This window comes from Streptomyces sp. NPDC034099, from assembly GCF_055575415.1.
The window spans coordinates 396,425-449,910 of record NZ_JBVISR010000007.1 but is presented as its reverse complement, the minus strand read 5'-3'; the positions used below and the strand labels follow the sequence as shown (position 1 = coordinate 449,910).

Here is a 53,486-nt window from a genome sequence, read left to right as displayed (position 1 = left end):
AGTTTCACCGCGACAAAAGAACCTCTGCCCACGCCTTGTGTGTGCAGCCAGCCGGCGGTCCGGGCGGACCAGGCGTCCAGCTCCCGGTAGGTCAGTGTCCGGTCACCGCATTCCACGGCCACCGCGTCCGGTGTCCGTTCCGCCTGCTCACTGAAGAGCTGGGGCAAGGACGCCCCGCGCAGGGTGCGTGTTGCTCCCTGCCAGCCGGACAGCACCCGCTCCCGCTCGGCCTCCTCCAGCACCTCCACCTCGGAAACCCGGGAATCGTCGTCGCTGTCGGCCACCCACTCCAGGACCCGTGCCAACCGGTCGGAGTGAGAGGCGAGTTCGTCCTCCCCGTACAGCTCGTGATGGCCGTCCAGTTCGACACGGATGCCGGAGCGCGAGTCGGCCGTGCCGTAAAAGTTGATCTTCAGGTCGTTCACGGGGCCGGTCGAGAGCGGATGGGTCACGGCGGGTGTGGTGCCGAACAGGGGCTCGCCGGCGAAGGCCATGATGTTGACGGTCGGGCCGAGGCGGGCCTGGCCGGCGCCGGAGAGGCCCAGCTCGTGGATGAGCTCCTCGCCGCGGAAGCGCTGGTGACGGACGACGTCGGCCAGGGACCGGGACACCTGTGCGGCCAGTTCTGTGAAGCGGATGTCCGAGGTGAGCCTCACGCGCAGGGGCAGCACGTTGACCATGGCGCTCGGTGTGGTCAGGGACGTACGCCCCGAGCGTCCTGCCAGCGGGATCGAGAACGTGAAGTCGGTGCCGCCCGTCATCCGGTGGAAGAAGGCGGCGGTGGCGGCCAGGGCCAGGGCGGGCCACTGCACCCCGGCACGGGCGGCCGCCCGGGTGAGACGTTCGGCCAGTGGGGAGGGCAGGGTGCGGACGTGGCGGCGCAGGCTGTGTGTGCTGCCGGACGCGCGGCCGGCGAGGGAGACCGGCTCGGGCAGGTCGGTGAAGACTTCACGCCAGTGGGCGCGGTCCATGGTGTGCCGTCGTGAGCCGGCGTAGGCCGCCTCGTCGGCGACGACCCGGTCCAGGGTCGCGAAGCCGGTGGGCGAGGGCTCCTCCCCGGCGAGGAGGGCGGAGTAGAGCGCGGCGACGCGGGTGGCGTACACGGACTGGCCGAAACCGTCGAGGACGGCATGGTGGTAGCCGTGGAAGTACCAGTGCAGGTCGTCGGCGAGGGTGAGGAGAGCCTGTTCGCTGACAGGGCCGCGCGTCAGGTCGAAGGGCCTGGCCATGCGCGCGTTCATCCACCGGTGCGCGGCTGCCTCCGGGTCGGAGGCAGCGCGCAGGTCGACGAACCGCAGGGGGTGCGGCTCGGCCGGCTCGACGAGCTGGTGGAGGGTCACTTCCGGGCCGCTGTCCGTGTCCCGTTCCTCCTGGGCGAAGCGCGAGCGCAGCGCCTCGGTCTCCTGGACGCCCCGCCGTACCGCTTCGGCGAGGATCTCCGCGTCCACCGGCCCGGCGATCTCGTAGTAGCCACCGCAGTTGTAGAGGGGGCTGTCCGCGTGCAGGTGCTGGGCGACCCAGATGCCGGACTGCGCGGCGGAGACGGGTCGACGGAGCAGACGGGCTTCGGACATGGCGGTGCGGTCCTCTCGATTCTGCGGGAGTGCTGGACTGCGGGGGGAGGAAGGGCCGTGACCGTCAGCCGTTGACGGCCAGTTCGTCGGCCAGCGCCTTGCTCAGCGCGTCGACGGTGGGGTTGTCCCACATGAGAGCCGGGTCCACGGAGATGTCGAAGTGGTCTTCCAGTTCGGCGATGACCGACAGGGCGTACAGCGAGTCGAGCCCGTAGTCGGAGAGCGGGACCCCGGGGTCGATCGTGTCGACCGGGCGTTCCAGGTGGGTGGCCACGCAGTCGGTGAGCCAGCGGGTGAGGCTTCCGGCGGTGGGGGTCTCGAGGTCGGACTCGGGCATGGAGCTGTCCTTTTCTTGGAAGCGGGGGCGGATCAGGGACGGTCGGGAATCCGGCGTTCGACCAGGTCGAAGGTGCGGGCGCCCTCGTAGCGGCGGATCAGGTCCGCGTACAGGCGCTGCTGGACGCCGCCCGAGGGCTGGGGTGAGCGCCGCACCGGCGTGGTGAGCACCCGGCCGGGGGCTGCCCGCGCGAGCTCGGGGTCGAGGAGGGCGGCGGCGCACGGCGCGGTGACCAGCTCGGTCAACGGCAGGGGACCGGGGGCGGGGCGAGGACCGTGCGCCGGGGCGAACAGCTCCCGCTGGGCCCCGTTCAGCAGCAGCTGGAAGATGCCGGTTTCCCCCTCTCGGACGTAGAAGCGCGACCCCATCAGGACGGACAGCCGGTCGAGGGCGCCCTGGAGGACGCGCGGGACCAGTCCGAGCACCGCCTGCTCGTGGGCGCCCTCCCGAGCGGGCAGCGCGTCCTCGCCGCGGACCGCGAGTGTGGTCAGGACGTCGCACAGCAACAGGTCGGCGTGGACTCCCGCGAGCACCTCGCGCAGATGGGGGATGTCGATGGCGGGCGCCCCGTAGAGCAGGCGGCCCCGCAGATGGCGGACAGTGACGCGGAGTGCCGAGTCGAGGGTTCCGACGCAGGCGCCGACGGCCAGAGCCGCGGCCCGCGGTCCGTTCTCGTGGAGGCCCGTGCGGACGGTGCTGCCGAGGCCGGGCGAGCGGCGGTACAGGGCACGCAGCGCGTGCAGCCACGCCTCGGGGGTGAGGTGCGCACTCGCCGTGAGGGCGTCGGGGAGCAGGTCGCCGGTCCATGGCCGGCCCGTCTCGCGCGCGGCCAGGACCGCCGCGAAGCCACGGGGGTTGGCGGTGTCGTACGGGTCGCCGAGATGCTGTTCGACGGTGTCGGCGAGATCGGTGGAGACGGTGACCGCGGTCATCGGGCCGCACCCTCCAGGGAGTCGAGGAGTGAGGGGACCGTGCCGGGCGCGGACAGCAGCACGTCCGTGAGGACGTCGAAGGCGTCGCGGTCGGCCGCCTCGACGGGTTCGCCGAGGTCGGTCAGGGCCTTCACCAGGCAGGCCCGCAGCCAGGTCTCGTCGACGCGGTCGGGCCGGCGCAGCCACAGGTGGACCGCGGCCGCCGCGGCGAAGCACAGTTCGTACTGCTCGGCGAGCCCGAAGGCGTGGCCGGGCACGGCACGCGGGGAGTAGCGGACGGTCGCCATCCGCTCGTGCAGCCCGTCCGCGGCCCGCCGGATTCCCTCCGCCAGGGTGGCGAGCCCGCGACTCGCGCCTCCGGACGCCGCCAGGTCGCGGACGCGGTCCACGGCCGACGGCAGGGCGGCGACGACGGAAGCGCCGGTCGCGGAGAGCAGGCTGAGGGCCTCGGGGCGGAAGGGACGCACCGGGGCGTGGACGTCGGTCGCCTCGGCCAGACCGGATTCGTCCCGGCGGCCCTTGCGGTAGGCGCGGGCGAGCCGGGGGAACTGGTCGATCAGGGCGTTGCGGTTGACCAGGCTGCTGCCGTCGAAGATGCCGATGATGCGGTGGTCGCGCTCCAGTTTGGCGAAGTGTCCGTGCGGGTCGGCGTCCGTGAGCCCGTAGGGGCCGAGGGTGTGCAGCAGGCGGGCGACGAGGTCGTCGACCTGGGCCGGAACGAACGCCTTGGCGACGGCGGACACGACGCTCATCTCGCCGGTGAGCGCGTGGACGGACCGTGCGGCGACCACCCCGGCGGCCTCCGCGAGCAGCAGGCCGGCCACGGCCTCGCCCAACTCCCGGCGTACGTGGGGCACCTGCGCGAGAGGTGTGCCGCGGTCGGCGGCCTCGGCGGCGAACCGGGCGGCCAGTTCCAGGGCGTGGTCTCCCGCGCCCAGGGACATGCCCATGCAACCCGTGCGGGTCACGTGCAGGGCCTTGAGGATGATCTCGAGCCCCTGGCCGGGCGCCCCGATGAGAGCGTCGTCCGGCAGCATCGCGTCGTGGAAGGCGAGCCCGCTGATGTCCGCCCCGCGGATTCCGTACGTGGGAACCTTCGGCAGCGGGGACAGGGCGCCGGGAGCGAGCCGCTCCTTGTCGACGAGGAAGAGGCTGAAGCCGCGCGGGCCGCCCTCGGGGCTGGTGCGGGCCAGCACCGTGACCAGATCGGCGCGGGTGATGTTGTTGATCAGCCACTTCTCACCGGTGAGCCGCCAGCCGCCGTCCCCGTCCACCCGCTCGGCGGTGACCTCGCCGGCCAGCAGGTCGCTGCCGTGGTGCCGTTCGGTCAGCGCGCAGGAGACGACCGCGCCCTCGCGGATCCGGCGGCCGAGGCGCGCCGCCCGCTGCGGATCACCGGCGATCCAGGTGGAGACGGCCCCGAGGTACGTCTTGCCGTGGGCCGCCGCCACCGTCAGGTCCACGCGGGACACCGCCCGCAGCAGCCGGGTCACCATGCCGAAGTCGTCCAGGGCGCCGCCGTGTTCGGCCGGCACGTAGTAGTGCGACAGGCCGAAGGCGTCGAGCGCGCGGCAGGCGTCGGTGGGGAAGGCCTCCCGCTCGTCCAGGGCGGCGAGCCGCTCGCCGGAGAAGGTCTCGCCGGGTGCGGTCAGTTCGCCGAGGAGGCGGGTCAGTTCCGTGACGGGGGCGGCCACGGGCGCGGCGGGCGTGGCCGTCATGCCGGGGCCTGCTCGCGGCTCGCGGCCGTGGGCAGCAGCGTGGGCTGGTAGTCCGCGTACGTCGGCTCCAGTGCGCCGGCCCGGAACAGCTCGCGCATCGCCGAACGCTGGATCTTGCCGCTGGTGGTGCGGCGTACACCGCCGGGCCGCAGCAGCAGCACGGCGCCGACGGGGGCACCGAACTCGCGGGCGACGGTGAGCCGCATGTCCGCCGCGAGCTCCCTCAGCCGCTCTTCGTCCTTGATGCCGCGGACCTCGTGCGTGACCACCAGGACGTCGTCCTGACCGGATCCGGCGGTCTGGGGCACGGCGAAACAGGCCCCGACCAGGTTGCCCAGCTCCGGCCGCTGGACGCGCAGTTCGTGCTCGATGTCCTGCGGGTAGAGGTTGCGGCCGCGCAGGTTGAGGACGTCCTTGATGCGGCCGGTGATGTAGAGGTCGCCCTCGTACAGGGCTCCGAGGTCTCCGGTGCGCAGGTAGCCGCTGTCGCCCTCGGCGGTGGTGGCCCGGAACTCGGCCCCGTTGGTGGCCTCACGCGCCCAGTACCCGTGCCCCACGACGGGGCCGCGCAGCCACAGCTCCCCGACGGACCCCTCGGGCAGGGTGCGCAGCGTGCCCGGGTCGACGACCAGGACCTCGGCCCCGAGCGGCGGCCCGCAGCTGACCACGTCCCGGCCGGACTCTCCCGCGGCGGGACGGAACTCGTCGCGTTCGAGGGAACCGGCGTCCACGCGCACGCTGCTCGGCGCGACACCGATCGCACCGGAGACGAAGAGGGTCGCCTCGGCCATGCCGTAGCTGGGGGCGAGCGTCTCGGGGCGCAGCCCGTACGCGGCGAACCGCCGGTGGAAGCGGTCGAGGACGGCGGACCTGACGGGTTCCGAGCCGTCGACGGCGTGCCGCCACCGCGAGAGGTCGAGACCCTCGGCCTGTGCGTCGGTGACGCGCCGGCTGCACACGTCGTACGCGAAGTCGGGCGCGGCCGAGAAGTTGATGTCGAGCCGGTCGATCATGTGCAGCCACAGGTGGGGCCGCTTGAGGAAGGTGCTGGGGCTCATCAGCACGGTGGCGGAGCCGGTCATCAGCGGCGTCGTCATCAGGCCCATCAGGCCCATGTCGTGGAAGTGGGGGATCCAGCCGCCGCCGCGCGTGGTGTCGTCCAGTCCCAGGGCGTCCGCGATGTTCTCGGCGTTGTGCAGCAGATTGCCGTGGCTGATCATCACGCCCTTGGGGTCTCCGGTGGAGCCCGAGGTGTACTGGAGCACGGCGAGGGTGGAATGACCGGTGGCCGGCATCGTCCAGTCACCGGGGCCCGGTCCGGCCTCGTCGGTGGCCAGCAGGGGGAGACCGCCGAGCCCCTCCTCGGCGCACCAGGCCTCGACGTCGGCGCGGGTCCCGGTGTCGGTCAGGATCGCCGCCGCGCCCGAGTCGTCCGCGATGCGCCGGACCCGGTGCCGCTCGTGCCGGTAGCGGCCGGGCAGCGAGGAGGGGACCGCGACGACACCGGCGTAGAGGCAGCCGAAGAACGCGACCAGGAAGTCGAGTCCGGCGGGGTACAGCAGCAGGGCACGCTCACCGGGCCCGATCGAGGACCGGTGCAGGCGCACGGCCAGACTCCGGGCCCGCCCGTCCAGCTCGGCGTAGGTCAGCCACTGCGTCCCGTCCTCCCGGAGGGGATCCGTCACAAAAGCCGCCGCCTCTTTTTCCGGCCGGTTTTCCGCATGCTTCCTCAGCATCGCGGTAACACTGGGGGCGGTGACGATTCCCGCCATATCCGTGGCCTGCCCTTCGTGGTTGCGAACGGGGGTTTTCCGCGCACCGATTCGGCACTGCCGTGACTTTCTACCGGCTGCCCCAGGGGCGGGGAAGGCGACTGACAGCAAACTGCACCCGCAGTCGGCGGTCCCTTCAGCAACAGGGACAAAACCCCCGTACCGGCTGGCAGTTCGAGGGTGACGAGGCCAGTACCGGCCAGCCGATCCCCGGCTTGGGCCCCGCCCGCGCCAGTAGAGTCGAGGCCGACCGCAATTCCAAAGAACCTTTCAGCCGCTGAGTGCGCCGCGTTTCCGGGTGTTCCTGCCCGGGACTTACGGCACTCCCCGACTCCGGGATTCCGATGAATTCCATGCCTGGCACCCCTATGTCTACCGTGCTGGTCACCGGCACCTCTTCCGACGCCCACACCTGGAATCTCGTCTACCTCCAACTCCTGTTGGAGGAATGGGGCCACGAGGTCACCAACCTCGGCCCCTGCGCACCCGACGACCTGGTCATGGGATCGGCCGTCGAGCTACGTCCGGACCTGATCGTCGTCAGCAGCGTCAACGGCCACGGCCACCAGGACGGCCTCCGGCTGGTCCAGGTCCTGCGCGCCCGCCCGGAACTCGCCGGCACCACCATCGTGATCGGCGGCAAGCTCGGGACCGACGGACTGCGCAACGTCGGCCAGGTGCGCCGGCTGCTCGCGGCGGGCTACGACAGGGTCTTCGACGACGGAGACGTGAACGCGTTCCGCGACATGCTGGCCCGGCCCCCCGCCCGAGCGGTGTCGTGACGCAGGTCCCCTTCGGCGAGTTCGTGGCCGGAGCCCGGGCCCGCGGCACGCTCGTCGTCCAGCCCCGCATGGGCTTCAGCGACCCCGGACGGATGCGCCGGGGGCTGGCCCGCACCAGGGCGGCCGACGCCGTCACGGTGGGGACGCTGACCCTGGACAGCTACACCCGGGTACGTGACCTCGAAGCCGCCCGCCGGGCCCTGGCCGAGGGGGTCACGCTCAACGGCTACCCGATCTGCACCCACCCGCCCGAAACCACCCGGGCCGTGCTCGACGGCATCCACGACGCCTCCTTCCCCGTCCAGGTCAGGCACGGTTCCCCGCGGCCCGAGCACATCGTCTCGGCGCTGCTCGGCCTCGGCCTGGACGCCACGGAGGGCGGGCCGGTCTCGTACTGCCTGCCCTACAGCCGCACCCCGCTGGCCGACGCGGTCGTCTGCTGGCGCACGGCCTGCGAGATGCTCGCCGAGCACACCGGAGACGGCAGGGTGCCGCACCTGGAGAGCTTCGGCGGCTGCATGCTCGGGCAGCTGTGCCCGCCGGCCGTTCTGGTCGCGGTGAGCGTCCTGGAGGGCCTCTTCTTCGCCCGCCACGGGCTGCGCAGCGTGTCCCTGAGCTACGCCCAGCAGACCAGCCCGCAACAGGACCTGGAAGCGGTCGCCGCCCTGCAACGGCTCGCCGGGGAACTGCTCGGGCCCACCGACTGGCACGTGGTGCTCTACGCCTACATGGGCGTGTACCCCCTCTCGCGCGGCGGCGCGCTGAACCTCCTGGAGGCGGCCGCCCGGCTCGCGGTGACCTCCGGGGCGTCCCGGCTGATCGTGAAGACGGCCGCCGAGGCGCACCGCATTCCGACCGTCGCCGACAACGTGGAGGCACTGGAGACCGCCGCGCGCGCCGCGGCCACCGCCACCGCGCCGCCCCCCGGCCCGCCCGCCGCGGACTCCGAGGTGTACGCCGAGGCCCGCACCCTGGTCCATGCCGTGCTGGACCTGCACGACGACGTGGGTACCGCCCTGCTGACCGCGTTCCGGCGAGGTCTGCTCGACATCCCCTACTGCCTGCACCCCGACAACGCCGGGCGGGCCAGGAGCTTCATCGACCACGACGGACGGCTCCGCTGGGGGGACACCGGCGCGCTGCCCCTCGGCGGGGCGGCCGTGTCCGCCGCCCGCAAGGTCACGTCCGCCGATCTGCTCACGGCACTGTCCCGTGTGCAACGGGCCTACGACTCCGGAGGAACCCCATGACCAGCACCTCGCCGCCCCCCGCACGGCTCACGGCCGCCCCGGTGCCGACCTGGCAGGGCAGCGGCCTGACGGCGCAGTTGCTGATCCTCACCGGGCGCTCGGTCAGGGCCAACTTCACCCACGTCAAGGTCGTCGTCCTCAGCATGCTCCAGCCGGTGTTCATGCTGCTGCTGCTCAGCCAGGTGTTCGGCGCCATCGTCGACCGGGGGCACCTGCCCGACGGTGTGGCCTACCTGGACTTCCTGCTGCCGGCCCTGCTGGTGACCACCGGCATCGGTCCCGCCGTCGCCTCGGGTATCGGCCTGGTGCGCGACATGGACAACGGAGCGGTGGCCCGCCTGCGTACCCTGCCGATCCACGCCCCGCTGCTGCTGTTCGCCCGCAGCTTCGCCGATCTGCTGCGCACCACCGCCCAGTTGGTGATCCTCGTGGTGGTGGCGGTGGTCTTCCTGGACGCCGACCCGGCCGGCGGACCGCTTGGGCTGCTGGCCGCGGTCCTCCTGACCTGCGTGGTCGTCTGGGCGATGACCTGGATCTTCCTCGCGCTGGGGGCGTGGCTGCGCAACCCCGAGGCCATGCAGAGCGCCGGCTACCTCGTCACGTTCCCGCTGATGTTCGCCTCCAGCGCCTTCGTCCCCAAGGAGCGGCTGCCGGACTGGCTCCAGGTACTGGCGACGGTCAACCCGCTGTCGTACGCCATGGAGGCCAACCGCGCACTCGCCCTCGACCAGCCGCTCGGCGGCCAGGTGTGGTCCGCGCTGGGCGCCGGTGTCCTGGTCGCGACCGTCGGATCGATCACCGCGGTACGGGCGTTCCTGCGTCCGCCCGCCTGAACCGTGTCCCCGCGCCCGCGGACAGGCACGGCGCACCCCTCCCGAGAGACGAAAGAGGCATCGCCCCATGCCCGGAACCGGAACAGGTCCGCTCGACCGCCTCGACGCGACCGAGGCGCCGCCCGGCGCCGCCGTCGACTGGCTCACCGCCCGCCGCCCGGAGATCAGAGCGGCGGTCGCCCGCAACGGTGCCGTACTGGTACGCGGACTGCGCCTGGACAGCCGGGCGGCCGCCGCCGCGGCCGTCGGCCGCGTCATCGGCGACCCGCTGATCGAACGCGAGGGGTTCGCGCCCCGCGACACCTACGGGCAGGGCGTCTACTCCTCCTCGCACTGGCCCGCCGACCAGCCCATGTGCATGCATCATGAACTCAGTTACGCGGCCTCCGCCCCCCGGCTGATGGCGTTCGCCTGCCTCACCCCGCCGGCCGACGGCGGCATCACCGCGACCGCCGACAGCCGCGCCGTACTGCGCGACCTGCCGGAGGACCTCGTCGCCCGCTTCGAGCGGCACGGCTGGCGGCTCACCCGCCACTACAACCCCTTCGTCGGGATCGGCTGGCAGGAGGCCTTCGGCACCGACGACCCCTCGGAGGTGGACCGCTACTGCGCCGCGCACGGCATCGAGGCGCGCTGGGACGCCGACGGCGCGCTGCACACCGTACAGACCCGCCCGGCCGTGGTGAGGCACCCGGAAACGGGAGAGCGGTGCTGGTTCAACCAGATCGCCTTCCTCAACGAGTGGACCATGGCTCCGGAGGTCCGCGAGTTCCTCACGGCGGAGTTCGGCCCCGAGGGGCTGCCCTTCAACACGTTCTGCGGCGACGGCACTCCGCTGGACCGGGCGAGCGTCGACCTGATCAACGACGTGTACGAGAAGCACACCGTCCGCGAGCCGTGGCGCCACGGCGACCTCCTCGTGATCGACAACGTCCGCACGGCGCACAGCCGCGAACCCCACCGCGGCGAACGGGAGATCGTGGTCGGCCTCGGGGAACCGTTCCAGCCGTAGCCGAACGACACGGAAGGGGCCGCACCCGGCGTCACGGGTGCGGCCCCTTCCGGGTGTCCGGGTCAGTGGAAGCTCAGGGTGCGGTACACCGTCACGTTGCCGGCCAGCTCCTGGCAGGCCTGGGCGGCGGCCGTGAGCCGGCCGTGGCAGTGCGGTGCGGAGGTGTCCAGCAGGATTCCCAGCGTGGTGCCGCTGTGCCCGACGACCACGCCCAGACCGCCCACCTCGCGGCAGATCGCGATCATCGGCTCCAGCGACCACTTGTGCCGCAGCACCTGGTTCATCCGGGCACTGGCGGTCGCCACCGCGCCGACCTCGGCCAGGTCCTGCCGGGCGACGGCACCGGTGATCCGGTCCAGGAGCCGGACGTACTCCCGCTCGTCCGCCGCCGTGAACGGCTTGGGGATGCTGTTGAAGTCCACGGTGTCCACCGCGCCGCCCTCGTCGACGCTGACCACCGCCATGGACGGCAGGGAGCCGAGCCGGGCGCGCAGCCGCACACTGCGGTGGTGGAAGGCGACCACCGACGGGTAGAGCACCCCGTCGGTCGGCTCGATCCTGGCGAGGTAGGACTCGATGCGGCGCGGCGGCATGGGCTCGTCCAAGGCGTTGGCGACCGCGCGGGCGGTCGCCACCAGGTCCGCCGAGGAACTGGCCAGACCCTTGCCCTCGGGCAGCGTGCTGTCGATCGTCAGCACACCGCCCGCGGGCCGCCCCGAGTCCGCCATGATCATCGAAGCGAGCCGCAGGGCCTTCTTCTTGTGCGGCGGCCACACCTCCAGCACGTCCGTGTGCGGTGCCACCTCGAAGCGGGCCACCGCCCACCGGGCGACGGGCAGCGTGACCAGGAAGTCACCGTCCGCCTCCGGCAGCACGCCCTGCAGAAGCTCACCGAACGTGCCGAAGGCCGAACTCACCCCGGTGGCGGCCACCCGGCGGTAGTCGGCGGGCGGCGTCCTCGTGTCGATCGTCGTCACCCTGGTCCTCCTAGTCCCGGTGCGCCGGCTTCGGGCAGCAGGCCCGCACCAGTGCGGCGGTGTCCGCCGGTCGTGTGCCGATGAAGTAGTGGCCGCCCTGGCCCAGTTCGTGCAGGGTCACCCGGTCGGAGACGGCCTTCCAGTCGCCGTGGTCCGCCGCGAACCGCGCCGTCGAGGCGTCGTCGCGGGCGACGACGACGTCCACCGGGGCGTCGATGCGGTGACTCTCGGCGTCCTCACGGATCCGGATCAGGTGGCTGTTGGCCGTCAGGACGTCGTGCCGGTAGGCCCGGCCCACGACGTCGGCGCGTTCCGGCTTGAGCTCGTCGAGCTCGACGTACGCGTTGTCCGCGCGCAGCCGGGACAGCAGGGTCTTGTTGTCCGCCTCCGACGCCTCCGCCATCTCCGCGCGCAGCGCCCCGACGTCCTCCAGCAGCAGCGCGCCCACGAAGACGCGCTCGGCGGGACGGCCCGCCTCCTGGAGCAGCCGCGCCGTCTCCAGGGCCGGGGCCGCGCCCGCGCAGTGGCCCCACAGCAGCACGGGCGTGGTGACCCTCGCGGCGATCTCGTCCCGGACCCGGCGGGCGATCTCCGGGACGTCGGCCATCGGGTCGTCGCCGCCCGCGAAGTCGTGGCCCGGCAGCTCGACCCCGAGCACGGCGATGCCGTCCCGTTCCAGCTCGGCCGCCAGGGAACGGAAGTTGACGGCGTTGCCCCCGGCGTACGGGAAGCACACCAGGGTGCGATGGGCGTCCCTGGCGTTGGCCAGCGGCTGCAGCAGGTTCTCCGCCGCGACCCGTTCACCGCCCCGCACCCGCTCGTCCAGCGCCCGCCCGAGGTCGGCCAGGACGGGGTGGGCGACCAGGTCCTTCAGGGACAGCGCCCGGTCCAGCTGCACCAGGAGACGTACGGCGGCCAGCGAGGTCCCGCCCAGCTCGAAGAAGTTGTCGTCCCGCCCGATGCGCTCCAACGGCACGCCCAGCACCTGCGCCCACAGCATGGCCAGCCGCTGTTCGGCGGGCGTGCTGGGGGCGGCGTAGGCCGCGCCGCCGTGGCCCAGGGTGCCGGCCAGCCGGATCAGGGCCTTCTTGTCGATCTTGCCGTTCTCGGTGAGCGGCAGCCGGTCCAGCCGGTGGAAGTACGTCGGGACCATGTACTCGGGCAGCAGTCCCGCGAGGAAGTCCCGGGCGCGTTCGGTGGTGGGCCCGGCGTCCGGGCCGGCACCGCCGCTGAAGAAGGCCACCAGGTTCCGCTGCCCGTCGCCCGTGCCGTCGATGACGACCGCGGCCTCCCGGACCCCTGCCAGGCCCAGCAGCTTGTTCTCGATCTCGCCGATCTCGATCCGGAAGCCCCGGATCTTCACCTGCTCGTCCCGCCTGCCCAGGTACTCGATCCGCCCCTCGGGCAGCCAGCGCCCGAAGTCACCCGTGCGGTACATCCGGGTGCCGTCGCGGAACGGGTCGGGCACGAACGCCTCGCGGGTGCGCTCCTCGTCGTTGATGTAACCGCGGCCGACACAGACCCCGGAGAACGCGATCTCCCCGGGCGAACCGAGCGGAACCAGCGCCAGATCCTGGTCGAGCACATAGGTGTTGACGTTGCGCAGCGAGCGGCCCACGGTCACGAAGTCGCGGTCCGGCACCCGGTCGAGCACCTCGTGCATGGTGTCGTCGGACACCTCGGTGGCGCCGTAGGCGTTGACCAGCTTGATCTCCGGGTACAGGGCGAACCACCGCTGGACCAGTTCGTACTTGAGGGCCTCCCCGGTGACGGACACCGTGCGCAGCGCCCCGAGCGGCCGGGGGTGCTGCTCCAGGTGGGTGAGGAGCACCTCCAGGTAGGAGGGGACGATCTGGACGACGGTGACCCCGCCCGTGACGATCTCGTCGAGGAAGCCGGCGACGTCGAGCAGGGCGTCCGTGTCGACGACGCGTACGCTGCCGCCCACCATCAGCGGAGCCGCGAACTGCCACAGGGAGATGTCGAAGCACTGCGAGGCGGTCTGGGTGACGACCTCGGCGGTCCCGTTCGTCATCTCCATGTCGTCGAGCTTCATGTGGAGGTGGTTGAGCATCCCGGCGTGCTCGCACATGGCGCCCTTGGGAGCGCCGGTGGAGCCGGAGGTGAAGTAGATGTAGGCCGCCTGGCCGGGAGCGATCGGCACCCGGGGGGCCGCGTCGGAAACACCGGAGGCCTGGATCTCCGGTACGGACAGCACGGCCGGCGCGCGGCCGGTGAGTTCACCCGCCCTCTCCGCCAGCGTCGCACTGCCGGGCTCGGTGAGCACGAACGCGCATTCGCTGCGGCTCAACTGGGCCGCCACACGGTCGGCGGGGAAGTCCGGACGCACCGGGAGGTAGACGCCGCCGGCCTTGAACACACCGAGCGCCGCGGCGATCCAGTCGAGGGTGCGGTCCATGACCACGGCGACGACGTCCTCGGTGCGCACCCCGGCGTCCAGCAGCGCGTGGGCGACCCGGTTGGCCCGCAGGTCGAGCTCGCGGTACGTCCAGCGCACCGGGCCGTGCACGGCGGCCACCGCGTCCGGAACCTCGCGCACCCGGTCCTCGAAGTGGTCCACGAAGGTCCGGTCGGTCAGGTCGACGCGTGGGCCCGCGAGGCCGTACAGGTGGGTGTCGACCTCCTCGTCCGACAACAGGCTCCGGCTGTGATGGGGCGCGGAGGTGTCCGCCGCGAGGAGTTCCAGCGCGCGCAGGTGGTAGCCCGCCAGCCGCCGGGCGTAACTCTCGTCGAGGTGCGCCCGGTCGTACACCAGGCGCAGCGACAGCCCGGCGGAGCCGGCGACGAAGGCCGCCCTCAGCACGACACCCTCACCGAGGCCGACGGCCGTGTCGCCCGGGTCCGGGCGGTCGGCGGGCGCGGCGGCCGCCGGTGCGAGGCCCGACAGGTCGAACACCACCTCGGGACGGCCCTCCGCGCGGGGTGCCGCGGCCGGCGCCGTGCTCGCGAGCGCGACGAGGTCCGCCCAGGAGGAGTCCGTGACGGTCAGGCTCAGCGGCGACTCGGCCCGGCCGGCCGCCGGAACCAGGCCGATGAGCAGATCGGGTTCGGCCACCACCGTCGCCAGGACCCGGGCGTGCGCGGCGAGCAGCACCGCCGGCAGTCCCGCACCGGTGTCGGCGGCGCGCTCCTGAAGCGCCCGGGTGAGTGGCGCGGGCAGCGCCTCCCGGTGCTCCGCCGCCCCCTGCTCGTCGCTGCCCGGCATGGTCCATCTGGGGATTCTGGTGTACGTCTGCTGAGTGCGGTGCCCGCTCATCGGCCCCCGTTCCCTTCCTCCGGCGTCGCCGGTTCCTCCAGTTCGATCCTGATCAGTCCTGCGGCCCGCTCCGCGTGGGTCGCCGCCTGCGCGGTGCCGGAGCCGGTGGCGACCACGCAGCCCAGGCGGTCCTGGAACGAGTGCGTGATCCGCACCTGCCGGCCGACGACCGTGGTGGGCACGGCCACCACCACACCCGGCGCCGCGCCCGCCTCCCGGACCCCGGTCACGGCCTTGACCCGTCCCTCGCCGGCCGCGATCACGAACCGCACGGCGGCGTGGCCGGCCCCGCCGTCCGGGACCGCCGCCCCGGACGGCGTGTCCAGGCCCGCGGCCCGGGCGATCACGGCGTCCACCAGGTCCGTGCCGGTCGCGGCCCGTACGGCGACGGGGATCATGCCACCGGCGAGCCTGGGGTTGACCTCGATGACGACGGGACCGTCGGCGGACCGGCGGATCTCGGTGTGGGCGGCGCCCCAGCCGAGCCCGAGGGCCTTGAGGGCCGCCAGCGCCGTGTCGCCGAGTTCGGCGGTCGCCCCGGGGCCCAGGGGGGCCGGGATGTCGTGGCCCGTCTCCACGAAGTGCGGTGCGGGGGCGGTGTGCTTGGCGACGACGGTGACGACGTCGCCGTCGAAGGTCTCGACGGAGAACTCCGGCCCGTCGACGGCCGCCTCCACCAGGACGCGGGCCGGCACCGTGTTGCCCCGTTCGTCCGTCGCCCGCTCGAACAGCACGCGGGCCCATTCCTCCGTCTCGGCCCGGTCACGGCACAGCCGTACGCCGCTGGATCCCGAACCGCTCACCGGCTTGAGCACCACCGGATGCCCGATGGCGTCGGCCGCCCGCACCGCCGCGGTCAGGTCGGAGACCGCCGTCCAGGCGGGCACCGGGACCCCGTGGGCGGCGAGAGCCGCCCGCTGGAGGTCCTTGGACCGGCAGCGGGCGATCGCGTCGCCGTCGGCCGCCGGCAGTCCGAGGCGGGCCGCCGCGCGGGCGGCGTCCGCCACGAAGTACTCGGAGCTGGAGGTGATCCCGGCCAGTCCCGTGCCCTCGGCCAGGCCCCGGCAGGCCGACACCACGGCGTCCAGGTCCGTGGTGTCCAGCTCCAGGGTGTCGACGGCGTCCTCGGTGACATACGGGTACCGGGCCGGGTCCCGTGTCAGCAGCACGGGCCGCAGGCCCCGAGCACGTGCGCGCGCGCAGAACTCCCGCCCCGTACCGGTGGTGTTGCTCTCCACGAAGGCGAACCATCGGACCGCTGTACCGTTCATCGCTCTGCTCCCTCGTCCGTTGCGCCGGTCACGGCCGCGACCGCCGCGTCGAGGGCGCGTTCCGCCCGCGACAGCCGCGCACGGTACCGGGCGAGGGCCGCGGTGTGCTCCGCGCAGCGCTCCCGGAGTTCGTGGACGACGCTCTCGCACGCACCCGGACCGCCGCCCCGGTCGTGTTCGGCGACAAGCTCGGGAAGCGCCGGGACGTCCGCGCTCACGTCGGCCCGCAGGCCCTCCGGCAGCGTGATCTTCGTCAGTTCCGACTCACCGGCGTCGACCGCCTCCCGCACCGCGGCTCCCACCACGTGGTGTGCGGTGCGGAAGGGAACGCCCTGGCGCACGAGGCGGTTGGCGATCACCGTGGCGGTCACGAAGCCCTCCCGGGCCCGCTGCTCCATCCGCCGGCCGTCCGGCCGGGCGCCGCTCACGAGCACCTGCGCCAGGAGCACGCTGTCGCGCACGGTGGCCAGCGCGGACCAGGCCCCGCCGACCGCCTCGGTGCCCACCTCGATGGAGTTGGTGAACGGCGTGGACTTCATGGCGGCGGCCGAGGCGGTCCACGCGCCGACGGCGGCCGCCGCCTTGGCCTTCACGTGCTCGAGCAGGAAGGCGTTGCGCTTCTGAGGCATGGCGGAACTGCCGCCCACCAGTCGCTCGGGGAACTCCACGAAGCCGAACTCCTGGGTGCTCCACAGCTGGAGATCGGTGGCGAGGCGGCTCAGGGTGAGCCCCGCACCGGCAGCCGCCGCGAGGGCGCGCAGCAGCGTGTCCCGGGAGGCCACCGCGTCCATGGCGTGCAGGGGCGGCCCGTCGAATCCGAGCAGTTCGGCCGTGCGGGCCGGGTCGATGGGCAGGTCCGTACCGGACACGGCACCGGCACCGAGCGGGCAGTTGCTCCGCTCCGCCACCACGTGCCGCAGCGCGGCGATGTCCCGGTCCAGCGCGGTGGCGATCCCCGCGAGGTAGTAGCCGTAGGTGACGGGCATCGCCGGCTGGAAGTGCGTGTAGACCGGCATGACGACGTCGCGGTGGGCGCGGGCGCGGGACAGCAGCACGGCCTGCAGGCGCAGCAGTTCGCCGAGCAGGTCCGCCAGGTCGTCGCGCAGCCGCATCGCGGTGATGGTGGCCTTGATGTCGTTGCGGGAACGGCCCGTGTGCAGCTTGCCCCCGATGTCCGGGCCGAGCCGCTCGATGAGGTGGCTTTCGTACATCAGGTACAGGCCGCGCGGTGCCGGGCGGTCGTACAGCTCCCGGAAGCCGTCGGTGCGGAGTGCGGTCACGGCTCTCAGCAGGGCGGCGGCCGCGTCCCGGGGCAGCAGCCCGCACTCGGTGAGCATCACCACGTGCGCGAGGTCGATGACCGAGGTGTGGCCGAGTTCCCGGCGGATGTCGTCCGGGCCCGGTTCGCCGTAGACGACGCGGGCGGTGCGGGCTCCGAGCGTGCGGGTGAGCCGGCCCGTGCCGCTCATGAAAGCACCGGGTCGGGCAGGGACCCGCCGGAGCGCGGCACGGTGCCGTGCACGTCCTCGTACGTACGACGGCCCCAGAGCATCCGGGTCCAGCCGTCGCCGGCGTCGGCCGGCGAGCCGACCAGGGCAGGCTCCGCGGGAGGGTGGGGCAGCAGGTGGCCGTTCTCGGCGAGCCAGGCGTCGTTGTACACCGTCGCCTGATAGCGGTAGCCCTCGTCGGGGAGCATCACGACGCACAGTCCGTCCGGGTTGCGGTCGGCCCACCACTTGGCGGCCAGGTAGGCGGCACCGCTGGTCGGCCCCTGGAACAGCGCGTGGGTGGCGTGCAGTCGCCTGGTGAAGGCGTACGCCTCCGGCGCCGAGCACCAGTGCACCTCGTCGAAGGTGGAGTGGTCGAGGTTGGCGGGCCACAGGCTGTTGCCGAGGCCGCGCAGGGAGCGGGGGCCGTCGGGCTGGCCGAAGAGCACGCTGCGGTGGCTGTCCACGCCGATGGCCTGTGTGTGCGGGGTCAGTTCGCGCAGCCCGCCGGCGGTGCCGCACATCGATCCGCCCGAACCGACCGGCCCGACCAGGCAGTCGACGGTGCCGAGCGAACGCGCGATCTGCTCGGCGACCACCCCGTAGGAGCGCGGGTTGTCGGGATTGCTGTACTGCTCGGGGCAGAAGGTGGAGGGGAGTTCCGCGCGGATCTCGGCGAGTCTGCGCAGCCGCGCCTCCTGGTAGCCGCCGACCGGTGCGGGCTCCTGGCAGATCTCGATGGTGGCACCGAGATCGCTCAGTCTTCGGTAGAGGTTGGCGTCGATCGCCGGGTCGCTGACGAGGACCAGCTCCCGCTCCATGAGGGCGGACTGCATCGCCAGCGCGAGGCCGAACGTCCCCGACGTGGTCTCCACGATCACCGTGCCGGTGTCCAGGTCGCCCCGGGAGTGCGCGCGCTTGAGGATGTAGCGCGCGGGAAGCAGCTTCATGAGGGAGAAGACCGCGCCGTACAGGTTGGGGCCGAGCCGGACGAGACGCGGCATCATCGTCGCCTCGGTGATCGAGTGGTACGTCGGCGTGGTCGCCGTCATGAAGGGCTCCTGGGGGGTCGAGGCCGTCGATGATCGTGGGGAGTGAAGTCGCCGCGGACGCCGCGCCGTCCGCGGAACCACCCCCGTACCCGCACGCTCCACGGCGTGGCGGTCCGGGGTGCTCCCGGCGGGGTGGCGGGGCGCGTACGGACGTCGGTCAGCCTGCTGATGGTCCACAGATTCACGGGCGCGGCTCGGATTCGAGGTGGGGGAGGCGCGGGGCCTCAGGAAGGGACCGGAACGCCGGCGCGCTCTTCGGCGAGGGCCAGATAGACCTCGTCCAGCGTCGGTTCGGACAGCGAGATGCCGGTGATCTCCACTCCCGCCGCGTCGAAGGCCCGGACTGCGGCGGCCAGTCCGATGGATCCCTCCACGGGGGCGGTGACCGTGCCCGCGGGTTCCCCCGGACAGGGGTCAAGGCCCGCCACGCGCAGGGCACTCAACGCGGCCGGCACGCCGCCGGGGTCGGCGAGGGTGGCCCGGACGGTGCTGCCGCCCAGACGCTCCTTGAGCTGGGCGACCGAGCCGTCCGCGACGCTCCGGCCGCGAGCGAGCACCATGACGCGGTCCGCCAGCTGTTCGGCCTCCTCCAGGTACTGGGTGGTCAGCAGCACGGTGGTGCCGGTGCCCACCACCTCGCGGACCAGGTCCCACAGGGCGTTGCGGCTGACGGGGTCGAGCCCGGTGGTCGGTTCGTCCAGGAAGAGCACCTGGGGGTGGCCGACGAAGCTGCTGGCCAGGTCGAGGCGCCGGCGCATGCCTCCCGAGTACGTGCCCGCGGCCCGGTCGGCCGCCTCGGTCAGCGCGAACATGTCCAGCAACTGCTCGGCCCGTGCGGCGGCCTCCCTCTTGCCGGCTCCGAGGAGCCGGGCCACCAGCAGCAGGTTGGCGCGTCCGGTGAGGCTCTCGTCCACCGCCGCGAACTGGCCGGTCAGTCCGATGCGGCGGCGTACGTCCCGGGACTCTCGCACCACGTCGAATCCGGAGACCCGAGCTGTGCCTTTCGTGGGCGGCAGCAGAGTGGCGAGAATACTCACCAGCGTGCTTTTCCCCGCTCCGTTATGACCGAGCAGGCAGAGCACACGCCCTTTTTCCATCTGAAAGCTGATGTCGTCGAGTGCCAGGGTGGCACCGAACGTCCTGCCCAGCTCCATTGCTTCGATCATCACGTCACTCATCGATGCCGTTCCTCGCAGATAGCGGCCGAGACGCCTTTTGGGGAGGCAGGAAGATCCTGCAATCCCGACCGTACGCACCACAAGGAGATCTACAACAAGCTGCCAGCGACCTGAGGTTTTCCGCATTGTCAAAGCTCAGCCTGACAAGTTCTTACCCCGCCAACTGGCCGGTAGCCGAGGGCAGGAGATCGCCCGAGGGTGAAAGGAGGCCGAGCTCCACGGCGCGTGCACCCGCCTGAAATCTTGAGGTCGCCCCCAGTTCACGGGTAATTTCCGCGACGTTGCGCCGGTACGTGCGCACCGAAACGCCCAGTTCACGGGCGGCGGCCTCGTCGGTCCGCCCCGAGCTGAGCGCCTGGAGGATGCGCCGGCCGAGCGCGCTGCGTGAGCGGTCGCTCAGGCGCCGGTGGTCCGCGAGGGCGGCACTGCCGGACCAGGAGACGGCGAACAGGGTGCGCAGATTGCGCAGGACGGCCGGGGCCCGGACGACCACCGCCTCACGGACGGCGACTCCGTTGCGGATCCACACGGCGCCGACAACGCTGTCAGCGAGGACGACCTCCTGTAACGGAGCCTTGGCCAGGCGGGTTTCGACCCCGGGCGCGTACTTGTCGAGGTGCTCGAGGAAGCGGCGGTCGCGCAGCAGGCCGACCCGGCCGAGCAGCTTGACCCCGACGCCGCGTGCGGTCGCCCGGCCCAGCTGGTCGATCAGCTGGTAGGTCTCGTCCTGGCCCTCTCCGGTGAGGACGACGGCCAGGTGGTGACGGGCGGTGGCGATCATCTGCTCGGTGGCGACCCCGACCGAATTCTCGTTCGGTTCGAGCGAGGCGACCAGCCGCTCGACGTTGCGATGGCGGTCGACGGCGATTTCGACGAGTTTCCGTGCTTGTAGCAGCACGCCCTCTATTTCGTCACTCGACGGCCGTGATTCCGTGAATTCTGCAGTGAATTCGGAATCGTTGGCTATCTCGAAATTGACTGAGTTACTTGGCACAGCTCCCCCTGAAGCTTGACCAATAGGAGTTCCCGCCTGCCCTGTGCCGGGCGCCTTCGTGGGGCGCGAGGATCCGGGCGCGGGGTCATACCCGTGCAAACAGCCAGAGAGATAACCTAGCGAGACGCCGTACTGTGCCCATGAAGGGGCGTACGGCCTGCAGATACAACACGGCAGACATCCCGCATTTCGAGCTCCATTCCCCCGCTAGGCAGACACAGGCGGCAAACTGGACATCCATCCGAAGGATGGTCAACAGTTGCCTGTGTCGCTCCCGTTAGTTCGACGGTACCCAGGACAGCTTCGTAACGTCAAATACCCCTGTCTGAAACGATTACGGAAAACCGCATTGCGCGACGAGGGCATCCTTTGCACGCCGATGTCACTTCGCGTGAACGCCTCCGGCCCGCCGGGTACGGCAGGGGCCGGAGGCGCCTGGGGTCGGAGAGGCCCGGTCAGTCCAGGGCCCCGTCGTAGTCGGGCAGCTTGAAGGTCCGCTCCGCGTGTCCCCCTACCAGGTCCGACGTGTTGTTCCCGATGTTGGCGACGATCGTGTACCCGTCGGCCTCGATCTGCGCCCGCTTGGATGTCTTGAACTCGGCCGTGTCGCGGAAGAGGTCACCGATGTTCCGCTGGTACAGACCGGTGATCGGATACCCGACCGCCTCCAGGTTCGCCTCCGTGACCCACGAGATCAGGTCGGGTCGAGCGGTGACGAAGAATATGGCCGCGCCCTTGCTGTGCGCGTACTGGGCGAGTTCGAGAGTCGGCTTGACGGCCGGCGTCGGCGGAAGCACCTGGAAGTGCGTCTCCAGCGAGGTGTTGTCGATGTCGAGGACGATCGCCGGCTTCTCGCCCGCGCTGTCGGCCAGCCGCTGCTCGACGTAGGGGCGGGCCTCGTCGATCACCTTGCGCACATCGCTCTGCCAGGTGTCGTAGTCCACCTCCGCCGCCGCGGCCCGGGCCTGTACGGCCGTCGTCGACCGGCTCTCGTCCGCCGGGGCGGCCACCGCCTGGGTCGCCCCCGTGGCTCCCAGAACGAGCGCGGCCGCGACGGTCGCCGCCGCGCGTCCTCGGAACGCAATCCTGGCCATTCGTCCTCCCTGGTGTTCGCTGCGCGATGGCCGTCCGGCCCCCGCCAAGCTGAACCTAAAGGCCGATTCGACCGGTTTGACGTGGGCGTGACCGCAACCGGAAGAGGAGTTCCGCACGACCGCTTCCCTGCTCACCGGCACCTGCGACATCGCGCCAAGCAGGCCGAATCGGTGGCAGGTTGCTGCCAGTCCACCACCCTCGCGAAGTCGCCCGGGCCGCCGTCGGTGCGGCGGCGGCCCGGGCTCGATGGGGGCTGTTTCGTCAGGTGCGGGTCCAGCGTTGGTTGCTGCCGTTCGAGCAGGTGTAGAGCTGGATCAGGGTGCCGTTGGCCGTGCCGGTCCCGACGGCGTCGAGGCAGAGGCCGGACTGGACGCCGACGATGGACCCGTCGGAGTTGAGGCGCCATTTCTGGTTGTCGCCGCCCCAGCAGCTGTAGATCTGGACCTTGGAGCCGTTGCCGGTGCCGGCGGCGTCCAGACACTTGTCGCCGTAGACCCTCAGCTCACCGGCGTCGGTCTGGGTCCATTGCTGGTTGGTGCGGCCGTTGCAGTCGTACAGCTGGACCTGCGTGCCGTCGGTCGTGCTCGCGTTGGGCACGTCCAGGCAGCGGCCCGAGCCGACGCCCTTCACCGCGGTGCCGTCGCCGGGCTCCTCCGGGTCCGGGCCGCCGCCGTCGCCGCCGTTGAGGGCGTTCAGCACGGCGGTGTACGCCGCCTTCTTGCTGCCGTCGTTGTTGAACAGCAGCGGGGTGTCGCCCGAACGCCACGAGTCGCTGTCCCGCACTCCCCAGACGGTGATGCCGAGGCAGCGCGAGACCGCCAGGCAGTCGTTGGTCACGGCCGCGTACGTCGTCGGGGACGCACCCTGGATGTCGAGTTCGGTGATGGCCACGTCGACCCCGAGGGCGGCGAAGTTCTGCAGGGTGGTGCGGAAGTTGCTGTTGTACGGGCTGCCGCTGTTGAAGTGCGACTGGAAGCCGACGCAGTCGATCGGCACGCCGCGCGACTTGAAGTCCTTCACCATGTTGTACATGGCCTGGGTCTTGGCCCAGGTCCAGTTCTCGACGTTGTAATCGTTGTAGCAGAGCTTGGCGGACGGGTCGGCGGCGCGCGCGGTGCGGAAGGCGACCTCGATCCAGTCGTTGCCGGTGCGTTGCAGGTTGGAGTCCCGCCGGGCTCCCGAACTGCCGTCGGCGAAGGCCTCGTTCACCACGTCCCACTGCGCGATCTTGCCCTTGTAGTGGGCCATCACGCCGTTGATGTGGTCGATCATCGCCTGGCGCAGTGCGCTGCCGCTGAGGCTCTGCATCCAGCCCGGCTGCTGGGAGTGCCAGGCCAGGGTGTGGCCGCGCACCTGCTTGCCGTTCTGCACCGCCCAGTTGTAGACCCGGTCGGCGGCGGAAAAGCTGAACTGGCCCCGCTGCGGCTCGGTGGCGTCGATCTTCATCTCGTTCTCGGCCGTCACCATGTTGAACTCACGGGCCGCGATCGACGTGTACGCCGAGTCGCCGAGTTTGCCCGAGGCGATGGCGGTGCCGAAGTAGCGGCCGCTCTGCGCCGCCGCGGCGCCGAGCGTGCTCTCGGCGGCGTGGGCGGGTGGTGGCGCCACCAGCGCGGCGGTCGTCGCGAGGGCGCCGATGACCAGCGCCGGCAGCAGGCTGCGTACCTTCCGGCGGACATCGGGTCTGGGGAGGGCGTATGAGCCCATGGCTGTGCCTCCAAGGTGTTCGGCATATCGATCTGCGGCCGGTTTCCCAGACAGGGATGATTGAGGGTTGACGATGCTCGGTCAATAGCTGTTTCAAGAAAAGTTTCTGTCTCATTCCGAAAGTTTCGCCGGGCTTCATAGGGTTGGCATCGCTGGACGTGGTGATGGCGCGAGGTGGGGCGCACCTGGGCTTCCAATGGGTTCGAGATGCAGGTTCGGCCAAAAGTTTCGAATTGCCGGGCGATCCATGCGAGAGGTATTGACGGCGTTCGTCGGGTCCCTAGGATGCGGACCGCTCGACACTCCGACCGATGTTCGACATGACGAACACACGGTGTCACTCCATTGCAAGGGAGTTCCCATGCACAGAGGAAGATTCCGTCGCGGGCACACGTCCGCGGCGCTCGCCGCCGTGGTCGCGGCTCTCGCCGCGCTGGCGGCGATGCTCGTCGCCACCCCGGCCCAGGCGGCCACCAGTGGCGCCCTGCGCGGTGCCGGTTCGAACCGGTGTCTCGACGTGCTGGGCGGCAGCCAGACCGACGGCGCGCTGCTGCAGATGTATGACTGCTGGGGCGGGACCAACCAGCAGTGGACGTCGACCGACAGCCACCAGCTCACCGTGTACGGCAACAAGTGCCTGGACGTTCCGGGGCACGCCACCACGCCCGGTACACGGGTGCAGATCTGGTCCTGCTCCGGCGGCGCGAACCAGCAGTGGCGGGTGAACTCCGACGGCACGGTCGTCGGAGCGGAGTCCGGACTGTGCCTGGAGGCCGCGGGCGCCGGTACGGCCAACGGCACGGCGGTGCAGGTCGGAACGTGCAACGGCGGCAGCAACCAGAAGTGGTCCGGACTGACCGGGACGCCGCCGACGGACGGATCGTGCGCCCTTCCGTCCACGTACCGGTGGACGTCGTCGGGCGTGCTGGCGCAGCCGGCGAACGGGTGGGCCGCGGTGAAGGACTTCACCACCGTCACGCACAACGGCAAGCACCTGGTCTACGCCTCGAACGTGTCGGGGTCGTCCTACGGCTCGATGATGTTCAGCCCCTTCACGAACTGGTCGGACATGGCGTCGGCCGGCCAGACCGGGATGAGCCAGGCCGCGGTGGCGCCCACGCTGTTCTACTTCGCGCCCAAGAACATCTGGGTGCTGGCCTACCAGTGGGGTGCGTGGCCCTTCATCTACCGCACGTCCAGCGACCCCACCAACCCCAACGGCTGGTCCGCTCCGCAGCCGCTGTTCACCGGGAGCATCTCCGGCTCCGACACCGGGCCGATCGACCAGACCCTGATCGCCGACGGCCAGAACATGTACCTGTTCTTCGCCGGTGACAACGGCAAGATCTATCGGGCGAGCATGCCGATCGGGAACTTCCCGGGCAGCTTCGGCTCGTCGTACACGACCGTCATGAGCGACACGAAGGCCAACCTGTTCGAGGGCGTCCAGGTGTACAAGGTGCAGGGCCAGAACCAGTACCTCATGATCGTCGAGGCGATGGGCGCGAACGGGCGCTACTTCCGCTCCTTCACGGCCTCCAGCCTGAGCGGCTCGTGGACCCCGCAGGCCGCGAGCGAGGGCAACCCCTTCGCGGGCAAGGCCAACAGCGGTGCCACCTGGACCAACGACATCAGCCACGGTGACCTGGTCCGCGACAACCCCGACCAGACCATGACCGTCGACCCCTGCAACCTGCAGTTCCTGTACCAGGGCAAGTCGCCGAACGCGGGCGGCCCCTACGACCAGCTGCCGTGGCGGCCGGGCGTTCTCACCCTGCGGCGCTGACCCCCGCGGGACGCGAATTCCTGGAGTGTCGTCTCCTCGCGGTCGCCTCCGTCGGGCCCGGTGAGTCGTTCGGCTCGATCCCGTGGGAACCTTCGGCCGGGTGCCGGACACGGATGGGACATGGAACTGAACGACGCTGGTCCCGACGGACCGGTCGGCGGGACGTCCGACCGGGAGCTGTGGGCGAGGGCCGTCGACGGCGATCGCGAGGCGTTCGGCCGGATCTTCGACCGGCACGGGAAGGCTGTCTACAACCACCTGTTCCGGCGGACGGCCGACTGGTCCGAGGCCGAGGACCTCACGTCGACGGTCTTCCTGCACGCCTGGCGACGGCGAGCGGAGACGGTGCTCGACCGCGACTCGGCTCTGCCGTGGCTGCTGGGCATCGCCAACGGCCAGTTGTCGAACACCAGGCGGCGGCTGCGGCGGGCCGAGGCGTTGCTGCACCGGCTCGTCTCGCACGACGAGTCGGTGGGCGACCACGCGGACCGTGTCGCCGGCCTGGTCGACGACGAGCGCCGGATGTCGGAGATCCACCGGGCGCTGGCCCGGCTGCCGCGGCACGAACGCGAGGTCGTCGAGCTCTGCGTCTGGTCGGGCCTGGACCAGCAGGCGGCCGCCGCGGTGCTGAAGGTGGCGGTCGGGACCGTGAAGTCCCGGCTGCACCGGGCGCGGCGGAGGCTCGGGGCCGACCTCGGCGGAGCCGCGGCTCCGCCGCCGTTCAGTTCCAGGAATCCCGTCAACGCGAAGGAGGTCGCACGATGAAGGACACGCAGGGCGTTCCCGCGGCTCCTTCCGATCGTGATCTGCCGAACCATCGGCGGACCCGAGAGGAACTACTGATGAAGATCGGTCCGCAGGACAACGGTGCTTCGCTGCGCAGCAGGTGGGGAGTGCCGCTCGGCGTCGCCACCGGTGTGACGGCGGTGAGCCTCGCGGCCGTGGTCGTCCTCGGCGGGACGGGGGACGCCGGGCCGAGTGCCGCCGACCCCGCGCACCGCGGGGGAGGACCGGCCGCCGCCACGGCGGCACCGAGTCCGAGCGCACCGTCCTCGCCCGGCGGGACGTCGGCCGAGGCCGGCTTCACCATCACCGACGCGACGACGACCCCGATCGACGCCGGGACCGTCACCCGGATCCTCTCCTCCTGCCTGGGGCCGGACGCGTCGCGGTACCACCCCGTCGTCGCGGTCCGTACGCCGCTCGCCTCGTCGGACTCGGACGGCGTGGTCGTCGCCGTCGACTCCGCCGACCAGTACGTGCAGTGCCAGTCGAAAGGCGACAAGGGCACCAGCCCGGACTCCCCGCCCACCTTCATCAACGACCGCCTGTGGGGCACCGGTCGTGTCATCGAGTACTTCGACTCCATGATGGAGCCCGCCGGTCAGGGGACGTACCTGATGCTGGGCGCCGGGCACTACTCGTCCGAGGTCGCAAAGATCACCATCAGCTACGGCGACGACCCGAAGCAGTACCCGGCACGCATGGCGGGCGGCGCGTTCGTCTACGGGGCCGCGCTCTCCCCGGACACGCCTCCCGGCCCGCGCTACATGGGCCCGAGCCCTTATGTCCACGCCTACGACGCGTCGGGCAAGGAGATCTACAACCAGGCCGAGGACCCGAAGTTCAGCGACGAGCAGTAGGCCGAGCGCCCCACCCCCTACCGCGGTATCACCGCACGTTGGCTCCCGAGTATGACGCCCGGCGCATGACCGTCCCCTCACTCTGCCTTTCGCCGCCAGGCACCACCGAAACCGCGTCGGTGCCTTCCCACGGGCGGCCCATGAAGTGAGGGACGTTCATGACCACAACCCTGGCTCCACCGGTCCCCATCGGGAAGGCCGCTGTCGGTGCCCTCGGCTTACTGGCACTGTCCACCGGTGCCCTGGAATCGGTGGTGTCACCGACGATCCCGCTCCTGGAACGCGAGCTGGACATGAGCCAGTCCGAGGGGGCGCTGCTCAGCATCGTCCTGCTCATCACCGGCGCGCTCATCACCCCGCTGGCGGGCAAGTTCGGGGACCGCTACGGCGGGAAGAAGGTCCTGATCCGCCTGATGGCGGTGGTCTCGGTCGGCGGCACGGTGTCCGCCCTGGCGCCGAACCTGCCCGTGCTGCTGCTCGGCCAGGTGTTGCAGGGCGCGATGATCGGCGCGCTGCCCCTGTCGTTCATCGTGGTGCGCAAGCACCTGCCACCCGGCGAGTCCAAGGTGGCCATCGGCGTGGTCAGCGGACTGTTCGTCGGCGGGTCGATGGTCGGCATGCTGTCGGCCGGCCCGGTGGCGGAACAGCTCTCCCGGCACTGGATGTTCGCGCTCCCGACGATCGCGGTCGTCGGAGCCACCCTGCTCGTGAACAGGCTGATGCCCGCCGATCCGCCCGGCCGGACGGACGGCGCCGGGATCGACTGGCCGGGCCTGCTGCTCCTGAGCGGGATGCTGACCACCCTCATGCTCGTCCTCGCGCTGGCGCCCGAAGCCGCCTCGCAACCACTCGCCCTCGCCGCCCTCGTCGTGCTGCTGGCCGTCCTCGTCGGCAGATGGGTGCGGGTCGAACGGCGCGCGGCCGCACCGATGATCGACCTGCGCATGCTGGCCCGGCCCGCGATCTGGAAGGCGTGCGTGCTGACCTTCGTGATCTGCCTCGGCGCCACGATGGCGGTCTACCTCGTACCGCAGCTTCTCGACGAGCGCGGCGACGGCTACGGATTCGGCGCCAGCGCCACCGAGATCGGCTTCTACCTGCTGCCCGGCGCCCTCGCCGCCACGCTGGCCGGGCCGCTCGGCGGGATCGGGGACCGACGGTTCGGCTCGCGTGCCGTGGTCACCACCGGCGTCGTCCTGATGACCGTCGGACTGCTCGCCGTGGCCGCCGTACACACCGAGGTCTGGCACCTCGTCGTCGGCAAGGTGCTGATCGCGCTGGCCAACGGCCTGTGCGTCACGGCGATGATGACCAGCACCGCCACCGCCGTCGACCAGAAGGACACCGGCATCGCCACCAGCCTGATCCTGGTGAGCCGCGTGCTCGGCTCCGCCGTCGGCGGGCAGCTCGGCGGCGCGTTCCTCACCGCCGGTACCCCGTCCGGGTCGGAGGTCGCGGCCGAATCGGCCTACGTCACCGGCTTCGTCATCGCCGGCGTCGTCGTGTCGCTGGCCCTGTTCGTCACCCGCACCATGAGCAAGGGAGTCCACGCATGACCCGCACCGCACCGAGGCGCACCGCCCTGATCTCCGGGGCCAGCATCGCCGGTCCCGCCCTGGCCTACTGGCTCGACCGGCACGGCTACGAGGTCACCGTGGTGGAGAAGGCCGGCACCCTCCGCAGCGGCGGCTACCCCATCGACGTACGCGGCGCCGCGCTCGACGTGGTGGAGAAGATGGGGCTCCTGCCGCGACTGCGCGAGGCGCACATCGACCTGCGCCGGCTCACCTTCCTGCACGCGGACGGCAGCGAGGTGGCCTCGCTCCACCCGCACGCCGTCACCGGCGGTGCCACGGGACGGGACCTGGAGATACGGCGCGGCGACCTGACCGACGCGCTGTACACGGCCGTCCGGGACAACGTGGAGTTCCTGTTCAACGACTCCATCGACACCCTCGACCACTCCGAGCACGGCGTCGACGTCACCTTCCGCGGCGGCGGCAGCCGTCGGTTCGACCTGGTCTTCGGCGCGGACGGCATGCACTCGCACACCCGAGGGCTCCTGTTCGGCCCCGAGGAGCGGTTCCACCGCTATCTCGGCCACTGCTTCGCCGTGTTCACCATGCGCAACACCCTCGGCCTCTCCCACGAGACCGTCATGTGGAACACCCCCGGAAGGGCGGCCGCCCTCTACGCCGTGGGGGAGGAGGACGAGGTGCACGCCTTCCTCACCTTCGCCCGGCCCGCCCCGCCCTTCGACGCGTTCAGGAATCCGCAGGCCCAACGGGACCTGATCGCCGAGGTCTTCGCCGACGCCGGGTGGGAGGTCCCGGGCATCCTGGCCGCCCTCCACGACGCGGACGACGTGTTCTTCGACGCGGTCGGCCAGATCCGCATGCCCCGCTGGTCCCGGGACAGGGTCGCCCTGCTCGGCGACGCCGCGCACGCGCCCTCGTTCCTCACCGGCCAGGGCACCAGCCTCGCCCTCATCGGGGCGTACAACCTCGCCGGTGCGCTGGCCGACCGGGACCACGCCGAGGGCTTCGCCGCCTACGAGCACGGCACGCGGGACTTCGTGACCCAGACCCAGGACCGGATCGGCGAGGGCGGCGGCACCCTCTTCCCGGCCACGGCCGCGGCCCTGGAGCAGCGCAACGAACGGCTGCGGAGCCTCAGCGGCCGATGAACCCCGCCCACGCCTCGCGCGACACGCGGATCACGGGGCCGGGCACGGCCTTGGAGTCCCGGACGAGCACGGCTTGCGTGCCCGCGGCTATCTCGACGCAGTCGCCGCCTTCGGCTCCGCTGTAGCTGCTCTTGACCCAGGCGACCTCGACGCACTGGCCGCCTTCGGCTCCGCTGTAGCTGCTCTTGATCCATGCGAGATCTGACGGGATGGCTGAGGACTCAGAGCTGTTCATAGCGATCTCAGCAACCTTTCCACGAAGTCGAATGACTCTCGGGACGGGAGAGCCTGCGATCGGATGATCCCATAACGAGCGGCGGCGAGGGTCGTCTGCTCCGGTTGGGTCTGGAGGGCGCTGGTGCCCTGGGCTTCGGTGTAGACGAACCTCATCCCGTCCTTGCGTGAGATAACAGTGAACGCACCGTCCACACCGGCATTCTGCTCGCGGTCCGTTGGCATGACCTGCAGCTCGACGTTCTGCTTCTCACCGATGAGGAGCAGGTGCTCCAACTGGCCGCGATGCACGGCCCTGCCTCCCCAGGGGTGTCGCAGGGCCGCCTCTTCGAGCACGAAGCCGAGCAGTGGGGCAGGCCAGCGTCCGAAGATGTCCTGCCGTGCCAAACGGGCCACCACGCGCTGCTCGACGGTCTCCTGGTCCAGCACCGGCCGACGCATGTCGAGCACTGCCCTTGTGTACTCCTCTGTCTGAAGCAGACCGTTGAGCACGTGAGTGTCGTACGCGAGCAGCTCAACGGCCTCCTTCTCCAGCGACGCCATCCCCTGGAAGAACACCGGATACTGCGCCCGCTCCACCTGCTCCTTCCACACCGTCAGCAACCCGCCCGCGTCCAGGACCTCGTCCGCCCGCTCGATGGTCCGGGGCGACGGGATGCGCCGTCCCTGCTCGTACGACGCGACCGTGGCCGCCGAGTAGCCGATCCGCCGGCCGAACTCCTCGCGTTCCAGGCCCGCCCGCACCCGCAGCGTCTTCATCGTCTGGCCGAACGCGACAACCACCGGCTGCCCCGACGTGTCCGCACCCTCGCTCATCCTCAGCGCCTCCCTGCCCCAACGCCGCGCACGCGGACCTGTCACGCCGCACGCCTCGTACCCCTACCGCCACCGCGCGTACAGCGGGCCGCGTCGGTGCGTCACCACTGGTCACGCTACGCGACCGGCGCCACCGTTGTCGGTATGACGAACCAACCCGTCCTCGCCGACGGCACCTTGAGGCGCACCTTCGAGATGCGCTTCACCTCCACCCCGCGCGGTGCCCGCCTCGCCCGCCGGCTGGCCGCGCACCGGCTCGACGCCTGGGGCATCCCGTACGGCACCCGCCCGCACGACGAGATCGTGCTGGTGCTCGGCGAGTTGACCGCGAACGCCGTACGGCACGGTCACGTCCCCGGCCGGGACTTCCACCTGCTCCTGCACGCGACCGCGCCCTGCGGCACCGTGCGGATCGAGGTCACCGACAGCCGTGGCGAGCGCATGCCGCCGCAGCCGGAGGAAACGCGTGCTCCCGACGACGAGGACACCGGCGGCCGGGGGCTCCTTCTGGTCGCCGCGCTCGCCGAGCGCTGGGGGTGGCACCCGCGGCCCGGAGGGCCGGGCAAGACGGTGTGGGCGGAGTGCGCGACCCCCTAGGTCCGGTCGGTGCGCGTCCGGAGGAAGAGCGCGGCGACCGCGACTCCGAGCAGGACCAGGGCCGCGTTGACCGCGATGGCCGTCGTGACCCCGTGGTGGACGGCGCCGGCGGTGGTGGCGCCCGCGGTGCCGGCGGTGACCACGGCGGACATGATGGGCGTCCCCATGGTGATGCCGACCTGCTGGGACATCGAGGCCAGGCCGGTGGCCAGGCCCTGTTCCGCGTCCGGCAGCCCGCTGGTGGCCGTGACCATGAAGCCGACGATGACGAGCATGTTGCCGACCCCGCCGAAGAAGGTGGCGGGCAGCAGCAGGGCGAGGGACGCGCCGGTGGTCGTGCCGAGCAAGAGCAGCGCCGCGGTGAAGGCCGCCTGGACGAGACCACCCCCGACGAGCACGGTCACGGTGGACGTCCTGGCGAGCAGACGGGGGGCGAGCAGGCCGCCGACGACGGTGCCCGCGCCGAGGACGCCGAAGGAGACGCCGGCCGCCAGGGGGGAGAAGCCCAGGGTCTTCTGGAGGTACAGGGTGAGCAGATAGACCAGCGAGGTCTCGGTGAGGAAGGCGAGCAGGCCCAGCAGGTTGCCCCAGGCCACGGTGCGGCGTCCGAGCGTGGCGAGCGGTACCAGCGGTGCGGCCACTGTGCGCTCGACCAGGACGAACGCGGCCAGGAGGAGCACGCCTGCGGCCAGCCCGCCCAAGGCGTGCGGGTGGGTCCAGCCGTGCTCTCCGGCCTGGGTCATGCCGTAGACGAGACCGAGCAGACCGAGGGTGACGGTGAGCGCGCCGGGCATGTCGAGGCGGGGGCGGGTGGCGGGCCGGGACTCCTTGATGACGGCCGGGCCGACGAGCACGACGGCGAGCGCGACGGGCACGTTGACGAAGAACGCCCAGCGCCAGGAGAGCAGGTCGGCCAGGACGCCGCCGAGGATCGCGCCGGTCGTGAAACCGGCCGACATCAGCGCCCCGTTGACGCCGAGCGCCTTCTGCCGCAGGGGGCCTTCGGGGAACGAGGTCGTCAGCAGGGACAGACCTGCCGGGGTGGCGGCGGCGGTGGCCAGGCCCTGGGCGACCCGGGCGGCGAGCAGGATTTCGGGGCTGGTGGCGAGGCCGCCGAGCAGGGAGGCCAGACCCAGCAGGGCGATGCTGCCGATGAAGATCTTCTTGCGGCCGATCAGGTCGCCGATGCGGCCGAAGAAGAGGGTGAAGCCCGCGGCCGACAGGGCGAACGAGGTGGCCACCCATTGCAGGTCGGCCAGGGAGAAGCCGAGTCCGTCGCCGATCGCGGGCAGCGCGACGTTCAGGATCGAGAAGTCGACGGCCAGCATGAACTGGGCGACCAGCAGGACCGCGAGGATCAGTTTCGAACGGCCGGTCAGCCGCTGCGGATCGGTCTCGGCCTTGGGCGGGCCGGAGGCCGGGACCGGACGTGCGGTCGACCGCGGCGCGTCCTCGGTGATGGACATGGCGTTCCCCTCGGAGTCACTCATGGATCTACTAACGGGTCTGTGGTTCCGTTACGGCTCGGAAGGTAGCACGGTGGAGTCGGTAAGGGAACTGTGGTTCCGATAAGATGGGTCTCCGCTGTCGTGACAGACAAGAGGGAGCCGTCATGCCGGACACAGCCGCCCCCGGGACCCAGCGGCCCGGAGGCCGCACCGCCCGTATCCGCGAGGCCGTCCTCCGCGTGGCGGGCGACACACTCGCCGCCGACGGCTTCGACGCGCTGGACCTCGGGGAGGTCGCGCGCCGCGCGGGTGTCGGCAAGACGACGGTCTACCGCCGCTGGGGGAGTCCCGGGGGCCTCGCCGCCGACCTCTTGGCCGACATGGCGGACCAGTCGCTGCCTCGTGCCGACACCGGCACCCTGGAGGAGGACCTCCGGGCGAACGCGCGCCTCGTCGTGAAGACGCTCACCGACCCGCGGCAAGGGCGCCTCTTCAAGGCGCTGATCGCGGCCTCCCTCTGCAACGAGCAGGCCGCCGAAGCCCTGCACCGCTTCTACGCCGTGCGCGTCGACGAATGGGCCGGCTGCGTGCGGGACGCCGTCGCGCGGGGCGAAGTCCCGGACGGCACCGATCCGCACGGCGTCGTGGCGGCCGTCTCCGCCCCGCTCTACTACGCGCTGCTCAACACCGGTCGGCCCCTCACCGAGGCCGACGCCGACCGGGCGGCACGCGCGGTGGGCGCCGCCGCGCGCGCGGGCGTGTGGGCGGCGGGGTGACCGACGAGCCCTCCGTGCGCGTGGAGACCAAGGTCAGGGCGTGATTTCCGCCTGGCGGGAAACCTGAGGCGGCATGGCGAGACTCGGAACACCCCAGACGGCGGACACCCCGGACACCCCGGCGCTCAAGCGGGCGCTGACCACCCCGCTGCTGTACTTCTTCATCCTGGGCGACGTGCTCGGCGCGGGCGTCTACGTGCTGGTCGGGCAGGTGGCCGCCGACGCCGGGGGAGCGGTGTGGGTGCCGCTGGCCGTCGCGCTGCTGCTGGCGATGCTGACCGCCGCCTCCTACGCCGAGCTGGCCACGAAGTACCCGCGGGCCGGCGGCGCCTCCCACTACGCCACCCGCGCCTTCGGACCGTTCGCCGGGTTCGTCGCCGGCTTCTGCATGCTCGCCGCCGGCATCGTCTCCGTGGCCGCGCTGGCCCGCGGCTTCGGGGGCGACTACCTGTCCGCCTTCGTGACGTTGCCGGTCGGGCTCGTCGCCGTGCTGTTCCTCGCCCTGCTCGCCCTGGTCAACGCCCGGGGCATCAAGGAGTCGACCCGCGCCAACGTCGTCGCCACCGTCGTGGAGGTCGGCGGCCTCCTCGTCATCGTCGTCCTCGGTGCCTGGCTGCTGCTGCGCGGCGACGGCGACCTGGGCCGGCTCGGGCAGCTCGGCACGCCGGAGAAGGGCGCGGCGGCGGCCGTACTGAGCGGCTCCGTACTGGCGTACTACTCCTTCGTCGGCTTCGAGACGTCGGTGAACGTCGCCGAGGAGACCCGCGACCCGCGGCGCTCCTACCCGCGCGCCCTGTTCGGTGCCCTCGTCACCGCGGGCGCCGTGTACGTGCTGGTGGGCCTCGCCGCGTCCGCCGCGGTACCGACGGACCGGCTGGCGGGGTCGAGCGGGCCGCTCCTCGAAGTCGTCGAGGAGGCCGGGGGCGTCCCGACCCGGCTGTTCAGCGCGATCGCCCTCGTCGCCGTGGCGAACGGGGCGCTGCTCACCGGCATCATGTCCTCCCGCCTGGCCTACGGAATGGCCCGGGACGGGCTGCTGCCCGCCGCGCTGACCAGGGTGCTGCCCGGCCGCCGTACCCCGTGGGTCGCGATCGCCCTCACGACCCTGCTGGCGATGCTCCTCGCGCTCACCGGCAGTGTCGCCACCCTGGCGTCCACCCTGGTCCTGCTGCTGCTCGTCGTCTTCCTCATGGTCAACACGGCCGTACTCGTCCTGCGTCGCGACGCGGGCGAGGCGGACCACTTCCGCGCCCCGACCGTGCTCCCCGTACTGGGCGCCGCGTCCTGTGTCGCGCTCGCCACGCAGATCGAGGCCCAGGTGTGGCTGCGCGGCCTGCTGACCGTGGCCGTGGGAATGGTCCTGGCCACGGTCGCGGCCGTTCGCCGCAGCAGGGCCGCGGACCCGGCCGAGCGTGGCTAGAGACCCTCTGCTCCGGCGGTCCCGGCACCGTCGTCCGGCCCGGCGACGCCGACAGCGGGACCGCTCTGCCCGGCGACGTTCTCGGTGTCCTGCTCGTCGCGCCCCGTGCCAGAATGGACGACCACGTTCAGGCCGCCCACCCCGCCCCCCCGCATCGTCCCGCCCGAGGTTCCCGTGACCAAGCCCGTCGCCCGTGAGCCGCAGCGCCGCAACGCGCGGTCGAACCGGGCGCGCATCCTGGCCACCGCCCGCCGGGAGCTGGGGCGGAACCCGGACACCACCCTGGAGGAGCTGGCCCGCGCCGCCGGTGTCGTACGGCGTACCCTCTTCGGCCACTTCCCGGGGCGCGCGGCGCTCCTGGAGGCCCTCGCCGAGGAGGCGTCCGAGGTGCTGCGGGCCGCGATGGCCGAGGCGGCCGGGCCGGACGAACCGGCCGACCGGGCGCTCGCGCACTTCATGCTGCTGATGTGGCCGGTGGGCGACCGCTACCGGATGCTGCTGGCGCTGGCCCGGCACGATCTGGGCGTGGAGCGCGTGGCCGAGATCCTGGCCCCGGCCCGCGCCGAGGTCACCGCCATCCTGGAGCGCGGCCGGCGGGACGGGGTCTTCCCCGCCCACCTGCCCCCCGCCGTGCTGAGCGCGGGGCTCGAAGCGATGGTCGTGGCGCTCCTCGAACAGGTCAACACCGGTGCCCTGGAGGACGACGGCACCCGGGCCGCCACCGCCATTCTCATCGCCGCCGGGGTGCCGGAGCGGTCCGCGCGGAGCGTGGTCGAGAGCGCGGGTCCCGCGGCGCTCGCGAAATCCGTCCCGGCCGAGTAGGCCACCCCTCCCGTTCAGCAGGCGCCCCCCCGGTTGGTGGGCGCCTTATTTGCACGCACGTGTGCAACAAACTACGCTTCTCTTGTCTGCTCATCTATGGGCAATTAACTTGCCGTCGCTTGTCTCCGGGAGCCCTCCATGCCCCTACTGGCCACCACCCCCGTCGAGAAGATGCCCGGGCCCTACGCCCGGCGCTGGTGGGCTCTCCTGGTGCTCTGCCTGAGCCTGCTGATCGTCGTCATGGCCAACACGTCCCTGATCGTGGCCGCCCCGGACATGACGGCCGACCTGGGCCTGAGCAGCAGCGACCTGCAGTGGGTCATCGACGGCTACACCGTCCCGTACGCCGCGCTGATGCTGGTGCTCGGCGCGATCGGCGACAAGTACAGCCGTCGCGGCGCCCTGGTCACCGGTCTGGTGATCTTCGCGGGCGGTTCGGTGATGGGCAGCCTGGTCCACGAGACGGGGCTGGTCATCGCGGCCCGGGCGGTCATGGGCGTCGGCGCCGCCGTCGTCATGCCGGCCACGCTCTCCCTGCTGGTCGCGGTCTTCCCGAAGGGGGAGCGGGCCCGCGCCATCACGGCCTGGACCGCCACCTCCGGGCTCGCCATCGCGGTCGGGCCGCTGGTCGCCGGGTGGCTCCTGGAGGACCACGCCTGGGGCTCGACCTTCCTGGTCAACGTCCCCGTCGCGGTCCTCGCCGTGGTCGGCGCGCTGGTCCTGGTACCGCCGTCCAGGGCGGCCGGCATGGGCCGCGTCGACTACGTCGGCGGGCTGCTCTCCATCGTCTCCGTCGGCAGCCTGGTCTACGCGACCATCGAGGGCCCGCACTTCGGCTGGGGCGCGGGACCGGTCGCCGCGGCCGTCGTCGCCGGGGCCGGCCTGATCGCCTTCGTGGCCTGGGAGCTGCGCCACCCGCACCCCATGCTGGACGTGCGCAGGTTCCTGCTGCGGCCGTTCAGCGGCTCGATGCTGGCGGTGCTGTTCTTCTTCTTCGGCACCTACGGCGCCATCTACTACGCCACGCAGTTCCTGCAGTTCGTGCTCGGCTACGGCGCGCTGGAGACCGGCGTGCGGCTGCTGCCGCTGGCCGGTGCCGTGTTCGTCGGCGCGGCGGTGACCGGGCGGCTCACCCCGAAGCTGGGCGTGAAGGCGATGGTCGGCTCCGGCATGGCGATCGGCACCGTCGGCGTGTTCCTGCTGGTCCTGATCGACCAGGGCTCCACCTACGCCGACTTCCTCGCTCCCATGCTGCTGCTCGGCCTCGCCATCGGCCTCAGCGTGTCCCCGGCCACCGACACCATCATGGGCTCCTTCCCGGAGAGCGAACTGGGCGTCGGCGGCGGCGCCAACGACACCGCGCTGGAACTCGGCGGCTCCCTCGGCATAGCCGTCCTGGGCTCCCTGCTCGGCACCGCCTACCGGGACGAACTGGCCGGCCTGGTGGGCGACCGGCTCCCGGCCGCCGCGCTGGACACCGCCCAGGACTCGGTGGGCGGCGGACTGGCCGTCGCCGAGCGCCTCGCCACCAACCCGTCCGCCGGACCCGAGCAGGCGCAGGCCCTCGCCGACGCCGTGAACAAGGCCTTCGCCCACGGCGTCTCGACGACCAGCCTCGTCGGCGGCATCATCATGGCGGCCGGCACCCTGATCGTCCTCGCCGTCCTGCCCGGCCGCCGCGCCCGGCAGACGGCCGAGAACACCGGGGAGAGCGCGGCGCAGGACCGGGACACCGAACTGAGCCGCTCCCAGGGCTGAGCCGTTCCCGGTGCTGAGCCGTTCCAGGGCTGAACGCCCGCCCACGCCCCGTCAGCCGGCCAGTGCCGCCAGCTCCTCCGCCGTACGCGGGCCGGTGGCGGAGTCGGGCAACAGCCCCCGCGCCCGCAGGAGTCCGGCCGCCGCGACGCCCCACGGGAGCCGCAGCCCGGCCTGCCGCAGCAGGTCGGTGCGGGCCAGCGTCGGGGCGGTCGGGCCGGTGCGCACACCGTCCGGGGTGAGCAGGGCGGCGTCGTCGGACCAGCGCAGGGCGAGGTCGACGTCGTGGGTGGCCATCACCACGGTGGTGCCGCCCGCGCGCAGCCCGTCCAGGGTGGCGAGCAGCCGCTCCTGCCCGTCCGGGTCGAGACCCGCCGTCGGCTCGTCGAGGATCAGCACCCGGGGCCGCATCGCGACCGCCCCGGCGATCGCGGTGCGTTTGCGCTGCCCGTACGACAGCAGATGCGTGGGCCGGTCGGCCAGCGCCGCGATGTCCAGCGCGGCGAGCGCCTCCCCGACCCGGGACCTGACCTCCGCGTCGGGCAGCCCCAGATTCAGCGGCCCGAAGGACACGTCCTGGCCGACCGAGGCCGCGAAGAGCTGGTCGTCCGGGTCCTGCACCACCAACTGCACCGTGGTCCGCAGCCGGGTCAGCCCCTTGCGGTCGTAGGACACCGGCTCCCCGCCGAGCGTCAACGACCCCGTGCGCGGCCGCAGTCCACCGCTGAGCAGCCGCATCAGCGTCGTCTTGCCACTGCCGTTGCGGCCGAGCAGCGCCAGCGCCCGCCCCTCGGGCACCGCGAAGTCCAGGTCCGTCAGCACGTCCGGGCCCTCCTCGTACCCGAACGACGCGCCCCGCAGGGCGACCAGGGCCGGTTCCGGTGACTGCGCCGGTCCGTTCACGACAGGGGTCCTTCCAGTACGAGGGTGAGGCCGGCCAGCGTCGCCAGCAGCGCGACGCTCGCCGCCGTGAACGGCACCGAGACGCGGGCCTCGGGCACCAGCACGCGCAGGGTGCCGTCGTAACCGCGCCCGGCGAGCCCCGACTGGAGCCGCGCCGCCCGGTCGAAGGCCCGTACGAACGCGGTGGCGCCCAGCCCGCCGAGCGAACGCCAGGCCGCCGCCCGGGTGGTGTGGCCGAGCCGCGCGGCCTGCGCTTCCCGGATGCGGCGCACGGAGTCCAGCAGCAGGAAACTCATCCGGTACGTCACCAGCGCCACGTCCACGACCGGCGCGGGCACCCCGGCCCGCACCAGGCGCGGCAACAGGTCGGACATCGGCGTGGTGAACGCGAACAGCAACACCCCCAGCGAGGCCGCCGAGGTGCGCAGCAGCAGCCCACCGGCGCGCGCCGCACCGCCGTCGGCCGCCGACAGGAACCCGTCCGGGCCGCCGACCTGCACGAGCAGCGGCAGCGCCCCCGTCACGCAGAAGCCCAGCGGCACCCGGTACGCCCGCCACAGCCGGCGCCCGGGCACGCCCGCCGGGCCGAGCAGCACCGTGAGCGCCGCCACCAGCACCAGCGCCGCACCCGGCCAGGGCGGCAGCGAGATCGCGAGCACGGTCAGGCCGAGACCGAGCACCGCCTTGTCCACGGGATGGCGGCGCCGCCAGCGACTGGCGTGCGCCGCCGCGTCGATCGGCAGCACTCAGTCCCCTTCGGGGGTGTCTCGCGACACCGCCGTGGCCCCGGAAGCCGCCAACGCCCGCTCCTCGCCCTGCCGCCGGCCCCGGCGCAGCCCGAAGTAGTACGCCAGCACGCCCGCGCCGAGCGCGGCCTGCAGGGCGAACAGCGCCGACTCGATCTCCCCGGAGGGCGGTTCGTACAGCGGGGAGAACCACGGCTCATAGTCCGGTTCGATCTCGGTGATCGCCGTCTCCGCCTCCGCGTCGGCCCCGGCGAACGGCTCCTTCTTGTGGTCGCCGAGCCCCAGCACCAGCGGCAGCACCGCCAGCGCGGCCACGGCGAGCAGCAGCAGGGTGTTGATCTTCGCGTTGCGGCTCATCGGGCGACCGCCTCCTGCTTCCGCTCCCCGGACCGGGTCAGCAGCACGCCCAGCCGGGTCAGTTCGCCCTTGCTGGACTGCACGAGGAGCCGCATCACGATCACCGTGAGCAGGCCCTCGCTCACCGCGAGCGGGATCTGCGTCACGGCGAAGATGGACCCGAACTTGCCGAGCGCGCCCAGGAATCCGCTGCTCGGGTCGGGAAAGGCCAGCGCCAGCTGCACGCTGGTGACGCAGTACGTGGACAGGTCGGCGACGAACGCGCCGAAGAACACGGTGACCATCAGCGGCACGTCGAAGCGGCGCAGCAGCCGGTAGACGCCGTACCCGGCCCAGGGGCCGACGATCGCCATCGAGAAGACGTTGGCGCCGAGCGTGGTCAGCCCGCCGTGGGCGAGCAGCAGCGCCTGGAAGAGCAGGGTGATGGTGCCCAGCACCGCCATGATCGGCGGCCGGAACAGGATCGCGCCCAGGCCGGTGCCGGTCGGGTGCGAGCAGCTCCCGGTGACGGACGGCAGTTTCAGGGCCGACAGGACGAACGTGAAGGCTCCGGAGGCGCCGAGGAGCAGCGTGCTCTCCGGGTGCTCCCTGACCTCACGGGTGAGTGACCGGACTCCGTGGACGACGAACGGCGCGGACGCGACACCCCAGGCGATCGCGTGCGCCGGTGGCAGAAAGCCCTCGGCTATGTGCATGGCTCAGCAGACCCTCTCCAGCACCTCGTGGATGGACGACGCGCCTTGGCCGGTCTCCTGGCTTACGGGTACCACCGCCCGTGCTCCGCCTTCCCGGATCGCAAGCGATCCAGTGGCTGCCCGTGAGGGCCGGAGCCGGACTTCCCGATTCACAGTGGCGAGGGCCGCACCGGCATCACACCGGATTTCCCGTTCACCAAGGCGTGGCGACAGTAGTGCTCCCCCGGGGGCGGGCACAAGCGGGCCTCGGGCCCGGCGGGCGCCCCGCCGGGCCGCCGGACAGGCCTCAGGGCTGCGCAAACGCCCGGCGCCGCCGGTCCGTCAGCTGCCGCCGCTCGTCCTCGTCCATCGTGGCGAAGATCTCCGCGCGCCTGTGGTGCAGGGCACGCAGCTCCTCCTCGCCGAGCGACTCGGCCCAGCGGCGCCGCGCGTCGCCCAGACGGGCCACCTCTTCCGGCGTCAGGGGACGTTCCACGGCCGTCATCTCCTCGATCACCTCCAGATAGGCCTCGGCCGAGCCGGCCACCGCGGTGTCCAGCGCGCCCAGCACACCGAGCAGCCGGATCCGCAGCTCCGCAGTCTGCCGCAGCCGTTCCTCGACGACGTCGAGCTGCCGCCGGATCAGCTCCGCCGGGTCGTGGTCCGGCTCGGCGTCCAGCACCGCGCGGATCTCGGCCAGCGGGAGCCCGAAGCTGCGCAGCGCGAGCACGCGGTGCAGGCGCCGGACGTCGTCGGCGTCGTAGCAGCGGTGGCCGCCCTCGCTGCGGGCGGACGGGGTGAGCAGGCCGAGCCGGTCGTAGTAGCGCAGGGCGCGGATGCTCAGCCCGGTCTCCCGCGCGAGTTCGCCGATGCGCCGGGTGCCGTCGGTCGCGTGTGTCATGGGGCTCCTCCACGAGTGTGCGACCGAGGCTAGAAGGTGACGCCGCGGCAGCTTCAAGCCCTCGGCCGGGCCGCGCCGCCGTCAGCGGGACCGGCCGCCCCGTTCGGTCCGTCGGACCACCATGTCCCGCATGCGGGTGGTCAGCGCGGTGGCGGCGGCGGTGAGGAAGACGAAGCTGTACGTGATCTGCAGGATGGTCACCACCCGCGCGGCCTGGCCCCGCGGGGTGATGTCCCCGTACCCGACCGTGGCGAGCGTCACCACGGTGAAGTACAGCGCGTCGATCCGGGTGTGCAGTCCGCTGAACTCGCCCGGCGCCTTGGCCAGGGTGTAGTACGCGGCCGAGAAGACGTGCACGGACAGGACGATGAGCAGCGAGATGACCACCCCGGGCCTGCTGTCCGGACGGTCGAGGAGGACGTGCCGGATCTGCCGCAGCAGCAGCACGGCCACGACGGTCAGCAGCAGGGCGAACAGCACCCAGCTCAGCACCGGCCGCTGCGGCCCCAGGTGGTCGAGGGGGAGCAGGAAGTACGCCCCGACCACGGCGGCCGCGATCCCGACCCGTACGAGCCAGGGCCGGAGCGCGTCCCAGCCGGTACGGGTGCGGGGGTGCGGGGGCGCGGTCCGGCGGTCCTTCACCGTGCCGCCCCCGTCGTCGGCGCCCCGCCCGACGCCCGGCCCGCCTCCGGCTCCGTCCGCCGCACCAGCTGGGCGACGACGAACGCGACGACCGACGCCATGACGATCAGCGGCGTCCGGTCGTGGGCGTCCCGGCCCATCAGCAGCACCGCCAGGACCGAGCTGGCCAGCGGCAGCCCCGTCACCGCGGCCGCCGCGGCGGCGATGCCGAGGGCGAGGGCCGGGGTCGCGCCGAAGCCGGGCAGCCCGGAGCAGGCCAACGCGGTCGCCGCGCCCAGCAGAACCGACGGGAAGATCGGACCGCCGCGCAGCGCGCCCAGCGCGATGCCCCAGGCCAGCCCCTTGCACGCGACCAGCGCGACCAGCGCCCCCACGGACCAGGCGTGCGGGTGCGCGGCGAGCTGGGCGAGGGTGGCCTGGCCGGACAGCGCCGCCTCGGCCGGAGAGCGGCCCGTGATGAGCGCGTAGGCGGCGACACAGACGCCGACCGCGGTGGCGCAGACGACGGTGCGCGCGGCCGTGCGGTGCCGCGTCCAGGTGACGGTGCGGCGGCCCAGCGCGCGGGCCAGCGTGACCAGTACGGCGATCAGGGCGGCGGTGGGCAGGCCCCACAGGAAGTCGCCCGCGTCCGGACCGGCCTGGGGCGGCAGGTCGGGCAGGGCCAGCGCGCCGATCTCGAGCCCCGTCCACTGGCCGAAGCCGGTGAAGACCAGCGCACCCGTCGCGCTGGCCAGCAGACAGGGCAGCAGGAGCGCGACCAGCCGGGTGCCGGCCAGTCCCGCCCCCTCGATGAGCAGGACCGCCGCCGCGACCGGACCGCCGAGGATGGTGGAGATCGCGGCGGTGGAGCCGGCCGTGGCGAGGATCGCGCTCGCCCGCTGGTCACCGCCCGCGCGCGTCCGCCGCACCGCCAGCAGGGCGAGCCCGCTGCCGACGGCCATGAGCGGGGCCTCGGGACCCAGCACCACGCCGAGCGGCAGCGTGGCCAGCGCGGCCAGCACCGCGCCGGGCAGCGCGCGCGGGCCGACGGGCGCCCCGCCCAGGCCGTTCACCGGGAGGTGGCCGCCGCCGCCCGGGAGCCGGGTCACGATCGGCGCCAGGATCAGCCCGGCGAGGAGCAGCGCGGGCAGCGGCCACCACCAGGGCGGGGTGTCGTAGCCGGCCGCTTCGGGCAGCGAGGTCCACACCCAGTGCTGCAACTCGTGCTGGAGTCCGACGAAGAAGAAGCAGGCCAGCGCGATGGGCACGCCGAGCAGGACGCACAGCAGCAACAGCCGCCGGTAACCCGGGCTGAGCAGGGTCTGCCGCAGGGACTGCTCGGCCCGGCCCGGGGCGGCGTTCGCCGGCGCGGTCACGGAACCCGCCCGCGCGGCCCGCCCAGGGGCAGTGGGCCCCGCCAGGACATCGGGTCCTTCCGGGACAGCGTGCCGAGCCTGAACCTCGGGCTCCGCCGGGGCAGCGGTCCCCGCCGGGGCAGCGGCCGACTCGTCACACGCCCTCCTTCTTCCGCCCCGCGGGCGCCGTCGGTCACCGGGGACGCGGGTGCCGCTCAGTTAACGCGAGGCCGCCGCCGCCCGCATGCGCACGCCCCGCGCGATTCACCCGTACGGCGGGCCCGCGTGGCCGGGGAGCACGGCCGCCCGCAGGCTCTAAACGACCTGTCGGTGCCGTCGGCGCCGCCGGGCAGCTGCCCCGTACGGGGGACACAGAAAGGACTCCGCTCATGAGCCAGCACGCCGAACCCACTCCCGGCCGGCCGCCCCGCGGCGGCGACGCCTCCTGGGCCCAGCGCTCGGGCGACCGCACCAGCGGCTGGGTGACCGGCGGTGTCGTCTTCGCGGGCGTACTGCTGCTGCTGAACGGCGCGCTCGCCGTCCTCCAGGGCATCGCGGCCATCGCCGAGGACGACGTGTACGCCCGTATCGGCACCTACGTCTACGAGATGAGCCTGACCGGCTGGGGGATCGTCCACGTCATCCTGGGCGCCCTCGTGTTCGTCACCGGATTCGGACTGCTCAAGGACATGGCGTGGGCGAGGGTGGCGGGCATCGTCCTCGCCTCGCTGAGCCTGATCGCCCAGTTCCTGTTCCTGCCGTACTCGCCCGTCTGGTCCGTGATCATGATGGCGATCGACGTGTTCGTGATCTGGGCCCTGGCCAGCCGCCAGGACAACCCGTCCCGCGCCTGAGACCCCACGCCCACGAAGGACGGTCACCCCCGCACCCGCGGTGGTGACCGTCCTTCGTGCCGGGCCTTCGTGCCGGGCTCAGCGGCGGCGCAGGCTCCGGGCCACTGCCGTAGCCGCCGCCGCGGTGCCCACGGCGGCCGCCGCCGTGCCCGCCAGGGCCAGGGCCCGGGCCCGGGGGCCGGGAGCGGCCGGACGGGCGCCCGGCGCGGTGCCGTACGCGCTGCCCGGCGTCCCGGAACCGGCCGCGGGGTCCGGCAGTGCCGAGGCCAGCAGTTCCGCCAGGTGCACGCCCTCGTGGCCGCCGCTGTCGAACTCGTGGATCTGGGTGCGGCAGCTGAAGCCGTCCGCGAGGACGACGGTCGACTCGTCCTCCTCCCGCAGCCGCGGCAGCAGCACCCGCTCCGCGCACGCCTCACTGACGTCCAGGTGACCGCGCTCGAAGCCGAAGTTGCCGGCCAGCCCGCAGCAGCCGGAGTCCAGGCGCTCCGCGTCCACCCCGGCCCGCCGCAGCAGCTCCTGGTCGGCCTCCCAGCCGAGCACCGCGTGCTGGTGGCAGTGCACCTGGGCAAGCGCACGCGCGGACCGCTCCGGGACCCGCGGCGGCTCGTAACCGGGGGAGTGCCCGGTGAGCAGCTCCGACAGCGTCAGCGTCTGCTCGGCCAGCCGCCGCACGTCCTGGTCGCCGGGGAACAGCTCCGCCGCGTCGGCCCGGAACACGGCCGTGCAGCTCGGCTCCAGCGCCACGACCAGGCCGCCCGCCCGCACATGGCCGGCCAGAGCGCGCACGGTGCGGGTGAGCACCTTCTCCGCGGTGCCCAGCTGCCCGGTGGAGATCCAGGTCAGCCCGCAGCACAGCGGCTCGTGCGGCAGCTCCACCCGCCACCCGGCGTGTTCCAGGACCCGAACCGCCGCCCGGCCGATGTGCGGGTGGAAGTGGTTGGTGAAGGTGTCCGGCCACAGCAGCACGGAGCCGCGGTGTCCGTCGCCCTCCGGCTCGTGGTCCGCGAACCACTGCTCGAAGGTCCGCTCCGCGAACAGCGGCACCTCCCGGTCCGCAACCCCCGCCACCAGCACCGCGGCCTTCGACAGCAGCGGGGCGTGCGTGAGCGCGTTGACGACCGGCCCCAGCCGGGTGCGGCCCACCACCCGGGCGAGCGCCGGCAGCCAGCCCATCGACCAGTCCGACCGCGGCCTGCGCCACGGCCGGCCCTCGTAGTGGTGGGACAGGAACTCCGCCTTGTACGTGGCCATGTCCACGTCCGCCGGACAGTCCTTCTTGCAGCCCTTGCAGGCCAGGCACAGATCGAGGGCGTCCTTGACCGCCTCCGAACGCCAGCCGTCCCGGATCGCGCCGTCCCCGTGCCCGTCGAGCATCTCGAACAGCAGCCGGGCCCGGCCCCGCGTCGAGTGCTCCTCCTCGCGGGTCACCTGGTACGACGGGCACATCACCGTGCCGTCGCTGGTGTGCTGCCGGCACTTGCCGACCCCGACGCAGCGGTTGGCGGCCTGCGCGAACGAACCCCCGTCGTGCGGGAAGCGGAAGTGCAGGTCACGGGGTTCGAACGGGGCCCAGTCACCGCCGAGCCGCAGGTTCTCGTCCAGTCCGTACGGGGCGACGACCTTCCCCGGGTTCATCCGGTTCAGCGGGTCGAAGACCGCCTTCAGCCGCCCGAACGCCTCGACGAGCCGGTCCCCGAACATCCGGGACAGCAGCTCGCCCCGGCTCTGCCCGTCCCCGTGCTCGCCGGACAGCGAGCCGCCGAACTCGACGACGAGGTCGGCCGCCCGCTCCATGAATCTCCGGTACGTCGCCACCCCGTCCGCGGTGTACAGGTCGAACGGGATCCGGGTGTGCACGCAGCCCTGCCCGAAGTGGCCGTACAGGCTCGGACCGGTGTCGCTCAGGTACCCGAACTCCTCGAACAGGGCGCGCAGTCGCCGCAGGTAGTCGCCCAGCTTGTCGGGGGAGACCGCAGAGTCCTCCCAGCCCTCGAAGGTGTCGGGCTTGCCCGGGATGTGCGCGGTGGCGCCCAGCCCGGCCTCGCGCACCTGCCACAGGTCCTGTTCGTACGCCGGATCGTCCAGGAACGCGCAGTCGGCGTCGTGCTCGGAGCGGTGTACGGCCTCCAGCATCCGGTGCGCCCGCGCGTCGGCCTCCTCGACGGTGTCGCCGCCGAACTGCACCATCAGGTAGGCGTTGCCGTCGGGCATCCGGGCCAGCGCCTTCGGGTTCAGGTGCTTGATCCGCTCGTCGCGGACCAGCCGGGCGTCGACGCCCTCCAGCGCGATGGGGTCGTGCGGCAGGATGTCGGGCACCGCGTCGGCGGCCTTGTCGATGGTGTCGAACCCCAGGACCAGCAGGGTGCGTTCCTTCACCACCGGTACCAGTTCCAACTCCGCCCGCACCACCGTGACCAGTGTCGACTCGCTGCCCACCAGCAGCCCGGCCACGTCGAAGCCGTACTCCGGCAGCAGCGAGTCCAGGTTGTAGCCGGAGACCCGGCGCGGGATGTCCGGGAAGCGGCGGCGGATCTCGTCCCCGTAGGTGTCGCGCAGCGCGCGCAGCCGCCGGTAGACGGTCGCCCGCAGATCGCCCTGCCGCTCGATCTCGGCGTACTCCTCGTCGTCCGTCTCGCCGCACCAGAAGCGGGTGCCGTCGTAGAGCAGCACCTCCAGTCGGGCGATGTTGTCGACGACCTTGCCGTGCGCCTGGGCGGTGGCACCGCAGGAGTTGTTGCCGATCATGCCGCCGAGGGTGCAGTTGGCGTGGGTGGCGGGCTCGGGACCGTAGCGCAGCCCGTGCGGCGCGAGTTGCCGGTTCAGGTCGTCGAGCACGATCCCGGGCTGGACGACGCAGGTGCGGGCGTCGGGGTCCACCGACTCGATCCGGGTGCAGTACTTCGACCAGTCGAGGACCACGCCCGCGTTGGTGCACTGCCCGGCCAGGCTCGTCCCGCCGCCGCGCGACAGCACGGGCGCGCCGAACTCCCGCGCCACGGCCACCGCCTCCGCGCCGGCCTCCGGGTTGCGCGGGACGACCACACCGAGGGGTGTCTGGCGGAAGTTCGACGCGTCCGTGGAGTACGCGGCCCGGCTCCCGGCGTCGAACCTGACCTCACCGTCGACCCGCTCGCGCAGCGCGTCCCGGAGCGAGGCGGTGTCGACCGGCGGGGGTGCCCCTTCGCGCGTGACGGGCTCGGGGAGATCCAGCGCACCCATGGGCACTCCTTCGTGGGTCGGCGTACGTCCGTCGGCGCGACAGCGGCGTCCGCGGGGGCGCGACGGCCGTCGCTGAGTACCCGGCCCGGCGCCGGACAACCACCGGACACGGAGTGTCGCCAACCGTGTCGCTGTTGGGCCGAACGGGTGACTTGGCGTAAGAATTGGCTGGTGCAGGCAATGAAGGCGAGTGAAATCGGGGGAGCCGGTGAACAGCCACGACGTCACCGATGAACAGTGGGAAGGGCTCGCCCAGGTCGTGCCGCTGCGGGGGCGCGACGCCTGGCCGTCGGCGGTCGGTCACCGGGCGATGCCGGAGGCGGAGACGGAGCGCCGCCGCCGCTTCGTCGTCCTCAGGGTCAATGTGTTCGCGGACGCCCGCGAGGTCGCCGAGACCCTGATGGCGGGGATCCCGGTGCTCCTCGACCTCACCAGCGCCGAGGGCGAGGTCGCCAAGCGGGTCCTGGACTTCAGCACCGGCGTCGTCTTCGGCCTGGCCAGCGGGATGCACCGGGTGGACCGCAACGTCTTCCTGCTGACCCCGGCGGGCACCGAGGTGAACGGGCTGATGGAGAGCGCGGTGGGGGTCCCGGGCGAGTGACGGTCCCGCCGGTACCGGAGGGTGACGGTCCCGCCGGTCGTGACCGGCCGGTCCCCCGATCGTAGGAAAGCCGTCCGGGCAAAACGGTTCACCGTGCGGCGCGGTCCTACGGTCCGCATATGGCAGCGTCACCTGCGTCCTCCGCGTCACCTGCGGCGTCCGGTTCACCCGTGTCGCCCGCGTCCGCCCCGCCGCTCCCCGGCCGCCCCCGCATCACCCAGCTGCGGCTGTCCGCCTTCGCCGGGCACCGGCGCGCCGTGCTGCGGCTCGGGCCGCTCACCGTGCTCGCCGGGCCCAGCGGCAGCGGCAAGACCAGTGCGCTCAGGGCGTACGACGCCCTGGCCCGGCTCGGCGGCGGCGCGGAACTCGGCGCGGTGTTCCCGGACCCGGCCGCCTGCGTGCCCGAACGGGCCAGGCCCGACGCCCAGCACCGCCGGGGCTTCCGCATCGGCTGCACGGCCGACGGGGCCGAGGGTCCGGTGCACCTGGACGTCGCCGTGCAGGCCGAGCCCGAGCTGCGCATCGTGGGGGAGCGGCTGACGGCGGCCGGCGTCGTGCTCCTGGAGACGGCGCTGCGCGACCCCGGCCGCCGCGCCGTGCAGGCGGCCTGGCACACGGCCGGGTCGGCGCCCGTGACCCGCGCCCCGCTGCCGGACGACCGGCTCGGCACCCCGCTGCTGCCGCTCAGGGTGGCCGGCAAGACGGACGGGCAGCGCAGGGTGCTCGCGGCGGCCGAGCAGATGGTGGTCGCCCTGCGCTCCGTCTTCGCCTGCGATCCGCGGCCGGGCCGGATGCGGGAGCCCGTGCCCACCGGCTCCGGACGCCTCCTCGGCGGCTGCGACAACCTCGCCGACGTGCTGTGGCGCACCCGCGCCGAGTGCGGCCGCCGGCACGCGCAGTTCGTCGCCGCGGTACGCACCGGATGCGCGGGCCCCGTCGAGGACGTCCTGGCCGAACCGGTCCTCGGCGGTGTGGTCCGCGCGCTCCTCGACCGGGGCGACGGCGTCCGTACCGGCCTCGCCCGCCTGGGCTACGGCGAGCTGCGCTACCTCGCCCTCGCCCTCGTGCTGTTCACCGGGCCCGGGGTACTGGAGGTCGACCCGGCCGGCGAGGTGCCCGCCGCGCTGCAGACGCTCACCGTCCTCGCCGACGGCTTCGACCGCGGCCTGGACGCGCGCCAGCGTGCCGAACTGCTCCGGCTGGCGGCGCGGATGTGCGACCGGGGGCACATCCGCTTCGTCGGAGCGGTCGCCGACGTGTCGTGGGTGGCGGGGGCGGCCGGGGAGGCGGGGGCCGACGGGGCGGGCGGCGTTACGGTGGTACACCTGAACCCGTGACCGATCATCCCCGTGACCTCGCGGCACTGCGGCGCAGGCTGGCCGAGTTCGCCGCCGCGCGCGACTGGCAGCCGTACCACACCCCCAAGAACCTGGCCGCCGCGCTGAGCGTGGAGGCCTCCGAACTCCTTGAGATCTTCCAGTGGTTGACACCCGAGCAGTCGGCCCGCGTCATGGCCGACCCGGACACCGCCCACCGGGTGCGGGACGAGGTCGCCGACGTGCTGGCGTACCTCCTCCAGTTCTGCGAGGTGCTCGGCGTCGATCCGCTGGCCGCGCTGGAGGCGAAGATCGAGCGCAACGAGTCCCGGTTCCCCGTGGCGGACGCGCCCGAAGACTGAACCCGGGGGAGCCAACCGCTCCGTTATCACTCTCCGCAGTCAGAATCCGGCCAGAAATCAATATCGTGTCCGAAGATTTCCGCCTTCCTCTGGCTTTTCGCCCCACACGCCTTCACTCTGGGTAGTGGACAGCGGAGTTCGGGCGGACGCGTCGCGAGCGCGTCGGAACAGACGGGGGCAGCGCATGGACGCTGTGCGGCTCATCGTGACGAGTGGGCGTGCCCTGGCCGCCGGTGGCGAGGTGCCGGACGTCCTGACGGAGGTGTGGCAGGTGCAGGCCCTGGCCCAGGCGATCGGCAGCCGGCTGGCGGTCCACGGCCCGCCCGAACTGCGCGGCGAGGCCATCGGCTTGACCGAGCTGGCGGGCCGCGGCTGCGGGGTGCTGGGCACTCCCGAGCTGGCCCCGGGTGAGCTGCGCGCCGCCCAGCTCACCGAACTGGGCGACGCCCGGCAGGCCCTGATGCGCCTGGGCACCCTGCTCGGCGAGACCGGCATCGCGCTCGTGGGCGTCGCCTGCGCCGCGGACGACGAGGCGACGTACTGGCAGTGCATGGAGGCCATCGACGCGGCCGACGAGTCGCGGGACCGGGTCCTGGAAATGCTGCGCAAACTGGCGGACCGCGACGCGCACTTACCCGAGCGGGAGGCAGGCTAGGACGCCCGCGCGCCGCGCGCCGCGACCCGAGCCTGTGCCGGACACCCGCGCCGAGCAGGCAGGATGGGAGACATGGATCTCCGTATCTTCACCGAGCCCCAGCAGGGGGCCACCTACGACACCTTGCTCACCGTGGCCAAGGCCACCGAGGACCTCGGCTTCGACGCCTTCTTCCGCAGCGACCACTACCTCCGCATGGGCGCCGTGGACGGCCTCCCCGGCCCCACCGACGCCTGGATCACCCTGGCCGGCCTCGCCCGGGAGACGAAGCGCATCCGGCTCGGCACCCTCATGACCGCGGGCACCTTCCGGCTGCCCGGCGTCCTCGCCATCCAGGTCGCCCAGGTCGACCAGATGTCGGGCGGCCGTATCGAGCTGGGCCTGGGCGCCGGCTGGTTCGAGGAGGAGCACAAGGCGTACGGCATCCCCTTCCCGAAGGAGAAGATCGGCCGCCTGGAGGAGCAGCTGGCGATCGTCACCGGCCTGTGGGCCACCGAGACGGGCAAGACCTTCGACTTCCACGGCAGGTTCTACGACCTCACCGACTCGCCCGCGCTGCCCAAGCCCGCGCAGGCCAAGGTGCCCGTGCTCATCGGCGGCCACGGAGCCACCCGCACCCCGCGGCTGGCCGGCCAGTACGCCGACGAGTTCAACATGCCGTTCGCCTCGATCGAGGACACCGAGCGCCAGTTCGGCCGGGTGCGGGCCGCCGCCGAGGCGGCCGGCCGCGGCGCGGACGCCCTCACCTACTCCAACGCCCTCGTCGCCTGCGTCGGCAAGGACGACGCCGAGGTCGCCCGGCGCGCCGCCGTCATCGGCCGCCAGGTCGACGAGCTGAAGGCCAACGGCCTCGCGGGCTCCCCGGCCGAGGTCGTCGAGAAGATCGGCCGCTACGCCGAGGCCGGCGCCCAGCGGATCTACCTCCAGATCCTCGACCTCGACGACCTGGACCACCTGGAGCTGATCTCCTCCCAGGTCCAGTCGCAACTGGCCTGACACCGCCCGCCCGTCGAGCAGCCGAATAACCGAAGGCGCCGGTCACCCGCCCTGTGCGATCGTGTGACCGTCGTCCTGCCGGAGCCCTCGGGGTACCGCCCCCGGGGGCTCCCGCACGTACGGCGCCAGCAGTCGTCCCCCGCACCGCCGACCCGGCCGGAGAGGCCCATGTTCCTGACCGTCACCACCACCGGTACCCCCGAGCACCCCGCGACCGACCTCGGTTTCCTGCTGCACAAGCATCCGGACAAGGCGCAGGCGTTCTCCACCTCCTTCGGCACGGCCCACGTGTTCTACCCGGAGGCGGAGGAACAGCGCTGCACGGCGGCGCTGCTGCTGGAGGTCGACGCGGTGGCGCTGGTCCGGCGCGGCAAGGGCAAGGGCCGCGGCGGCGCCCCCGGCGCGGCACTCGCGCAGTACGTCAACGACCGTCCGTACGCGGCCTCGTCCCTCCTCGCCGTCGCGCTGAGCACCGTCTTCTCCAGCGCGCTGCGCGGCGTGTGCAAGTCCCGCCCCGAGCGCGCCGCCCGGCCGCTGCCGCTGCGCGTCGAGATCCCGGCGCTGCCCGCCCGCGGCGGCCCCGACCTGGTACGGCGCCTGTTCGAGCCGCTCGGCTGGGCGGTCGCCGCCGAGGCCGTGCCGCTGGACACCCGGTTCCCCGAGTGGGGCGACTCGCGCTACGTCCGGCTCGTGCTGGAGTCGCAGACCCTCACCCTCTCGAACGCCCTGCGCCACCTGTACGTCCTGCTCCCGGTGCTCGACGACGCCAAGCACTACTGGGTCTCCCCGGACGAGGTCGACAAGCTGATGCGGTCCGGCGAGGGCTGGCTGCCCCGCCACCCGGAGCAGAAGCTGATCACCAGCCGCTATCTGTCCCGCCGCTGGTCCCTGACCCGCGAGGCGATGGACCGGCTGGAGCTGATCCGGCTGGCCGAGACCGACGACAGCGAGGTCGAGGAGATCGACAACGCCGTCGAGGCGGACGCCGAGCAGGAGCCCAGGCCGACCCCGCTCGCCGTGCACCGCCGCGAGGCGATCCTCACCGCCCTGCGCGAGAACGCCGCCGCCCGCGTCCTCGACCTCGGCTGCGGCGAGGGGCACCTGGTGCGCGAGCTGCTCAAGGAGCCGCGCTTCACCGAGATCGTCGGCGTGGACGTGTCGGTGCGCGCGCTCACCATCGCCTCCCGGCGGCTCAAGCTGGACCGCATGGGCGAGCGGCAGGCCGCGCGCGTCCGGCTCTTCCAGGGCTCCCTCGCCTACACCGACAAGCGGCTGGGGGGTTACGACGCCGCCGTGCTCAGCGAGGTGATCGAGCACCTCGACCTGCCGAGGCTGCCCGCCCTGGAATACGCCGTCTTCGGCTCGGCACGCCCCCGCACCGTCGTCGTCACCACGCCCAACGTCGAGTACAACGTGCGCTGGGAGAGCCTGCCCGCCGGTCACGTCCGCCACCGCGACCACCGTTTCGAGTGGACCCGCGAGGAGTTCCGCGCCTGGGCCGGGACGGTCGCCGAACGGCACGGCTACGGCGTGGAGTTCCGTCCCGTCGGCCCCGACGACCCCGAGGTGGGCCCGCCCACCCAGCTGGCCCTGTTCACCCTCAGGACCACCAACGAGACCCCGACCCCGACCGCGACCGAGAAGGAGGCGAAGGCCGCATGAGCACCGCGGACACCACCGGCACCACCGTGCGGGCCCGCGCCCTGCCCGTCACCGACCTCTCCCTCGTCGTGCTGATCGGCGCCACCGGCTCCGGCAAGTCCACCTTCGCCCGGCGCCACTTCAAGCCGACCGAGGTCATCTCCTCCGACTTCTGCCGGGGCCTGGTCGCCGACGACGAGAACGACCAGAGCGCCAGCCGCGACGCCTTCGACGTCCTGCACTACATCGCGGGCAAGCGGCTCGCCGCCGGCCGCCGCACCGTCGTCGACGCGACCAACGTGCAGCAGGACGCCCGGCGTCAGCTGATCGACCTGGCCAGGAAGCACGACGTGCTGCCCATCGCCATCGTCCTCGACGTGCCCGAGCAGGTCTGCGCCGAGCGCAACGCCACCCGCACCGACCGCGCCGACATGCCCCGCCGGGTCATCCAGCGCCACACCCGCGAACTCCGCCGCTCCCTGCGCCACCTGGAGCGCGAGGGCTTCCGCAAGGTGCACGTCCTGCGCGGCGCGGCGGAGGCCGAGCACGCCACCGTCGTCACCGAGAAGCGCTTCAACGACCTCACCCACCTCACCGGGCCCTTCGACATCGTCGGCGACGTCCACGGCTGCGCCGCCGAGCTGGAGGCCCTGCTCGCCAAGCTCGGCTACACCGACGGCGTCCACCCCGAGGGCCGCACCGCCGTCTTCGTCGGCGACCTCGTCGACCGCGGCCCGGACAGCCCCGGCGTGCTGCGCCGCGTGATGTCCATGGTCAGGTCGGGCAACGCGCTGTGCGTGCCGGGCAACCACGAGAACAAGTACGGCCGCTTCCTGAAGGGCCGCAACGTCCAGCACACCCACGGGCTCGCCGAGACCGTCGCGCAGATGGAGGGCGAGAGCGAGGAGTTCCGCGCCGAGGTACGGGAGTTCATCGACGGTCTGGTCAGCCACTACGTCCTCGACGGCGGCCGGCTCGTGGTCTGCCACGCCGGTCTGCCCGAGAAGTACCACGGCCGCACCTCCGGCCGGGTCCGCAGCCACGCCCTGTACGG

Annotated in this window: 48 protein-coding genes and 1 riboswitch (1 of these 49 cut by a window edge); of the genes, 22 read left to right on the top strand and 26 right to left on the bottom strand. The window is 72.4% G+C overall.

Annotated elements, in window-relative coordinates; all coding sequences use genetic code 11:
- The 5 genes from ACZ56V_RS22650 to ACZ56V_RS22630 form a co-directional block, all read right to left on the bottom strand.
- Window positions 1–1,574: condensation domain-containing protein (locus ACZ56V_RS22650; protein ID WP_468944662.1), on the bottom strand; the 1,574-nt coding region annotated here is incomplete at its 3' end.
- 64 nt (window positions 1,575–1,638) lie between these two features.
- Window positions 1,639–1,911 carry an acyl carrier protein gene (locus tag ACZ56V_RS22645; RefSeq protein WP_468944660.1) on the bottom strand — a complete coding sequence of 91 codons (273 nt, stop codon included), beginning with the start codon at window positions 1,909–1,911 and terminating at the stop codon, window positions 1,639–1,641.
- A 32-nt stretch (window positions 1,912–1,943) separates the two neighbouring features.
- Entirely contained in the window at window positions 1,944–2,843 is a 900-nt protein-coding gene (locus ACZ56V_RS22640; protein ID WP_398913862.1) for a hypothetical protein, read from the bottom strand.
- On the bottom strand, window positions 2,840–4,561 hold the full coding sequence (locus ACZ56V_RS22635) for an acyl-CoA dehydrogenase family protein (RefSeq protein ID WP_467384607.1): 1,722 nt from the start codon (window positions 4,559–4,561) through the stop codon (window positions 2,840–2,842). Before ACZ56V_RS22635 ends, ACZ56V_RS22640 begins: the two co-directional genes overlap by 4 nt.
- Window positions 4,558–6,297, bottom strand: coding sequence for a fatty acyl-AMP ligase (locus ACZ56V_RS22630; protein ID WP_467384605.1), 1,740 nt, complete (start codon window positions 6,295–6,297; stop codon window positions 4,558–4,560). The genes ACZ56V_RS22635 and ACZ56V_RS22630 overlap by 4 nt, the downstream gene beginning before the upstream one ends.
- A 389-nt stretch (window positions 6,298–6,686) precedes the next feature.
- Between ACZ56V_RS22630 and ACZ56V_RS22625 the strand changes: the two genes are divergently transcribed.
- The 4 genes from ACZ56V_RS22625 to ACZ56V_RS22610 all read left to right on the top strand — a co-directional run bounded on the left by ACZ56V_RS22625 (window position 6,687) and on the right by ACZ56V_RS22610 (window position 10,210).
- Entirely contained in the window at window positions 6,687–7,115 is a 429-nt protein-coding gene (locus ACZ56V_RS22625; protein ID WP_398913856.1) for a cobalamin B12-binding domain-containing protein, read from the top strand.
- Window positions 7,112–8,365, top strand: a complete 1,254-nt coding sequence (locus tag ACZ56V_RS22620) for a methylaspartate mutase (RefSeq protein ID WP_398913854.1) — start codon at window positions 7,112–7,114, stop codon at window positions 8,363–8,365. The genes ACZ56V_RS22625 and ACZ56V_RS22620 overlap by 4 nt, the downstream gene beginning before the upstream one ends.
- Complete coding sequence (locus ACZ56V_RS22615) at window positions 8,362–9,198, top strand: ABC transporter permease (protein WP_127892291.1); 837 nt, start codon at window positions 8,362–8,364, stop codon at window positions 9,196–9,198. Before ACZ56V_RS22620 ends, ACZ56V_RS22615 begins: the two co-directional genes overlap by 4 nt.
- Window positions 9,199–9,265: 67 nt before the next feature.
- A complete protein-coding gene (locus ACZ56V_RS22610) occupies window positions 9,266–10,210 on the top strand; it encodes a TauD/TfdA family dioxygenase (RefSeq protein ID WP_398913850.1) in 945 nt (314 codons plus the stop codon).
- Window positions 10,211–10,272: 62 nt separating this feature from the next.
- Here the strand turns inward: ACZ56V_RS22610 and ACZ56V_RS22605 are convergent, their stop codons facing one another.
- The 9 genes from ACZ56V_RS22605 to ACZ56V_RS22565 form a co-directional block, all read right to left on the bottom strand.
- Window positions 10,273–11,187 carry a GHMP family kinase ATP-binding protein gene (locus ACZ56V_RS22605; protein WP_468944656.1) on the bottom strand — a complete coding sequence of 305 codons (915 nt, stop codon included), beginning with the start codon at window positions 11,185–11,187 and terminating at the stop codon, window positions 10,273–10,275.
- 10 nt (window positions 11,188–11,197) lie between these two features.
- Window positions 11,198–14,413 (bottom strand): non-ribosomal peptide synthetase, encoded by a 3,216-nt coding sequence (locus tag ACZ56V_RS22600; RefSeq protein ID WP_468944653.1) that lies wholly within the window; start codon window positions 14,411–14,413, stop codon window positions 11,198–11,200.
- 47 nt (window positions 14,414–14,460) lie between these two features.
- Window positions 14,461–15,735: an ATP-grasp domain-containing protein gene (locus tag ACZ56V_RS22595; RefSeq protein ID WP_468944650.1), complete on the bottom strand. Its 1,275-nt coding sequence runs from the start codon at window positions 15,733–15,735 to the stop codon at window positions 14,461–14,463.
- Window positions 15,732–17,204, bottom strand: coding sequence for an argininosuccinate lyase (gene argH, locus ACZ56V_RS22590; protein ID WP_467384597.1), 1,473 nt, complete (start codon window positions 17,202–17,204; stop codon window positions 15,732–15,734). Before argH ends, ACZ56V_RS22595 begins: the two co-directional genes overlap by 4 nt.
- Window positions 17,201–18,274 carry a cysteine synthase family protein gene (locus ACZ56V_RS22585; protein ID WP_468944647.1) on the bottom strand — a complete coding sequence of 358 codons (1,074 nt, stop codon included), beginning with the start codon at window positions 18,272–18,274 and terminating at the stop codon, window positions 17,201–17,203. Before ACZ56V_RS22585 ends, argH begins: the two co-directional genes overlap by 4 nt.
- Window positions 18,275–18,498: 224 nt before the next feature.
- On the bottom strand, window positions 18,499–19,452 hold the full coding sequence (locus ACZ56V_RS22580) for an ATP-binding cassette domain-containing protein (RefSeq protein WP_467384593.1): 954 nt from the start codon (window positions 19,450–19,452) through the stop codon (window positions 18,499–18,501).
- Between the two features lie 151 nt (window positions 19,453–19,603).
- Window positions 19,604–20,350 carry a DNA-binding response regulator gene (locus ACZ56V_RS22575; RefSeq protein ID WP_398913837.1) on the bottom strand — a complete coding sequence of 249 codons (747 nt, stop codon included), beginning with the start codon at window positions 20,348–20,350 and terminating at the stop codon, window positions 19,604–19,606.
- Window positions 20,351–20,901: 551 nt separating this feature from the next.
- Entirely contained in the window at window positions 20,902–21,540 is a 639-nt protein-coding gene (locus tag ACZ56V_RS22570; protein ID WP_398913835.1) for an HAD family acid phosphatase, read from the bottom strand.
- A gap of 262 nt (window positions 21,541–21,802) precedes the next feature.
- Window positions 21,803–23,248, bottom strand: a complete 1,446-nt coding sequence (locus ACZ56V_RS22565) for an endo-1,4-beta-xylanase (RefSeq protein WP_467384591.1) — start codon at window positions 23,246–23,248, stop codon at window positions 21,803–21,805.
- A gap of 361 nt (window positions 23,249–23,609) precedes the next feature.
- On the opposite strand from ACZ56V_RS22565, the gene ACZ56V_RS22560 reads away from it, so the two are divergent.
- From ACZ56V_RS22560 to ACZ56V_RS22540, 5 genes are all read left to right on the top strand, one after another.
- Complete coding sequence (locus tag ACZ56V_RS22560; protein WP_467384590.1) at window positions 23,610–25,034, top strand: non-reducing end alpha-L-arabinofuranosidase family hydrolase; 1,425 nt, start codon at window positions 23,610–23,612, stop codon at window positions 25,032–25,034.
- A gap of 120 nt (window positions 25,035–25,154) precedes the next feature.
- Window positions 25,155–25,799: an RNA polymerase sigma factor gene (locus tag ACZ56V_RS22555; protein WP_356364728.1), complete on the top strand. Its 645-nt coding sequence runs from the start codon at window positions 25,155–25,157 to the stop codon at window positions 25,797–25,799.
- A gap of 77 nt (window positions 25,800–25,876) precedes the next feature.
- Window positions 25,877–26,677, top strand: coding sequence for a hypothetical protein (locus ACZ56V_RS22550; protein WP_468944641.1), 801 nt, complete (start codon window positions 25,877–25,879; stop codon window positions 26,675–26,677).
- Between the two features lie 158 nt (window positions 26,678–26,835).
- Window positions 26,836–28,233, top strand: a complete 1,398-nt coding sequence (locus ACZ56V_RS22545; RefSeq protein WP_468944639.1) for an MFS transporter — start codon at window positions 26,836–26,838, stop codon at window positions 28,231–28,233.
- On the top strand, window positions 28,230–29,363 hold the full coding sequence (locus ACZ56V_RS22540) for an FAD-dependent monooxygenase (RefSeq protein ID WP_398913824.1): 1,134 nt from the start codon (window positions 28,230–28,232) through the stop codon (window positions 29,361–29,363). The genes ACZ56V_RS22545 and ACZ56V_RS22540 overlap by 4 nt, the downstream gene beginning before the upstream one ends.
- Here ACZ56V_RS22540 and ACZ56V_RS22535 read toward each other — a convergent pair.
- Both ACZ56V_RS22535 and ACZ56V_RS22530 read right to left on the bottom strand, forming a co-directional pair.
- Window positions 29,350–29,598, bottom strand: coding sequence for a DUF397 domain-containing protein (locus tag ACZ56V_RS22535; protein ID WP_468944635.1), 249 nt, complete (start codon window positions 29,596–29,598; stop codon window positions 29,350–29,352). The genes ACZ56V_RS22540 and ACZ56V_RS22535 overlap by 14 nt on opposite strands.
- Window positions 29,595–30,413, bottom strand: coding sequence for a helix-turn-helix domain-containing protein (locus ACZ56V_RS22530; protein WP_467384584.1), 819 nt, complete (start codon window positions 30,411–30,413; stop codon window positions 29,595–29,597). The genes ACZ56V_RS22535 and ACZ56V_RS22530 overlap by 4 nt, the downstream gene beginning before the upstream one ends.
- 144 nt (window positions 30,414–30,557) lie before the next feature.
- On the opposite strand from ACZ56V_RS22530, the gene ACZ56V_RS22525 reads away from it, so the two are divergent.
- Entirely contained in the window at window positions 30,558–31,010 is a 453-nt protein-coding gene (locus ACZ56V_RS22525) for an ATP-binding protein (RefSeq protein ID WP_398913820.1), read from the top strand.
- Here ACZ56V_RS22525 and ACZ56V_RS22520 read toward each other — a convergent pair.
- The gene (locus tag ACZ56V_RS22520; protein WP_468944683.1) at window positions 31,007–32,476 is read right to left on the bottom strand and encodes an MFS transporter; all 1,470 of its coding nucleotides are present in this window, start codon (window positions 32,474–32,476) and stop codon (window positions 31,007–31,009) included. The genes ACZ56V_RS22525 and ACZ56V_RS22520 overlap by 4 nt on opposite strands.
- Window positions 32,477–32,622: 146 nt before the next feature.
- Here ACZ56V_RS22520 and ACZ56V_RS22515 point away from each other — a divergent pair, with 146 nt between their 5' ends.
- Window positions 32,623–33,234, top strand: a complete 612-nt coding sequence (locus ACZ56V_RS22515) for a TetR/AcrR family transcriptional regulator (protein ID WP_398913818.1) — start codon at window positions 32,623–32,625, stop codon at window positions 33,232–33,234.
- A gap of 73 nt (window positions 33,235–33,307) precedes the next feature.
- Window positions 33,308–34,654, top strand: a complete 1,347-nt coding sequence (locus ACZ56V_RS22510; RefSeq protein ID WP_398913816.1) for an APC family permease — start codon at window positions 33,308–33,310, stop codon at window positions 34,652–34,654.
- Here ACZ56V_RS22510 and ACZ56V_RS22505 read toward each other — a convergent pair.
- Window positions 34,651–34,794 (bottom strand): hypothetical protein, encoded by a 144-nt coding sequence (locus ACZ56V_RS22505; RefSeq protein ID WP_468944629.1) that lies wholly within the window; start codon window positions 34,792–34,794, stop codon window positions 34,651–34,653. The genes ACZ56V_RS22510 and ACZ56V_RS22505 overlap by 4 nt on opposite strands.
- Window positions 34,795–34,828: 34 nt before the next feature.
- Here ACZ56V_RS22505 and ACZ56V_RS22500 point away from each other — a divergent pair, with 34 nt between their 5' ends.
- A complete protein-coding gene (locus ACZ56V_RS22500) occupies window positions 34,829–35,476 on the top strand; it encodes a TetR/AcrR family transcriptional regulator (RefSeq protein ID WP_356364710.1) in 648 nt (215 codons plus the stop codon).
- A gap of 138 nt (window positions 35,477–35,614) precedes the next feature.
- Complete coding sequence (locus ACZ56V_RS22495) at window positions 35,615–37,234, top strand: MFS transporter (protein ID WP_398913813.1); 1,620 nt, start codon at window positions 35,615–35,617, stop codon at window positions 37,232–37,234.
- A 51-nt stretch (window positions 37,235–37,285) separates the two neighbouring features.
- Here the strand turns inward: ACZ56V_RS22495 and ACZ56V_RS22490 are convergent, their stop codons facing one another.
- The 7 genes from ACZ56V_RS22490 to ACZ56V_RS22460 all read right to left on the bottom strand — a co-directional run bounded on the left by ACZ56V_RS22490 (window position 37,286) and on the right by ACZ56V_RS22460 (window position 42,809).
- Window positions 37,286–38,134: an ATP-binding cassette domain-containing protein gene (locus tag ACZ56V_RS22490; protein ID WP_398913811.1), complete on the bottom strand. Its 849-nt coding sequence runs from the start codon at window positions 38,132–38,134 to the stop codon at window positions 37,286–37,288.
- Window positions 38,131–38,880: a cobalt ECF transporter T component CbiQ gene (cbiQ, locus tag ACZ56V_RS22485; RefSeq protein WP_468944624.1), complete on the bottom strand. Its 750-nt coding sequence runs from the start codon at window positions 38,878–38,880 to the stop codon at window positions 38,131–38,133. Before cbiQ ends, ACZ56V_RS22490 begins: the two co-directional genes overlap by 4 nt.
- Window positions 38,881–39,237, bottom strand: coding sequence for an energy-coupling factor ABC transporter substrate-binding protein (locus ACZ56V_RS22480; RefSeq protein WP_356364703.1), 357 nt, complete (start codon window positions 39,235–39,237; stop codon window positions 38,881–38,883). It lies immediately after the preceding gene.
- Complete coding sequence (locus tag ACZ56V_RS22475; RefSeq protein ID WP_382819659.1) at window positions 39,234–39,932, bottom strand: energy-coupling factor ABC transporter permease; 699 nt, start codon at window positions 39,930–39,932, stop codon at window positions 39,234–39,236. Before ACZ56V_RS22475 ends, ACZ56V_RS22480 begins: the two co-directional genes overlap by 4 nt.
- A 30-nt stretch (window positions 39,933–39,962) precedes the next feature.
- A riboswitch (cobalamin riboswitch) is annotated at window positions 39,963–40,148 on the bottom strand.
- Between the two features lie 70 nt (window positions 40,149–40,218).
- Entirely contained in the window at window positions 40,219–40,812 is a 594-nt protein-coding gene (locus ACZ56V_RS22470) for a MerR family transcriptional regulator (protein WP_467384578.1), read from the bottom strand.
- Between the two features lie 81 nt (window positions 40,813–40,893).
- Window positions 40,894–41,454 (bottom strand): potassium channel family protein, encoded by a 561-nt coding sequence (locus ACZ56V_RS22465; protein WP_467384576.1) that lies wholly within the window; start codon window positions 41,452–41,454, stop codon window positions 40,894–40,896.
- Window positions 41,451–42,809 (bottom strand): chloride channel protein, encoded by a 1,359-nt coding sequence (locus ACZ56V_RS22460; protein WP_468944619.1) that lies wholly within the window; start codon window positions 42,807–42,809, stop codon window positions 41,451–41,453. The genes ACZ56V_RS22465 and ACZ56V_RS22460 overlap by 4 nt, the downstream gene beginning before the upstream one ends.
- Before the next feature lie 368 nt (window positions 42,810–43,177).
- On the opposite strand from ACZ56V_RS22460, the gene ACZ56V_RS22455 reads away from it, so the two are divergent.
- The gene (locus tag ACZ56V_RS22455; RefSeq protein WP_398913803.1) at window positions 43,178–43,642 is read left to right on the top strand and encodes a DUF7144 family membrane protein; all 465 of its coding nucleotides are present in this window, start codon (window positions 43,178–43,180) and stop codon (window positions 43,640–43,642) included.
- 78 nt (window positions 43,643–43,720) lie between these two features.
- Here the strand turns inward: ACZ56V_RS22455 and ACZ56V_RS22450 are convergent, their stop codons facing one another.
- On the bottom strand, window positions 43,721–46,861 hold the full coding sequence (locus tag ACZ56V_RS22450) for an FAD-binding and (Fe-S)-binding domain-containing protein (RefSeq protein ID WP_468944616.1): 3,141 nt from the start codon (window positions 46,859–46,861) through the stop codon (window positions 43,721–43,723).
- Between the two features lie 208 nt (window positions 46,862–47,069).
- Between ACZ56V_RS22450 and ACZ56V_RS22445 the strand changes: the two genes are divergently transcribed.
- The 7 genes from ACZ56V_RS22445 to ACZ56V_RS22415 form a co-directional block, all read left to right on the top strand.
- Window positions 47,070–47,462: a cell division protein SepF gene (locus ACZ56V_RS22445; protein ID WP_398913800.1), complete on the top strand. Its 393-nt coding sequence runs from the start codon at window positions 47,070–47,072 to the stop codon at window positions 47,460–47,462.
- Window positions 47,463–47,581: 119 nt separating this feature from the next.
- The gene (locus ACZ56V_RS22440) at window positions 47,582–48,799 is read left to right on the top strand and encodes an AAA family ATPase (RefSeq protein ID WP_467384571.1); all 1,218 of its coding nucleotides are present in this window, start codon (window positions 47,582–47,584) and stop codon (window positions 48,797–48,799) included.
- Window positions 48,796–49,140 carry a nucleotide pyrophosphohydrolase gene (locus tag ACZ56V_RS22435; RefSeq protein ID WP_467384570.1) on the top strand — a complete coding sequence of 115 codons (345 nt, stop codon included), beginning with the start codon at window positions 48,796–48,798 and terminating at the stop codon, window positions 49,138–49,140. Before ACZ56V_RS22440 ends, ACZ56V_RS22435 begins: the two co-directional genes overlap by 4 nt.
- A gap of 184 nt (window positions 49,141–49,324) precedes the next feature.
- Complete coding sequence (locus tag ACZ56V_RS22430; protein WP_398913794.1) at window positions 49,325–49,795, top strand: DUF6099 family protein; 471 nt, start codon at window positions 49,325–49,327, stop codon at window positions 49,793–49,795.
- 72 nt (window positions 49,796–49,867) lie between these two features.
- Window positions 49,868–50,791, top strand: coding sequence for an LLM class F420-dependent oxidoreductase (locus tag ACZ56V_RS22425; protein WP_104631243.1), 924 nt, complete (start codon window positions 49,868–49,870; stop codon window positions 50,789–50,791).
- Window positions 50,792–50,959: 168 nt separating this feature from the next.
- A complete protein-coding gene (locus ACZ56V_RS22420; RefSeq protein ID WP_468944610.1) occupies window positions 50,960–52,453 on the top strand; it encodes a 3' terminal RNA ribose 2'-O-methyltransferase Hen1 in 1,494 nt (497 codons plus the stop codon).
- A protein-coding gene (locus ACZ56V_RS22415; RefSeq protein WP_467384564.1) for a polynucleotide kinase-phosphatase crosses the window boundary here: on the top strand, window positions 52,450–53,486 show its beginning. The gene runs 1,522 nt beyond the window's last position; 1,037 of the gene's 2,559 nt are visible here — the first part of the coding sequence; its start codon is at window positions 52,450–52,452; its stop codon lies beyond the right edge, outside the window. Before ACZ56V_RS22420 ends, ACZ56V_RS22415 begins: the two co-directional genes overlap by 4 nt.

Coding starts and splice junctions, on each gene's coding strand:
- ACZ56V_RS22475 (WP_382819659.1), bottom strand. CDS start 39,932: ATGCACATAGCCGAGGGCTTTCTGCCACCGGCGCACGCGATCGCCTGG.
- ACZ56V_RS22480 (WP_356364703.1), bottom strand. CDS start 39,237: ATGAGCCGCAACGCGAAGATCAACACCCTGCTGCTGCTCGCCGTGGCC.
- ACZ56V_RS22610 (WP_398913850.1), top strand. CDS start 9,266: ATGCCCGGAACCGGAACAGGTCCGCTCGACCGCCTCGACGCGACCGAG.
- ACZ56V_RS22470 (WP_467384578.1), bottom strand. CDS start 40,812: ATGACACACGCGACCGACGGCACCCGGCGCATCGGCGAACTCGCGCGG.
- ACZ56V_RS22550 (WP_468944641.1), top strand. CDS start 25,877: ATGAAGATCGGTCCGCAGGACAACGGTGCTTCGCTGCGCAGCAGGTGG.
- ACZ56V_RS22545 (WP_468944639.1), top strand. CDS start 26,836: ATGACCACAACCCTGGCTCCACCGGTCCCCATCGGGAAGGCCGCTGTC.
- ACZ56V_RS22450 (WP_468944616.1), bottom strand. CDS start 46,861: ATGGGTGCGCTGGATCTCCCCGAGCCCGTCACGCGCGAAGGGGCACCC.
- ACZ56V_RS22595 (WP_468944650.1), bottom strand. CDS start 15,735: ATGAACGGTACAGCGGTCCGATGGTTCGCCTTCGTGGAGAGCAACACC.
- ACZ56V_RS22625 (WP_398913856.1), top strand. CDS start 6,687: ATGCCTGGCACCCCTATGTCTACCGTGCTGGTCACCGGCACCTCTTCC.
- ACZ56V_RS22565 (WP_467384591.1), bottom strand. CDS start 23,248: ATGGGCTCATACGCCCTCCCCAGACCCGATGTCCGCCGGAAGGTACGC.
- ACZ56V_RS22635 (WP_467384607.1), bottom strand. CDS start 4,561: ATGACGGCCACGCCCGCCGCGCCCGTGGCCGCCCCCGTCACGGAACTG.
- ACZ56V_RS22455 (WP_398913803.1), top strand. CDS start 43,178: ATGAGCCAGCACGCCGAACCCACTCCCGGCCGGCCGCCCCGCGGCGGC.
- ACZ56V_RS22420 (WP_468944610.1), top strand. CDS start 50,960: ATGTTCCTGACCGTCACCACCACCGGTACCCCCGAGCACCCCGCGACC.
- ACZ56V_RS22510 (WP_398913816.1), top strand. CDS start 33,308: ATGGCGAGACTCGGAACACCCCAGACGGCGGACACCCCGGACACCCCG.
- ACZ56V_RS22520 (WP_468944683.1), bottom strand. CDS start 32,476: ATGTCCATCACCGAGGACGCGCCGCGGTCGACCGCACGTCCGGTCCCG.
- ACZ56V_RS22555 (WP_356364728.1), top strand. CDS start 25,155: ATGGAACTGAACGACGCTGGTCCCGACGGACCGGTCGGCGGGACGTCC.
- ACZ56V_RS22570 (WP_398913835.1), bottom strand. CDS start 21,540: ATGGCCAGGATTGCGTTCCGAGGACGCGCGGCGGCGACCGTCGCGGCC.
- ACZ56V_RS22560 (WP_467384590.1), top strand. CDS start 23,610: ATGCACAGAGGAAGATTCCGTCGCGGGCACACGTCCGCGGCGCTCGCC.
- ACZ56V_RS22540 (WP_398913824.1), top strand. CDS start 28,230: ATGACCCGCACCGCACCGAGGCGCACCGCCCTGATCTCCGGGGCCAGC.
- ACZ56V_RS22640 (WP_398913862.1), bottom strand. CDS start 2,843: ATGACCGCGGTCACCGTCTCCACCGATCTCGCCGACACCGTCGAACAG.
- ACZ56V_RS22600 (WP_468944653.1), bottom strand. CDS start 14,413: ATGCCGGGCAGCGACGAGCAGGGGGCGGCGGAGCACCGGGAGGCGCTG.
- ACZ56V_RS22535 (WP_468944635.1), bottom strand. CDS start 29,598: ATGAACAGCTCTGAGTCCTCAGCCATCCCGTCAGATCTCGCATGGATC.
- ACZ56V_RS22630 (WP_467384605.1), bottom strand. CDS start 6,297: ATGCTGAGGAAGCATGCGGAAAACCGGCCGGAAAAAGAGGCGGCGGCT.
- ACZ56V_RS22585 (WP_468944647.1), bottom strand. CDS start 18,274: ATGACGGCGACCACGCCGACGTACCACTCGATCACCGAGGCGACGATG.
- ACZ56V_RS22525 (WP_398913820.1), top strand. CDS start 30,558: ATGACGAACCAACCCGTCCTCGCCGACGGCACCTTGAGGCGCACCTTC.
- ACZ56V_RS22515 (WP_398913818.1), top strand. CDS start 32,623: ATGCCGGACACAGCCGCCCCCGGGACCCAGCGGCCCGGAGGCCGCACC.
- ACZ56V_RS22580 (WP_467384593.1), bottom strand. CDS start 19,452: ATGAGTGACGTGATGATCGAAGCAATGGAGCTGGGCAGGACGTTCGGT.
- ACZ56V_RS22530 (WP_467384584.1), bottom strand. CDS start 30,413: ATGAGCGAGGGTGCGGACACGTCGGGGCAGCCGGTGGTTGTCGCGTTC.
- ACZ56V_RS22425 (WP_104631243.1), top strand. CDS start 49,868: ATGGATCTCCGTATCTTCACCGAGCCCCAGCAGGGGGCCACCTACGAC.
- ACZ56V_RS22645 (WP_468944660.1), bottom strand. CDS start 1,911: ATGCCCGAGTCCGACCTCGAGACCCCCACCGCCGGAAGCCTCACCCGC.
- ACZ56V_RS22430 (WP_398913794.1), top strand. CDS start 49,325: ATGGACGCTGTGCGGCTCATCGTGACGAGTGGGCGTGCCCTGGCCGCC.
- ACZ56V_RS22495 (WP_398913813.1), top strand. CDS start 35,615: ATGCCCCTACTGGCCACCACCCCCGTCGAGAAGATGCCCGGGCCCTAC.
- ACZ56V_RS22440 (WP_467384571.1), top strand. CDS start 47,582: ATGGCAGCGTCACCTGCGTCCTCCGCGTCACCTGCGGCGTCCGGTTCA.
- ACZ56V_RS22615 (WP_127892291.1), top strand. CDS start 8,362: ATGACCAGCACCTCGCCGCCCCCCGCACGGCTCACGGCCGCCCCGGTG.
- argH (WP_467384597.1), bottom strand. CDS start 17,204: ATGAGCGGCACGGGCCGGCTCACCCGCACGCTCGGAGCCCGCACCGCC.